We start from the raw sequence: 57671 nt of genomic DNA on the forward strand, positions 1-57671 counted from the left end.
GTTGTGCCCACCCGTTCCGCCCTGCGGAACGATTGCCCACAACGGGAGCGGCGCGCCTGCCCACCGGCCGCGGGCGCACGGGGACGTCAGGGCCCGATATCAGGGTTCGTCCAGGGTCGGACCCGCTCCCGTCGTGCCTCATCCGCCGTCACCATGGACACATGACGGATCAGCATCCCGCCGCCTCCGACGCCGACCAGGGCTCCGCCGAGCCGGCGCCCCTGTCGACGTTCCGCCGGGACCGCCGGCACAAGATGCTGGGCGGGGTCTGCGCCGGTCTCGGCCGGCAGTGCGACGTGGACCCGGTGATCTTCCGGATCGGTCTGGCCGTCCTGGCGGTCACCGGCGGCCTGGGCCTCATCTTCTACGGCTTCGCCTGGCTGTTCGTACCGTTCGACGACGAGGAGGAGAACGAGGCCCGCAGGCTGCTGTCGGGCCGGATCGACGGCCCGACCCTGACGGCCGTGCTCTTCGCGCTCGTCGGCTGCGGACTCTTCCTGTCGATGCTGAACAACGGCGGGGTCCTGACCTTCGCCGCGGTCCTGGCGCTGCTCCTCGCCGGCGCCGGCTACTGGTCGGCGCAGCGCGGCACCGCCGAAGCCGACCCGCTCGCCGCTCAGGCTCCGGACGGGGGCACCGGGGGTGCCTCCCATGGGTTCGGCTACGGGGGAGCTCCGCCCGAGGCGCAGCCGCCCCCGGTCACCGACCCGATTCCGTCCTGGTGGCGCGATCCGATCGTCAAGGACGGCACGCACGTCGGCGGCACGGGCTACCTGTGGGGACCTCCGGATCTGCAGGGCTCCGCCGCCGCGCCCAGCACCTCACAGCCGGCGCGCGCGACCAGCACGTACGCGACAGCCCGCCCGCCACAGCCGAGCGGGCCGCGCGGTAACGGCTCGCACGGCCCGCGCTGGATCGGCGGCTGGGTGTTCCTGCTTGCACTGGCCGCGGCGGCCCTCGGCACCGGCCTGACCTGGGACGAGCACACCCTCGTCACCAGCCTCCAGACCGGTCTGGCGGCTGCGCTGACCGTGTTCGCGCTGGGCATCGCGATCAGCGCCTTCGCGGGCCGTACGGGGGTGGGCTCGATCCTGCTCGCGATCGTCACGGCGGGACTGCTGACGGCGTCGGCGGCTCTGCCGAAGGACGTCACCACGCAGTGGGCGCGCACGGAGTGGGCACCCGCCACGGCCGCCACGGTCCAGCCTGCGTACCAACTGGGCACGGGCGTCGGCACGCTCGACCTCAGCCGCGTGGACATCGGCGAGGGGAAGACCTTGACCACGCACGCGGAGGTCGGCGTGGGCCGCATCGAGGTCGTCGTCCCGCAGGACACCACGGTGAACCTGCACGTCGAAGTGGGCATCGGCGACATTCAGCTGCCGGGCGACGACCAGAAGGACGTGGACGTCGCCCCGGGCAAGGAGAGGAACGTGACGCTGGAGCCTCCGGCGGGCAGCGGCAAGGACGGCGGGACCGTCGACCTGCGGCTGCAAGTGGGCGTCGGACAGGCGGAGGTGGTCCGTGCTACGTCATGAGTTCCAGCCGGGGAAGCTGGTCGCGGGCGCATTCCTGCTGGCCGCGGGGGTCGCCTACCTCGGAGACGCCCGCGGGGCCTGGGAGACCCCGTGGTACGCGATCATCCCGATCGTGGTGGTCGGCCTGTTCCTCGCCGCCGTCACCACGGGCATGACCTACGCGGTACGCCGCAGCCGACGCAAGGCCCCCAGGCCCGGGCCCAGTCCCGCGGACGGGCCGCCTCCGCCCACCTGAGCGCCCCGCGCCCCTGAGCGGCCCCGGCTTCCCGGCTACGCGTACTCGGCGGGGGCGGCCTACGCGTACTCGGCGGGGCTACGCGTACTCGGCGGGGGCGGCCTACGCGTACTCGGAGCGTCGCCCGCGCCGCCCCCTGATGGCCGCATCCACCGACAGCACCGACGCGCCCGCGAGGACCAGCGGCAGCCAGGCCATCAGATACGCCAGGTCGTTGCCGTAGTAGAAGGGCTTCGTCGCCCAGCTCACCGTCAGCCAGAGGCTGAGAGAGATCAGGGCGCCGCCGAGCGCGGCGAGCCGGGTCAGGAAGCCGAACAGGGTGCCGATGCCGACGGCTACTTCGCCGAGGGCGATGGCGTATCCGAAGCCGACCGGGCTCTCGAGCGCCAGGTCGACGAGCGAGGGGATCGCGGAGACGTCGCGCACTCCGCGCATCATCTCGCCGACCGAGCCCGTCCCCGTCGCCGACATGAAGGCGCTGTCGGTGAGTTTGTCGATGCCCGCGTAGATGAAGGTGAATCCGAGAAAGATCCGCAACGGGACCAGCGCGTAGCGGGTCGCGGTGTCCCGCCAGTCGCTGCGATCTCCGTTGACATAGCTGATGTGACTGTCCGTGCGCATACCGTGCACCATCGCGCTGAGCCGCCTCTCCCACCCGGTCGCTTTAGTCTTCAACAGACTTCATACGTACGCCAAGAAGGCGTGGTTCACCAGGCATATGACGTATTCGTCGGCAGACCCAACAATTGCGCGGCATTTTCCAGCGGTTCGGCGGAATGTCCACAACTATTCGGCGGTATCACCGCGCCCGTACGCAGGCCGCGCACCCGGGCCGACGCGCTTCGCGCTCCGCGCCTCAGTCCACCACGTCGATCACACACGCGTTCGTTTCCACGCCCGCCGCCGTGATCACCCGGACCTCGACCCGGCCGGGCTCGACATCGACGGGCACCGGCACCGTCAGCACGGTGTCCGTGGGGTTGGTGAAGCCCCCGGGTACCGGGACGAGCGGCACATGGGCGTGCACCGTGCCGATCCGGACGACCATGCGCGCCAGCCGGTCCGCCGTGCCCGCCCCGGGCGGGACGAAACCGGCGCCGCGGATCTCGACGTCGTCGCCGGTACGGATGGGGGCATCGAGGTCGCCGGCCTCGCGGGCCCGTACGACCGAGAGGATCACCGGCCGCCCGCCTTCCGCGTACTTGCCGGCGAGATACGTCGCGGCCGACACCAGCACCAGCAGCGCGAGGCCCCACGGCAGATCGGGCAGCTGCTCGGGGCGGCGCGCAAGCCGTACCGCCGCGAAGACCAAGGCGACGGCGCTGACGAGGACGTACTGCGTGTCGGCGAAGCTGCCGCGGCCCGCGTCGTCGGTGAGCAGGTCGGCGGCCCGGGGCCGGTCCGCGCGCACCTTCTGCAGCCGCTGGCCCAGCACGCGCAGCGCCACGACACGGCGTACGAGGACGGCGACACCGCACACCACCGCGACGACGGTCACCACCCCGGCACCGCGGGCGAGGTCGAGCCCGGCGATCAGCTCGTCGCGCTCCCGGCGAGCGGAGGCGGCGGCGAGCTCGCCCGCGAGCACGAGCACGGCGTAGACGACGAACAGCACCCAGCAGGCGGCCACGGCCCGCGAGGTGGACAGCCGGTTGTCCTCGCCGATCACCGGCGCGAGCACTCCGCCGCGCGCCCGGTGTGCATAACCCGCGCCGCTCAGCAGGGCGGCCGCGACGAGGGCCGCGAGCAGCCCGGCCGTCCGTGCCGCGGACCACCCGGCGCCGATCGCCGTGAGCGCCTGCACCAGGAGCAGTACGGCGACGGCGGCCCAGACGACCACGAGGGTGCGTCGCCAGAGCCGCGCCAGCCATGCCTCTCCCTCGGCACGGCTGCGTTCGGCGACGAGGTCCGCGGACTGCGTCAGCTCGTCCGACACCCACTGCCGTGACGCGCCGGCCGAGTGCGCGACGGCCGCGGGCAGGCCCTGACCGGCGGCCAGCTCGTCACGCTTCGCGAGGAACGCCGCTACGGCACGACGGTGTCCTTCGCGCGCGCCGTGCGGGCAGTCACCGCATGCGCAGCCGCCCTCGTGCGAGCCCTGTCTCGCCTCCTGCACCGCCACGACCGCCGCCGCCTTCCCGCGCGCTTCCAAAATCCCGAATCCCACATCCCGAAGATCCCGTGGATCCTGCTTATTGGGTGTTGCTCCCGTTATGGGATTCTTGTCCGCCAAATCTGCCTGTCGTGCTGGGAATTGTGCCGCACCGCAAGCGTCGCTGTTCCCGCGGGTCAGGTCAGGGCGGGTGATGCCGGGAATGCTGTGTTGACCCGGCTGCGAGAATTTCGGTATGGCCGAGATCATCCAGCGGGACGGGGCATGGGCGTTCGACGGCGCCACCGTCCGGATCACACCCGGCCTCCACCGCTCCGTGTCGCTGTTCCGCCAGACGTACGGGGAGGTGGCGGTGCCGTTGGAAGCCGTGGCGGGCGTCGCCTTCGAGCCGGAACGCAAGCGCGGGCGACTGCGCATCCGGCTGCGCGAGGGTGCCGACCCTTTGCTGCAGGCCACCGGCGGCCGGCTGCCCGACGCCGCCGACCCCTACCGGCTGAGCGTCGACACGGACCGCGCAGGCGTCGCCGAGTACGTCGCGGAGGAGATCCGCCAGGCCCTGCTCCTTGAGCAGATACCGAAGGAACCCACGTCGTCGTATCTGCTGATGGGCCCGCCCGTCCCGGTGTCGGTGCGGTCCAGCGACGGCACGGTCTCGTTCGACGGCACACAGGTCCGTATCGACTGGAGCGACAGCTCGGACCGGGTGAAGCGGGCGACGGGACCGCGCATCATGGAGCTCGCCGATCTCGTCTCGGTCGAGTGGCTGCCCAACTCCGGGTACGAGGACGGGTTCCTCCGGTTCGTCACCAGGGAGACGGCGTTCTCCACACTGCCGCCGGAGAAGGACCCGTACGCCATGGACCTGTGGGGCAACGCTCGCCGGGACCTGCTGACGGCCCTGGTCGCGACCGCGGTCACGGCGCGGCTGCCGCACCCGTCCACCCACACCGGCGAGAACGCCGCCCGTCCCCTTCCGCGCCCGGCGGCCCCGCGCGACGACGCGCCGCCGCCCTCGGGGACCGGCCCCGTGGACCACGACGTCCTGCTGCGCCGCCTGCGCGAACTGGGCGCACTGCACCGCGAGGGCGTCCTGACGGACGAGGAGTTCGCCGCGACGAAACGGGCGGTGCTGCGCGGGTTCTGAGCAGTTAGCGCCCTGAAGGGGCGCGGGGCTGCATCGATATGCGGCTCCGCCGCGTGGGCGCGACCAGCCACGACGGCGCCGCAGCGAACTCCTACGACAGCAGATCGGGTCCCGTACTGCTGACGGCACGCCACAGCGGCTGGTAGTTGATCCACGCGACCAGATCGCCGCCGAGCTGGTCGCGGGTCGCCACCGCCTGCTTGTGGTCGATCAGCGTCGGCCGGCCCGCGGCCCGGGCGCTCAGCTGGACCTGGCAGCAGCGCTCCATCGAGATGAACCACCAGGCCGCCGCGTCGACCGAGTCGCCGACGGTCAGCAGGCCGTGGTTGCGCAGGATCACCGCCTTGCGCGGCCCGAGCGCCGACGCGATCCGGCGGCCCTCGTCCGCGTCCACGGCGACACCGCTGTAGTCGTCGTATAGGGCATGATCCTCGTAAAAGGCACACGCCTCCTGGGTGATGGGGTCGAGGAGTTCGCGCAGCGTGGACAGCGCGCGCCCGTACACCGAGTGGCAGTGCGCGACGGCGACCACGTCGGGGCGGGCGGCGTGCACCTGCGCGTGCACGGTGAACGCCGCCTGGTTGACGTGGTAGCGGCCCTCGACGACCTGACCCTCCGCGTTGGCCAGGACGAGGTCGCCGCTGGTGACGTGCTGGAACGGCACCCCGAAGGGGTTCACCCAGAAGCAGTCCGTGTACTCGGGGTCCCGCGCGGTGATATGTCCGGACACTCCGTCCTCGTACCCGAGACGCCCGAACACCCGCAGGGCCCCGGCGAGTCGTTCCTTGCGGTACCGCCGCTCGTCGGCGACCGACTCGTGCGCCGGTGGCATGGCGAACTGCAGATGATCGGTCGGTATGGGCACGGGCGCGTGCATGGGTCTGTCCTCCGGCCGTCGGTGTGCGGACCTGGTCGTCGTATGGGGCCGGAAGTTACCGCCGGTCACGGCAAGAGGACAGAGTCTTGAACAAAAAGCTGGCGGCCGGATCGGGGGGGCCGGGTCAGACCGGCCGCCGGGTGGCGGTCAGAGCTGGTCGATCTCGGTGAGGTCGATGTCGATGTCGAAGGGCACGGAGAGCTTGAGCCTGTCACGGAAAGGGCCAGTGGGCTGGTAGATGCGCCGCTCCTTGTCGAGCTCAAAGGTATGGACGACCGGGCGTTCATCCGTACCAGCCATCTCGACCCGCCAGAAGTAGGGGATCCCGGCATTGGCGTACTTGTGCGGCTTGGTGTCGGTGTCGCGGGACTCGGAATCCGGCGACACCACCTCGACTGCCAGCAGCACGTCCCTGACCTGGTAGTAGGTCTGCTGCGGGCTCCGCACCGACGTGGCGCGCACGACGGAGACATCCGGCTCCGGGCCGTTGCGCTTGTCGATCACTACGGTCATCTCGCGGCGGACCCTCAGCTCAGGGGGGACAGTGCGGCGCAGACCGCTCACCAGCAGGTCGATCACAATGCTGTGAAAGTTCCGCTGCGGGCTCACGAAGACCAGGCTCCCGTCGATCAGCTCAGTGTGCGGCGGGAGGTCAGGCAGGGTAAGAAGGTCGTCCACGGTGTAGCCATCTCGCGGTGGCACCGCCCAGTGGTGCGCGATCTCTGCGCTCATGAGTGCTCCCATGGACGTAAGTCTGGCCCGTGGGATCAGACTACCCACCGTGAACGACAACGCCGCCGCCCAAACGAATGGGCGACGGCGAAGTCGTTGACCCGTTCGGGAGTGCTACTCCCACTCGATCGTCCCCGGCGGCTTGCTCGTCACGTCGAGCACCACGCGGTTGACGTCCTTGACCTCGTTGGTGATGCGGGTCGAGATCCTGGCCAGTACGTCGTACGGCAGGCGCGACCAGTCGGCGGTCATGGCGTCCTCGGACGAGACGGGCCGCAGCACGATGGGGTGGCCGTAGGTGCGGCCGTCGCCCTGGACGCCGACGCTGCGGACGTCGGCGAGCAGCACGACCGGGCACTGCCAGATCTCGCGGTCCAGGCCCGCCGCGGTGAGCTCCTCGCGGGCGATGGCGTCGGCCTCGCGCAGCAGGTCCAAGCGCTCCTTGGTGACCTCGCCGACGATACGGATACCGAGGCCGGGGCCCGGGAAGGGCTGGCGGTGGACGATCTCGTCCGGCAGGCCCAGCTCGGCGCCGACCATCCGGACCTCGTCCTTGAACAGCTTGCGCAGCGGCTCGACGAGCTTGAACTCGAGGTCCTCCGGCAGGCCGCCCACGTTGTGGTGGGACTTGATGTTCGCGGTGCCGGTGCCGCCGCCGGACTCGACGACGTCCGGGTAGAGCGTGCCCTGCACCAGGAACTCGACCGGCTGGTCGTCGGGGGCCTCGGCGATGATCTCGGCCTGGGCCTGCTCGAAGACCCGGATGAACTCGCGGCCGATGATCTTCCGCTTCTCTTCCGGGTCGGAGACCCCGGCAAGCGCGTTGAGGAATCGCTCCTCCGCGTCGACGACCTTGAGCTGAACGCCCGTGGCCGCCACGAAGTCCTTCTCGACCTGCGCAGTCTCGTCCTTGCGCATCAGGCCGTGGTCGACGTACACACAGGTCAGCTGCGAGCCGATGGCCTTCTGCACGAGTGCGGCCGCGACCGCGGAGTCGACGCCGCCGGACAGACCGCAGATCGCGCGCTTGGTGCCGACCTGGGCGCGGATCGCCTCGACCTGCTCCTCGATGACGTTGCCCGTCGTCCACGTCGGCTGCAGGCCGGCGCCGCGGTAGAGGAAGTGCTCGAGGACCTGCTGGCCGTACGTGGAGTGCATCACCTCGGGGTGGTACTGCACGCCGTACAGCTTCTTCTCGTCGTTCTCGAAGGCCGCGACCGGTACGACGTCCGTGGACGCCGTGACCGTGAAGCCCTCGGGCGCGGCGGAGCAGGCGTCGCCGTGCGACATCCACACGGCCTGCTCGGACGGGGTGCCCTCGAAGAGGGTCGAGCCGGGGCGGGAGACGGTCAGCGACGTACGGCCGTACTCACGGGCACCCGTGTTGTCGACCACACCACCGAGCGAGGTCGCCATCAGCTGGAAGCCGTAGCACATGCCGAAGACGGGGACGCCGGCCTCGAACAGCGCCCGGTCGACCGTCGGCGCGCCCTCCTCGTACACCGACGAGGGGCCGCCGGAGAGGATGATCGCCGCGGGGTTCCTGGCGAGCATCTCCTCTACCGGCATGGTGCTCGGCACGATCTCGCTGTAGACGCGGGCCTCACGGACGCGGCGGGCGATGAGCTGGGCGTACTGCGCACCGAAGTCGACGACCAGGACGGTGTCGGGGGCGGCGGGGGACGCTGATGGCACGGCGGCGGCCTTCCGGCGTTGAGCAGGCGGATCTGCGTGAGCAGAGGGGTCAGGCATCAGCCCGGCCTGCGTCTGGCAGGGGGTCTGATATGTCGATTCTACCGGGGCGCGCACCCCGGTCTTCCGGCTCCGCTGGCCACCCGCTCGGCCTACGCCCTCGGTACGCCTTCGCTTACGCCTCGTCTCACCATCCGAACCCGCGTGGACGCTGCCCGCTGCGGGGACCATACTGATCGCATGCGCAAGCACCAGACCTTCGTCTTTACCTATGGCAACCGGCCCGCCGGCTGCCATGGTCGTGCTGCTTGAGCATCTGACAAGCGACTTCCAGGCGCCCCGGGCCGACAAGGCCCGGGGCGCTCTGTCGTTCACGGGCCCTGCCGCTCCGGGGCACCACCCCGACCGGGGCACCACCCCGACAAGGAGCAACCGAGATGACCACCACCTCCGCAGAGAAGACCGGCGCCCGCACCGACGAGGCCGCCGGCCTGATCGCCGGCGCCCGCGAGCGCATCGACGCGCTCGACGACAGGATCATCGGCCTGGTCCAGGAACGGATGGCCGTCTCGGCCGTGATCCAGGACGCCCGGATCGCCTCCGGCGGACGCCGCGTGAACCTCTCCCGCGAGATGGAGGTCCTCAGCCGCTACCGGGACGCGCTGGGCAAGCCCGGCACGTCGCTGGCGATGACGCTGCTCGAGCTGTGCCGGGGCCGCATCTGACGTGCCACGACGCACCTGGCGCTCGCAGACGTGTTCGCAGATGTGCACGAGCCGGCGGTCGGTACGAGCACAGGCGTACAGCCGCGCACACGTTCGCATCCGCTCTCACCCGTACGGCGCGTGACCCGGCTTTCGCGGGCTTCGTTGGTCCGGGTGTCCGTGCCAGCCAGGGGCGGCTCGTTGGAGAACCACGCGTGGCTCCGCTGGAGCGATGAGGCGTACGGATCGTGCTGTGCGTCGTGGGACCTCGCTCCAGAGATGTGACCGGACGGCAGGGGACAGCAGCCCGGTCAACAAAGGGCCGGTCGGCTCCGGGGACGCCCGGGCCGACCGGCCTCTGCTTCATCGGGAAGCAGCACTCAGCTGGTGAAGCGGTACTCAGCCGGTGGCGGTGCCGGCGACCTTCTCCAGCTTGGCGACCTGGGCCTCGACGACCTTCGCTGGAACCTCCGCCTTCTTGGGGTCGAGCATGTTCATCGCGTAGAAGGCCACGAGGGTCGAGCCGCTCCGGACGACGGTGAAGCCCATCGCCAGCGTGTCGCCGTCTATGTCTCCCGTGACCTTGTACGAGACGGCCTCGTCGCCCGCGTCAGGCGCGTCGAGCGCCTTGACGCCGCTGTACTTGTAGTCGGCGTGCTCGTAGTCGGTGCACTTCTCGGTGGCCGTGCGCAGCCCTGCCATGACCTTCTCGGCGTCGGCCTGCTCGTGCGCGAGGAGCGCGAGCGAGGTGACCGTGGCGTCGAGCTCGTCGGGGCCCGAGAGAGTACGGCCGGTGCGGGCCTTCGCCTTCGGCTGTGTCGTGAACATGAACATGTCCGCGAGCGGCTGGCACTCGGCCGGGTCGGCGGGCACGATGTCGGACGGCATGTCCGCACCGGACATCTTCTCGATCTTGTAGCCCTTGAGGTCGGTGCTGGTGACGACGGCCTTCTCCAGCTGCGCGGCGGTCAGCGCCTTGGCCCCGGCCTCCGCGGCCGCGGTCTCCTTCCCCTGAGAGCTCTCCTTCGGCGACGCCTTGGCTTCGCTCGCGCCGCTGTTCCCGCCGCACGCGGCGGTCATTCCCAGAGCGGCCACCACGGACGCGGCCACGAGGGCCCGCTTCGCAGCTGACTTCACGTCTCGTTCTCCACTTTCATGATCCACGGCCCGAAAGGCCGTCCGCACGGAAACCGAATCCGTCCGAGGAAGCGCCATCCAAGTCCGCAACAAGACCGTTTTGCCAGCGATTTACGTAACGATCCAAGATCACCGAAATGGTTGTACGGCCGTGGTCACGACCCCACAACGACCAGGCAAAGGACACGCGAACGACGCACGGACGCGGCAGGCGGACTCGTGCCCGCCGCCTGCCGCATCGCGAGTCCGCCCGCCGCCTCCCTTCAGGTACGGGTGACCGTCCCGCACTCTTCGTCGCGGTCGGCGCCGAGTTCACGACTGCGGTCGTAGGGGTCGACGGCGGAGCCGGTGGGTGCCTCGCCGTTGGGCGTGGCAGAGCGGAACTGCGGGTGCAGGAAGCCGTCGTACACGTCGCAGGCCGAGTTGCCGATCTCCTGATCGTAGCGGAGCACGGCCAGCTTGCCGGGAGTGACCTGGTACTTGGCCGGGTCGGACAGCTCCAGGTCGAGCACCCGGCGGATGATCGTGCGGGTGACCTCGGTCGATCCCTTCTCTGCACGCGTCACGGGATAGACGAAGGTGTAGTCGGCGTGCACCACCACCGAGGCGCGCTCGCCTTCCTTGAACGTCATGCGGCCGCGGGTTTTGACCACGTCGCCGACCAGGCGTACTTCGGCGGGGTCGAAGCGGCTGAACATCAGCAGCGGGTCGTGGTCCTCGTCCGGCTCGCGCAGCGCGGTGTCCAGCAGATCGTGCAAATCCTTCTGGAGGGGCTCGATGACGCCGAGCGCGGTCTCGGGGCGGTCGCCGCGCAGGGTCGCGGGATTCAGGTTCGCGTCCACGAGCAGCTTCTTGGTCTGTTTCAGCGCGAAGGCGACCTGAGCCTTGGTCAGGGAGCCGACGGGCTCGGCCTCGGGCAGGACGATGCCCTCGGCGCCGTCGGCGTACCGCTCGGCGGGGGAGCCGGCGAACGGCTGCGCGAGAGTGGGGGCGCCGGGAAAGTCCTCGTCCGAGGGAGCGGCGGTCGGCTGCGCGGTCTCCGGCGGGAGCGGCGTCGCCGGGGCGGCCGCGTCATCGGCTGCGAAGCCGAACGGGGCGCCGGGGAGCAGGGACGGCTTCATCGCCACCAGGGCCACCGCGAGCGCGACCGGAACGCCGATGACCGCCCAGACGCGCCGTCGCCGGGCAGCGCGCCGCTTCGTCTCGTGCCACGCCGGGCCGGTGCGCCAGCCCGGGGGCAGCTCACCGCGCGCGTCCTGCTGCCGCAGCCGCTCGGTGACCATACGGGCCCGCGCTGACGGCTCCTTCGGGGCCGAGGCGCGTATCTCGCTCTCGGTGTCCCGGATGAACTGCTCCCATACCTCGTCGGGCAGGGACGAGGACGACTCGGCGCCCGCTTCGGATCCGGATCCGGAGTCCCCGGATGGCTTCTTGTCAGCCACGGTGCTCAGTTCTCCTTCCGTTGGAGGTACGGCACCTTAGGGCAACCGCGCGGCCGCGGAACCGGAGGGAGGCCCAGGACGAGACGTGACGCAGGCCACATAAGAATTCCCTAAGAAGGGGCACAACCTTTCCCGTGGGCCACAGGTCACATGTGCGGAACCAACGGCCACATCCGCGTCCCCCCATGAGGCGGAGGCCTCCTCAACTTCGTACTGCGGTGCCGCAGTACGCCGGACTTCCCTGAGGTCTTCATGAAGCTTCGCCGTGCCATGGCCGCTGCAGCCGCGACGGCTGTCATAGCCCCGATCGCGCTGCTGTCGGCGCCTGCCGCGTTCGCGGACGACACCACGACCACGACGTCGGAGAGCAGCACCCCCGCAGCGGAGGCCAGCAGCCCGGCCGCCGACGCGAGCACCCCCGCAGCGGAGGCCAGCAGCCCGGCCGCCGACGCGAGCACCCCCGCAGCGAGCGAGAGCGCCCCCGCCACGGACGCGAGCAGCCCGGCCGCCTCGCCGACCGAGTCGGCGTCGCCGAGCGCGGCGCCGTCCGAGTGGCCCGAGGAGTGCCCCGTCGACGAGGACGGTGTCGACGTCGACTCGCAGCTGGCGCTGTCCGTCTCCGGTCTGCCCGGCAAGATCGTCGCGGGCAGCGGCTGGCACAAGTTCACGCTGACCGCCGCCAACAAGAGCGACAAGGCTCTCGGCACCGTCCAGTGGCTCGCCGCCGTGGACAACTTCTCGGACAGCGACGACGAGAAGGACTGGCTGAGCACCTACGCCCAGCTCGAGTACTTCAACCCGGAGACCAAGGCCTGGGAGTCGATCGCCGACGAGATCGGCAACGGCTGGTACTTCGGCGAGACGTCGCTGGGTGCCAAGGAGGTCGTCGACATCAAGCTGCGCGTGAACATCAGCGCGAAGGCCCCTGCCGGCGACGGCTTCACCATCGGCCTCGGCGGCTACGTGGACGAGGAGAAGAACTGCGTCCACAGCTCGTTCGCGTTCTACGAGTTCACCGTCCTCCCGGCCGGCAGCGACAACAAGAACCCGGGCGAGGCCAAGCCGGGCAAGGGCAAGAAGCCGTCCGGCGGCAAGGAGCCGCAGGGCGGTGCCGACGAGATCCCGGCCACCGGCAACCTCGCCGAGACCGGTTCCTCCTCGATGCTGCCGACCATCGCCCTCGTCGGCGGTGTCGCGGTCGTCGGCGGTGCCGGTGCGATCTTCGTCGTCCGCCGTCGTAAGAGCGAGGGCGCTGCCGCGTAAGGCACGGCCCAAGCCCGCACAGACGGAAAAGGACCCGCGCTCGGAGGGGAGCGCGGGTCCTTTTCGCATGGCGGGTCCTTCTCGCGTGGCGCGGCCACCGCCCCTGGGGGCGGGCGGCGGCTACGACCGCTTCGGGGGCACCGCCGGCATACCCAGGAACGGCAGCTTCAGCGCGCCGAACGCGTCCGCCGGGACGACCGGGGACTTCGGCGCGACGGGCGCAAGCCGCTGGTACGCGGCGCCCTGTGCCGGGCGCGTGTCCTCCTCGCCGTTGTTCGGCCAGAAGGACATGGCCCGTTCGGCCTGCGCCGTGATCGTCAGGGACGGGTTGACGCCGAGGTTCGCCGAGACCGCGGCGCCGTCGACGACCGAGATGCCCGGGTGGCCGTACACCCGGTGGTACGGGTCGATCACGCCCGTCTCGGGCGAGTCCCCGATCGGGCAGCCGCCCAGGAAGTGGGCCGTCAGCGGGGTGCCCATCAGCTCGCCGATGTTGGAGCCGGCGAAGCCGTTGATCTCGTCGGCGAGGAGGGTCGCGGCCTGCGTGGCCTCGGGGATCTGCTGCGGGTTCGGGGCGCCGTGGCCCTGGCGGGCGGTCAGCAGGCCCTTGCCGATGCCCTTCGGCTTGCGGTACGTCGTCAGGGAGTTGTCCAGCGACTGCATGACCAGGCCGATGATGGTCCGCTCCGACCAGCGCCGGTTGGAGAGCTGGCGCACGGCGAGCCACGGGTGGCGGGCGATGTTCGCCAGCCAGGCCCTCACGCGCGCGCCCGGGCGGTAGGGCACCTGCAGCGTCGTCAGGCCGCCCATCGCGTTCGAGCCCTTGCCGTAGCGGACGGGCTCGATGTGCGTGCTGTCGTTCGGATGGATCGAGGACGTGATCGCCACGCCCTTGGTGAAGTCGACCTTCGCGGCACCGTGCTTCTTGCGGTAGCGGCGGTTGTCGGTCTGCGCGCCCACCAGGGCCTCGGAGTTGGTACGGGTCAGGGTGCCGAGCCGGTCGGAGAGGTGCGGCAGCTGCCCGCCGTCCTTCATGCGGTGCAGGAGCGTCTGCGTGCCGTACGTACCGGCCGCGATGACGACCCGGCGAGCCCGGTACGTCCGTCCCTTGCCCTTGCGCCTGTTGTCGGTGGGCAGCGTGGTGATGGCGAAGCCGCCCGCCGAGTCCTCGGTGACGGCGACGACCGTCGTCATGGGGTGGACGACCGCGCCCGCCTTCTCCGCGAGGTAGAGGTAGTTCTCGTTGAGGGTGTTCTTCGCGCCGTGGCGGCAGCCCGTCATGCACTCGCCGCACTCGGTGCAGGCGTTGCGGGACGGTCCGACGCCGCCGAAGTACGGGTCCGCCACCTCCGTCCCCGGCCCCGCCTTCACCGCCTCCGAGCCGTCGGCATCTTTCCCGTCACCGAAGAAGACACCGACCGGCGCCATGTGGAAGGAGTCCCCGACGCCCATCGCCTCCGCGGTCGCCTTCAGATGCACGTCCGAGGGCGTCATCGTCGGGTTGAGCCGCACACCGAGCATCCGCTCGGCCTGGTCGTAGTACGGCTTCAGCTCCTCCTGCCAGTCCGTGATGTCCTTCCACTGCGGGTCGTTGAAGAAGGGGGCAGGCGGTACGTAGAGGGTGTTCGCGTAGTTCAGCGAGCCGCCGCCGACGCCCGCGCCCGCCAGGACCATGACATTCCCGAGCAGATGGATGCGCTGGATGCCGTAGAGGCCGAGGGCCGGGGCCCACAGGTAGTTCTTGAGGTCCCAGGAGTTGCGCGGCAGGGTCTCGCGCGTGAAGCGGCGGCCCGCCTCCAGGACGCCGACGCGGTACCCCTTCTCGGTCAGCCGCAGCGCGGACACCGAGCCGCCGAAGCCCGATCCGACGACGATGACGTCGTAGTCGTACGGGTCGTCGTGGCCGTCGTCGCCCGGGATTCGGGCAGACTCCTCCTGTGACACTGGCTCTCCTCGTCGAGAACTGCTGAGAACGGGTGATTGAGAACGGGGTGGCGGCTAGCGCAGGCGCAGCGCCTTCATCACCCGCAGGCTCCGGCTCATGAACGCCGCGTACTTCTCGTCGTCCATGCCGAACGCGGGCGCCATCGGCATGATCCGCTGGTGGGCGACGGTCTGGGCCTCCGTGTACTTGAGGATGCCCTCGGAGCCGTGGCGGCGGCCGATGCCGGAGTCCTTCATGCCACCCATCGGGGACTGGACGCTGCCGTACGCGGCGGCGTACGCCTCATTGACGTTGACCGTGCCGGTATGCAGCCGGGCCGCGATGGCGCGGCCTCGCCGCCCGTCCTTCGTCCACACGGACGAGTTCAGGCCGTACGCCGTGGAGTTGGCGCGCTCGACCGCCTCGTCCTCGTCCTTGAAGCGGTAGATCGAGACGACCGGGCCGAAGGTCTCCTCGTGGCACACCGCCATCGCGTCCTCGACGCCGTCGAGGATGGTGGGCTCGTAGAAGTACGGGCCGATGTCGGGGCGTGCGACCCCGCCCGCCACGACCTTGGCGCCCTTTTCGACCGCCTCGTCGACATGCCGCTGCACCGTCTCCAGCTGGCGCTCGCCGGCCAGCGAGCCCATGTCCGCGCCGTACGCGAGAGCGCTGCCGAGCCGCATCGCCCGGGTCCGCTGCGCGAACCGCTCCAGGAAGGCGTCGGCGATCGACTCGTGGACGTACAACCGCTCGATAGAGATGCAGAGTTGGCCCGCGGTCGAGAAGCAGCCGCGCACCGCGCCCGCCGCGGCCTTGTCGATGTCCGCGTCCTCGAGGACCACCATGGCGTTCTTGCCGCCGAGTTCGAGCGACACCCCGACGAGCCGGGCCGCCGCGCCCTGCGCGACCTCGCGCCCGGTGCGGGTCGAGCCGGTGAAGGAGACGTAGTCGGCGTGCCGGACCACCTCCGGTCCCACGACCGGGCCCTCGCCGATGACGACCTGGAAGACCTCGGCGGGCAGCCCCGCCTCGATCAGCAGGTCGCGCGCCCACAGCGCGGTGAGGGCGGTCTCGGTGTCGGGCTTCATCACCACCGCGTTGCCCGCGACGAAGGCGGGCAGCGCGTCGCCGACCGACAGTTCCAGGGGGTAGTTCCAGGGGACGATCTGGCCGACGACACCGCGCGGGTGGCGCAGTTCGGTGACCTTGGTGAGGGTCGGCACGGCGCCGGTGTGCCGCTTGGGGCGCAGATACGCGGGCGCCTTGCGGCCGTAGTGACGGGCGACCACGGCGACGGCCTGCACCTCCTCGTGCGCGTGCATGCGGGCCTTGCCGGTCTCCAGCTGGATGAGGTCGAGGATCTCGGCCTGGCGAGCGAGCAGCAGGTCGTGGTAGCGGAGCAGGACGGCGGCGCGCTGCCGTACCGGCGTCGCGGCCCACACCGACTGGGCGGCCCGGGCCCTCTCGAAGGCGGTCGCGACGTCCTCGGACGTGGACTCGGGCAGATCGGCCAGCTTCTCGCCGGTGAACGGCGTGTGGTTGGCCGTGCGTCCGGAGCCGGCCACGCCGCGCGTGAGCTGCACGACCAGCTCGGGCGTGACCACGTCGGCCACCGTGCGCACGCCCGCCGGGGCGGGGGCGAGGGGGTTCGTACCGACCGTGGCGCCGGTCTTGTCCGGGGTGGCCCCCGGCGTGGAGGCGGCTTCGGTGGCCTGCGAGTCCGTCATGGGCGTGAGCGTAGGGCCACGCCAGGCTTTTGGGTACCCGTCGGTAATGGCTTTCACGGACTGCGCACAAGGAGCCAGCGACCGCTGGCGACGAATGTCCTGAACAGGGGTTACCCGGGGTTATGGGAGCCGGATATGCCCGACCCCGCACGATCCCGTCGCGACCCCGCGCGACGGGGGCGATCCCGCACGGCCGCACGGGATCGCGCGGACCACCCGTCCGATCAGAGCTTCTCGATCTTCAGGTTCTCGATGGCCGCCTTGGCGACTTCCCGGCCGCGCTCCGTGAAGTCGCCCTTGCCCGGATAGTCGATCCAGAGTTTGTACAGGTCGCCGGACTTGGTCTTGTAGTAGAAGACCCTGGCCTCGCGCGGGCGCGGGGTGTCCGAGTCGGTCTGGTCGTCGACGTAGGTGACGGTGTTCTCGGCCGCCTTCTCCTTCTCGTACGAGGTCTCCTTGGTGCTCCCCTTCGGCGCGGGCTTGTCCGCCATGAAGGAGAAAACGCCGTCCTCCGTGTCCTCCATGGAGTCCATGTCGTCGTACGCCTCCGAGGCCGCGGAGCCCGCGATCTCGTCGAGGCTGTCCTCGGACTTCTTGTAGAGGGTCAGAGCGATGGAGAGCGAGTAGCTCGGGTCGGTGTAGGTGACCCAGTGCTCCTTGTCGTTCGTGCCGTCAGGCTCGGACCTCACGTAGTCCGCGGGCACCGCCAGCGTCGCACCGAGGGCCTTCTCCTCGCGCGTCTTCCACCCCTCCGGCAGCGGCCCCGCGAAGGGGTTCGCGATCACCAGATACGCCGTCACGGCGGCGGCCACGACTGCGGCCCCGAGGCCAAGCCACGCCGTACGGCCGAGCCTGATGTGCGTGCCGCCCGGCCCGCCGCCGATCTGGACGACCTGCGTCGGCTGGAGCTGGGGCTGGGGCGGCTGTGCGGCCTGCTCAAGCAGGTGGCGGATCCGGGCGGCACCGGGCCGGTGCGCGGGGTCCTTCTGGAGCAGGCCGTTGATCGCCTCGGCCAGCGGGCCCTGCGCGGAGGCGGGCGCCGCGGGCGTGGCGTTGAGCACCGCCTGCAGCGTCGAGGGCGTGTTGGTGCGGCGGAACGGCGACACGCCCTCCGTCGCCGCGTACAGGACGACACCCAGCGACCAGAGGTCGGAGGCCGGCCCCGGGCGCTGGCCCAGCACCCGCTCGGGGGCGATGAACTCGGGTGAGCCGACGAAGTTCCCGGTGTCCGTCAGGCTGGTCTCGCCCTCGATCTGGGCGATGCCGAAGTCGGTGAGGACGACCCGTCCGTGCCGGCCGAGCATGACGTTGTCCGGCTTGACGTCGCGGTGCAGGATGCCCGCCTGGTGGGCCGCCTCGAGCGCGCCGAGGACCTCAAGGCCTATACGGGCGGCCTCGCGCGCGCCCAGGGTGCCCTCCTTGAGCGCGTCGCCCAGCGAGCGGCCCTGCACGAACTCCATGACGATCCACGGCCGTCCGTCCTCGACGGCCACGTCGTGCACGCTGACGACCGCCGGGTGATCGAGCCGGGCCGCGGCCCGGGCCTCGCGCCGCATGCGCTCGAACGCGTTGGCGCGCTCCCGCTCGGGCAGGTGCTCGGGAAGCCGGGGCTCCTTGACCGCCACCTCGCGGTCGACGGTCTCGTCCTTCGCCCGCCATACGGTGCCCATGCCGCCGTGGCCGAGTTTGGACAGCAGCCGGTAGCGGCCGGCTATCAGACGGCCGGCGCCCGGGTCCGGCTGCGCCTGCGGCCGAGAGGGCTGCTGGTCATGCGGCGGCTGCGGCGCGAACTGGGTGGGAGTGGCATACGGCGACGCGGGCGGCTGCTGCGCGTACGGGTTGTCCTGCGGGGGCTGCGGAGCCTGGGCGTACGGGGGGTTCTGCGGGTTGTGCTGCGGGGGCTGCAGACCGTAGCTCGTCGGCTCGTTCGGCTGCCCCTGTTGTCCCCCTTGGTTCATCATGGCCACATCTTTGCGAAGCGGAGCGACGCATTACCACCTGGGGTCGAGTTCGGATGCAGCACCGTGACAAAGCACATCACCCTTCGTCCCACGGCTGATCAACCCGCCGTCGGGACGAACGAGTCCACCGCCGTGTCGAAATACCGTTTCGCCTGGTCGGACCGGCCGACCGGCGCCGAGACCCACACGTCGTACATCCGGCCGCGCTCCTCCCAGCACAGGTCGTACGTACGGCGCGCGCCCTCCGCCTCGGTGAAGCCGTCCCAGGTGAACTCCCAGAAGGCCGCGGGCCGTCCGTCGTGCGTGGTCGCGGTGACCTCGCCGTCGCGGTAACCGGGGTTGTTCTCGGGGCCCTCGGCGTGGGAGCGGCGCATCACCTCGAGCGGGCCTCCCTTCTCCGGGTCGGACACCTTGATGCCGATGCGGAAGGTGCCGCCCGGCGACATGTAGAACACCCGGGCCCCCTGCGGCTTGCGCGTGAAGCCCTCCGGCACGGCGAGTGAGAAGCCCTTCGGGTCCTTGGCGGTGCGATAACCGGCCGGTGCCGCGGGCGCCGGAGTCGCCGTCGTGGTCTCCGTCTGCTGCCGGGTCACGGTCACCGTCGGAGTGGGTCTCTCCGGGGAAGCGGTGGGCGACGGTACGGAGGTGCCGGGCGCCCGCTCCACGTCGCCGTCCGGGCCCATGAGCAGCACGGTCACGGAGACGCCGGCCCCGACGGCGGCCAGGACCAGGGCCGCTGCGACCAGCACCGTACGGGTCGAGCGCCTCGGCTTCGGGGCCCTGGGCTCGGAACCGCGCGGTGACGCAGGCCTCGGCACCTCAGCCCGCGACACATGTGGGCGCGATACGTGTGGGAGCGACACGTGGGCGAGTGGCACGTGTGGGCGCGGCATGTGGTGGCGGGGCATATCGCGCTGCGTGGGGACATGGTCGGTCGGCAGCTGCGGGGTGCGGCCGGTATCGATGTAGGCGCGCAGCATGCGTTCCGCCTCCGCCGCCGTCAGCCGGCGGTCGGGGTCGCGCTCCAGCAGTCCGACGACGACCGGCTGTAACGGAGCGGCCGCTTCCGGGAGCCGGATCTCGTCCATGACGACGGCGTGCAGGACGCCGCCCAAGGAGTCGCGGTGGAAGGGGGATTCACCGCTGAGCACCGTGCACAGCAGTGCTCCCAGCGACCACAGGTCGGATTCGGGGCCGGTTCTGTCGCCGGACATCCGCTCGGGCGAGGTGTACTCGGGGGAGCCGACGAACGACCCGGTCTCGGTGAGCGTCGTCGCCCCGCTCACCTGCGCGATCCCGAAGTCGGTGAGCACGACGCGGCCGGTGCCCGCCTCCATCAGGACGTTGGCGGGTTTGAGGTCGCGGTGCAGCACGCCCGCCTGGTGCGCCTTCTGCAGGGCGGCCAGCAGCGCGAGTCCGATACGGGCCGCCTCGGCGGCGCCCACCGGGCCTTCACGGGCGATCCGCTCCGCGAGGGAGCCGCCGTCGATCAACTCCATGACCAGGTACGGGCGTTCGTCGTCCTCGACGACGTCGTGCACGACGACCACGTTCGGGTGGCTGAGTTGGGCGACCGCCCGTGCCTCGCGCAGCGTGCGCTCGCGCTGCAGCCGTGCCTCCTCCGGGGAGAGCGTCTCGTCGAGAGCGAGCTCCTTGACGGCCACCTGGCGGCCGAGGAGTTGGTCGGTGGCGCGCCAGACGACGCCCATTCCGCCCCGTCCAAGGCGCGCCTGAAGCCGGTAGCGGCCGGCGATGACGCGGACGTTGTCCCCCTCGGTCCCCATGCGCCCCATCATGCCGCACGCGTGTGCACATGGAAGGTCATCCTCCGGCCGACGTGACCGGATCAGGTCGGCTGGCGCTTTCGGGCCGTTCCGATCCGTACGCAAGCGCGAACGGCGTCCGGCCGTAGGGGGCCCGACGCCTGCCCCGCGACGGCTGGGCTGATGGCCGCTGGCTGACGGCTGCTACGACGGCATCCCTCAGCCCGTGACCTGATACGTCGCCGAAGCCTGCTCGTACAGCCTCGTGACCTCGTCGCGCTCCGCTTCCGGACCGCGGACCTGGACGACGTGGTAGCGGCCGTCGATGATCAGCGCGAGATTACGCACGTAGATCTCCCGCCCCTTGGCGTCCTGCCAGGTGAACTGCCCCTCTGCCATGGTCCGTCCGCCCACCTCGATGGTGCGCATGCCGCTCGAGGAGGCCCAGCTGGAGTCGCGGAAGGGCTGCAGTTCCGGCTCCTTCTCGCGCTGGTACGTCATGGGGTCGCCGCCGTACACCGATGTGCTGTCCCGGCCGGAGACGACGATCAGCGTGAAGCCGCCGTCCGTGTAGCGGACCTGATCCTGGTCGTTGGCCGGATGCCGGTCCCAGCCGCGGGCCACAGCGATCTGGAAGCCTTCCGGGTCCTTGCGCAGGACGAACCCCTCCGGCAGCTCGGGCCCCGTGGTCTGCGTGTGCTGTGAGCCGCCACCCGGGGTGGCGGCACCCGCCTCGGAGCCACCGCTCGAGGCGGCGGCACTCGCCTCGCCCGCAGTTCCCGTACGGTCCTGTCCCTGACCGCCTTCGTTGCGGGGCTGGGCCTTCGGCATGAACAGCATCGCGTAGGCGATGGCCGCGGCGAGTCCGAGCAGGATCAGCAGAAGCAGTGTCCGGCCGAGCGCCTTCGGCCCTCGCTGCCGTGGCTGCCGTGGCTGCCGGCCCGGCTTGGCCCGCTTGTGCCGGCCGCTGTGCCCGGTGGTGGCGGGCGCGGCGGCGCGGCGCTTCCGCACGATCTCGCCGCGGCGCCGTACGACGGGCAGGCGGCCGGTGTCGTACGGCGGCGTCGCCACGACGTTGGCGCCCGCGTCCGGTTCCGGCGCCGACCTGACGAGCGAGCGCAGCCAGCCGCGCAGCTCCTCGAAGTCGATCCGCTCCGTGGGGTCCTGACGCAGCAGCGACTCGACTACGGGGCGCAGGGGGCCGCACTCCTCCGCGAACGCGGGCGGCTCCGCGCACACGAGCTGCACCAGTTCGGCGGTGCTCTCCTCCGGATACGGCGCGTGGCCCTGCACCGCGCGGAACAGCAGCGCGCCCAGCGCCCACAGGTCCGTGGCCGGGCCGACGGGCGGCGCGAGCTGCCAGTTCTCGTGCACGGGACCGGCCTGTTCCGGGGCCCATCGCTCGGTGACGGGTCCGACCACCACCATGCGGGCCTGCCGGGCGCGTTCGGCGGCCAGCGGCGTGGTGGGACCGCCGCTGCGGCGACCGGGTGCCACGAGTTCGTCCCAGCGGGTGCCGGTGCTGCTGGTGGTGCTGCTGTTGCTGGTGTCGGTACCGGTGCCGGGCGCGTTGCCGCCTGATGCGGCGAGCGCTGATGATCCGTCGTGGCGGGCCGCCGGGATCATCTCGCCACCGGGCTGGGCTTGGGCTTGGGCTCCGGCTTCGGCTCCGGCTTCGGACGGGCCTTGGGTGTCGTCGGGCTGCCCCGCCACCCCGCGGGCTCGCGGGACCGCCCCGTGCCAGGGCTGCTCCCCGCGCACTCCATGGACCTGGTCGGGCACTCCATGGACCTGGCCGGAGCGTGGCGCATACGACGGGTCGGGGTGCGGTGCCTGGTCAGAGCGAGGCGCGGGCAAGGACGGCGGCACGTCGGGGCGCCGCTCCTGGGTGACCCGCGCGGCGGCCCGCGCGCCGGCGCGATAGGCCGCGATGGCTCCGGCGCGCGCCGCCCTGACGTCGACATCACCACCGGCCTGCGGGGCGGGCCGCCCCAGAGCGGAGGTCGAGGACGTGCCGGCCGGCGTGGACGGCGACGTCGGCACCGCAGCGCCGGAGGAGGAGTGGGACGGCCCGATGGCGGGAGCACCGACAGGACGCGGGCCGCCTGCTCCATCGCCCCGTCCTGAAGCGCTGGTGCCGAAGCCGCCGGGGGCACCGACGCCATCGGCGGCACCGTCAGCACCGATTGCACCGCTAGCACCATCGGCGGCCCCGGCGGCACCCAGGTCGCCGGGCCCGCCGAAGTCGCCAGCTTCCCCATCAGCAGCGAAGTCATCGGCACCGGCGAAGTCTTCGGCGGGCCGCGGATCGTAGCCGCACAGGGCCTCCTCCGCCGCGCCGGCGGCCAGGCCCGTCAGCATCACACGGCCGTCCTCGCAGACGAGGACCGTGCGCGTGGTGATGTTGCGGTGCACCCAGCCATGGGCGTGCAGCGCCCGCAGCGCCGTCAGAACGTCCGAGGCGACCTCGGCCGCCCGGTAAGGCGTGAGCGGCTTCTCCGCGAGCAGTGCCGCCAGCGGCCGGGCAGCAACGAGTTCACTGACGATCCACAGCGAGCCGCCGTCCGCGAACACGTCGAAGACCTGGTCGAGCCGCGGATGATCGGGGATCTGCGCGGCCGCCTGCGCCGCCTCGATCGCGCGCCGCACCGCCGGGTCCGTGGGCCTGCGCGTGGCGCGACCGGGGGCGCGCCGCGGCCCCGCGCCGGCGAACCCCTCCGGACGCCCTTCGGCGTCGAGCACCTCCGCCTCGACGACCTCCGGCAACTGCACCTGAGTGACCAGGACTTCCTGCCCGCTGAAGGTGTCGAAGGCCCGCGTCTGCGCCAGTTCGTACTCGTCCGACGGCGGCAGCGGCAGGCGGTAGCGGTCGGCGAGCACTCGCCCCGCGTAGTCGTCCACGACGCCTCCCCCGTCCCCGCACGGCGGTCAATTCCGTTCGTCTTACGTACCTCTTGCGCACGGATGCGGCTGCGTACCGTCCGCAACCACTCACGATACGTGCCGAAGGCAATCTGCATTGACGGATTCGGGATCTCACAGGACGCGCCGCGAAATCGACAGGCTCGGACGGGAGGGACGGCGGTGGACGGTGTGGACGGGGCCGGGTGAGCTCGGACGGGATGGACGGGGCCGGATGTGATGCACGGGGCCGGGACAGGGCCGGACGGCTTGGACGGGTCAGGTCAGGACTTGGGCGTGAAGGTCCGGGCGAACGTCTGCCAGGTCTCACGCCGCTGCTCGGTCTTCCAGTTCTCCGCCTTCGCCGTGTACATGAGCGCATAGCCGAGTCGCGAGTTCACGACGAAACCACGGTCTATCGACCGGTACTTCGTGCCGCCGTCCACATAGGTGAACTCCCAGTCCGCAGCGTTCCAGCCGCGGTAGCCCACCTTCTCGATCCGGATGCGCTGGTACTGGGAGCGTTGCATGTACCGCTCCTGGTTCTCCCAGTCCTGCACCGCGTCGTCCTTGGGCGTGGTCGTCCAGCCGACCAGCAGCTTCTGCCCGGCCGGGCCGGTGAAACGCGCACCCGCGGCATCCGTCGAGACGTATTTCCAGCCCTTCGGCAGCCCTATCGAGAACCCCTGCCGGTGCTTGTACGTCGTCACGGCGTCGTACTTCGAGCCAGTGCCGTCGTCGCTGCCGGTCTCCGCACTCGAACTCGCGCCCGGGTCCGTCCCCTGGCCCGCGGACTCCTCCGTACCGCTGCTCTCGCTCGAACCCGTCTCCTCGGCGCCGCCCTTGTCCGTACCCGTATCGCTTCCGCTGCCCCGGCCGTCCTCGCCGCTGCCGGCGCTCGCACCGCTGGATGCGGCCCTGTCGCTGCCGTTGCCGCTGTCCTGCGTCGTACCGCCGTCGCCGCCCAGCGCGAACGCCAGCACGGTGCCGAGCACGGCGAGCGCGACGACCACGGCGACGGCCACGAGCGTGCGCCGCGGCACCACATCGGTGAGCGATGCCTTGGGCTGGGGGTGGGGCGGGGTGGCCGGGGACGGCGAAGTGGCCGAAAGCCCGGAAGCGCCATGCGCTGCGGCCGGGCTCGCCTCTGCGGCGCCTCGGATGGCGGAAGTCGCGCTCGTGGCGGACCCAACGGCGCGGGCGCCGCCGGCGCCGTCAGCGGAGCTTGAGCCCGTGTCGGCTGCCCGGTCTGCGTCATCGTCCCCGGCGGCGGTCACGTCGGCCGCACCGGAAGCCGCGGGCGCGGTCTTGGATGACGAAGCGTTTGTTCTGGCGGCGTCCGCTCCCGAAACGGTGGTGCGCGCCGCATCGGCGTCGGCCACTCCCGCCCCGCCGCCACGGGTGTCCCCGGACGAAGCGGCCGCGCCTGCAGCCGTCCCGAGCTCTTCTTCGGCGGCGTCAGCAGTACCGGCAGAGCCCGCGGAACGCGTAGAACCAGCTCCCGTAGCAGCGGCACCGGCAGTCCCCGCACCGCCACCGGGCCCAGCCCCAGAGGCCGCATCGGGACCGGCCACGGAATCCGAAGCCGCCGTGCCCGCCGCCGACGCCGCCGATGCCGCCGACGTCGCGGACGCCGTCGACGACCCCGCGGCGGCCTTGCGCGCCGGCCGCAACGAACGCAGCGCGCCGCGCAGCCGCTCCGCCGCGTCCTCCGCCCTGCGCCCCGCGGCGGCCGCGGCACCACCGGACGACGCAGCACCGGCCGACGCAGCACCGGCGGAAGCGGCCGCACCCGCGGACGCCGAACCGCCGCCCGACGCCGACGCACCGCCCGCCTTGGGCCCACCCCTGCGCGGCCGCTTCTCCGGCACCGGCGGCAGGGGCACGACCTTCGTGGCGTCGGCCGGCTCCGGCTCGGGGGCGTGGATCACGTCGTGCAGGAGGGCGCGCGCGCCCGCGTCGTCGAGCCGCTGCTCGGGGTCCTTGGCGAGCAGGCCGTAGATGACCTTCTCCAGCGGACCCGCGTTCTTCGGCGGCTCCAGCGGCTCGGTCATCACGGCGGTGAGCGTCGCGATCGCGGAGCCCTTGTCGTACGGCGGGAAGCCCTCCACCGAGGCATAGAGCAGACCGCCGAGCGACCACAGGTCGGCCGCCGGCCCCGGCTTGTGTCCGCGCGCCCGCTCCGGCGAGATGTACGAGGGTGCGCCGACGAGCATGCCGGTCGAGGTGATGGACGGGTCGCCCTCGACCTGGGCGATGCCGAAGTCGGTCAGCACGACCCGGCCGTCGTCCGCGATCAGCACGTTGGACGGCTTCACATCGCGATGCAGGATCCCTTCGCGGTGTGCCGAACGCAGGACGTCGAGGATCGCCAGGCCCACCTCGGCCGCGCGCTTCGGCGTCAGCAGCCCGTCCTCCCGGATGACCTCGGCGAGCGACTTGCCCTCGACGAGTTCCATCACGATCCACGGCCGGTCGTCCTCGTGGACCACGTCGAACACCGTCACGGCGCTGGTGTTGCGGATCCTGGCGATGGCCTTGGCCTCGCGCAGCGTGCGCGTGACGAGGCGGCGCTTCTCCTCCTCGTCGATGTTCGAGGGGAACCTCAGCTCCTTGACGGCGACCGTGCGCCCCAGCGTCTCGTCCAGGGCGCGCCAGACCGTGCCCATGCCGCCGCGGCCGAGGACCCCTCCCAGCCGGTACCGCCCGGCGAGGAGACGTGCGCTGTTGTCCTGACGGGGTTCACCCGTCTGCTCCGCCTCCGACATGCGTCCCCTCTGCAACCCGCCCTGACAGAGCCTTCATTGTCTCTCACCCGGGGACCGGCCTACGCCCAGGGTCCGCCGTCCCGCATGATGGGTCGCACACATGGAGGACCCATGCCCCTGCCCCGGACACCGCTGGCACTGCTGCTGGCCGCGGCCCTCCTCTGCCTGTCCACGGGCAGCGCCCCGGCCTCCGCGACAGCACCGGCGGACGCCGCACTTCCGTTGCTCGTCACCCGCGGCAAGGCCCCCGCGGCCGCTCTGCTGGCCCGAGAGGAAAAAGGCTCGCGCTTCGCCCGTACGGGTCCCGGCATACGGCGCGCCGACCACTTCCGCGCGGGCAGCATCACCAAGACGTTCATCGCGACGGTCGTATTGCAACTCGCCGCCGAACACCGGCTGTCCCTGTCCGACACCGTGGACCGCCATCTCCCCGGTCTGATACGGGGCCACGGCAACAACGGCCGGATGCTGACCCTCCGGGCGCTGCTCACGCACACCAGCGGTCTCCACGACTTCACAGCCGACACCCAGGGCACCATCCCCCTCTCTCCCCTGCAGGCGGTCCGCACCGCGCTCGCGCACCCCCCGTCCACGCGGGGCGGCTACGCGTACTCGAACACCAATTACGTGGTGCTCGGCATGGTCATCGAGCAGGTCACCGGCCGTTCCTATGCCGCCGAGGCCAAGCGCCGCATCATCACCCCCCTTCATCTGACGGGCACCTCCTTCCCGGGCGCCCACACCTCACTGCCCTCGCCGCACGGCCGCTCGTACACCGCCGCCGGCACGGACGTCACCGCCCTCGACCCCCGGGTCGCCGGAGCGGCCGGCGAACTCGTCTCCACCCTCGCCGATCTGGGCCGCTTCTACGCCGCCCTCCTCGGCGGAAGGCTGCTCCCGCCCGCCGAACTGCGCGAGATGCTCAACACCCGTGCCACGCACGGCCGCTACGGAATGGGCCTGTATCCCGTACGGCTGCCGTGCGGCACCACGGTGTGGGGCCACAACGGACGCATAGCCGGCAGCTATGTGCGCACCGCGGCCACGCGCGACGGCCGACGCGTGCTCATACTCCGGGTCAACACGGACGGCATAGCCGACCCGAAGCTCGAACCCGCCCTGCTGGCTGCCGAATTCTGCCCCCGGGCGCCCTGAGAGCGGACTCCGCAGGCTGCCCCCGCTACAGAGGCACGATGTCCGGCGCCCCCAGTCGCGCCGCGTCCGCCGTCAGGTCGTCCGGCTGACGCTGGGACTCCCGCTCGGCCTCGACCCGCTTGTGATAGTGCTCCACCTCGCGCTCGATCTGGTCGTCGTCCCAGCCCAGCACCGGAGCCATCAACTCGGCGGCCTCCCGGGCGCTGCGCGTGCCCCGGTCGAAGGTCTCTATGGATATCCGGGTGCGCCGCGTGAGGACGTCGTCGAGGTGCCGCGCGCCCTCGTGCGAGGCGGCGTAGACGATCTCGGCCCGCAGATAGTCGTCCGCCGCCTGGAGCGGCTCGCCCAGTGACGGGTCCGCTGCGATGAGGTCGAGGAGCTCCTCGGTGAGCGCGCCGTAGCGGTTCAACAGGTGCTCGACGCGGGCCACATGGATGCCGGTGCGCGCCGCTATCCGTGCCCGCGCGTTCCACAGCGCCCGGTATCCCTCGGCTCCGACGAGCGGGATCTCCTCCGTGACGCAGTCCGCGACGCGCTGGTCGAGGCCGTGCACCGCCTCGTCCACCGCGTCCTTGGCCATCACCCGGTACGTCGTGTACTTGCCGCCCGCCACGACGACGAGGCCGGGCGCCGGATGTGCCACCGTGTGCTCGCGGCTGAGCTTGCTCGTCGCCTCCGACTCCCCGGCGAGCAGAGGCCGCAGGCCCGCGTACACCCCCTGGACGTCATCCCTTGAAAGCGGGACCGCAAGCACCGAGTTGACGTGCTCCAGCAGATAGTCGATGTCGGCGCTCGACGCCGCCGGATGCGCCTTGTCCAGGTCCCAGTCCGTGTCCGTCGTGCCGATGATCCAGTGCCGACCCCACGGGATCACGAACAGCACGGACTTCTCGGTCCGCAGGATCAGGCCCGTCGTGGAGTGGATGCGGTCCTTGGGCACGACGAGGTGGATGCCCTTGGACGCCCGGACGTGGAACTGCCCTCTCTCGCCCACCATCGCCTGGGTGTCGTCCGTCCACACACCGGTGGCGTTGACCACCTGCCGGGCGCGGACCTCGTACTCCCCGCCGGCCTCCACGTCCTGCACCCGGGCGCCGACGACGCGCTCGCCCTCGCGCAGGAAGCCGGTCACCCGAGCGCGGTTGGCGACCTTCGCGCCGTACGCCGCGGCCGTGCGGACCAGGGTCGCCACATAGCGGGCGTCGTCCATCTGCGCGTCGTAGTACTGGAGGGCTCCCACCAGCGCCTCCTTCTTGAGGCACGGCGCGACCCGCAACGCATGACGCCTGCTCAGGTGACGGTGCATCGGCAGCCCTCGCCCGTGCCCGCGCGCCATCGACATGGTGTCGTACATCGCGACGCCCGTTCCGGCGTAGAGCCGCTCCCAGCCCCTGTGCTGGAGCGGATAGAGGAACGGCACCGGCTTCACCAGATGGGGTGCGAGCCGCTCCAGGAGCAGTCCGCGCTCCTTCAGCGCCTCTCGCACCAGGGCGAAGTCGAGCATCTCCAGATAGCGCAGCCCGCCGTGGATCAGTTTGCTCGACCGGCTCGAGGTGCCGGACGCCCAGTCCCTCGCCTCGACCAGGCCGGTCGACAGGCCGCGCGTCGCGGCGTCGAGTGCGGTGCCCGCACCGACCACGCCGGCACCCACGACCAGGACGTCCAGCTCGCGCTCGGCCATGCCCGCGAGTGACTCCGCGCGCTCCGCCGGCCCCAGTGTCGCTGTCCTCACTGCCGCCTCCCGTTTCCGTCGCGCTCGCTGCCGCACCCTTCGGGTGTGCCCAGGCCCGCATCCCCCATGCCCAAATTCTGACCGCGCCGCCTGACTTCAGCCACCGCCCATTCCTCAGCCTGTGGACAACACTCGGCGATCATCGGGCCAGCAATCCCGCATAACGGTCATATTTACTCCTAGTCTGACATTGCGCTGGTCCACCTTGTCCACAGGGCTTGCGCGATCCGCCCGCTTCGGTTATCGGGAAGGACGGCCCACGCCATGCCCGCAGATCTCGCCGTCATCGGACTCGGCCACATCGGCCTGCCCCTCGCCCAGGCCGCCGTCGCCGCCGGCATCGCCACGCTCGGTTACGACCCGGGCCTCGCCACCGGATCCGGCCCCGCCGCCGACCGCCCCACCGCCCGGCTCCCGGCCGACGCCACCGACACCGGCCCCCTGCTCGACACGGGAGCCCTCGTCGACACCGGTGCCCTCACCGCCCCCGAACTGCGCCGGATGCTCGCCTGCGGCTTCCGGCCCACCACCGACCCCACCGAGCTCGGCCGGGTCCGCACAGCGGTCATCTGCACACCGGTCCCGCAGGGCCCGGACGGCGAACTCGACCTCGGCCCGCTCACCGGCGCCGCCCGCGTCCTGGCCGCCCGGCTGCGCCCGCACACCACCGTCATCCTGGAATCCCCCGTCCCGCCGGGCACCACCGAGGGCGCCCTGCGCACCCTCCTCGAAGAGGGCTCCGGCCTCCGCGCGGGCCGCGACTTCCACCTCGCGTACTCCCCGAACCGCACCGAACCGGGCAACCGCACCCACGGCCACGCCAACACCCCCAAGGTCATCGGCGGCCTCACCTCCGCCTGCACCGAATCGGCCGCGGCCTTCTACGGCCGCCTCACCGACAAGGTGGTACGCGCGCGTGGCCTGCGCGAAGCCGAGACGGTTCAGCTCCTCGAGACCAACTACCGGCACGTCAACATCGCCCTGGTCAACGAAATGGCCGTCCTCTGCCACGACTTGGGCGTCGATCTGTGGGACGTCATCCGCTGCGCGGAGACCAAGCCGTTCGGTTTCCAGGCCTTCCGCCCCGGGCCCGGAGTCGGCGGCCACAGCGTGCCGCAGGACCTGTCGGGCCCTCCGCACACCGTCCGCCCACTGCGGATGGTCGAGCTCGCCCAGCAGGTCAACGGCCACATGCCCCGGTACGTCATCCAGCGCGCCGCGGCCCTCCTCAACGAGCACGGCAAGTCCGTCCGCGGCGCCCGCATCCTGCTCCTCGGCGTCACGTACAAGCCGGACCTCGCCGACCAACACGGCTCGCCCGCCCGGGAGATCGCCACCCGCCTGCTGGAGCTCGGCGCCGCGGTCAGCTACCACGACCCGTACGTCCCCGCCTGGAGCGTCCTCGGCCGTCCCGTCCCCCGTGCCGACTCGCTCTACGAGGCGGCGGCGGACGCGGACCTGACGCTCCTCCTCCAGCCCCACCGCACGTACGACCTGCAGGGGCTGGCCGTGAAGGCCCAGCTGCTGCTGGACACACGGGGGGCCACCCCGGCGGGGGCGGCCCATCGCCTCTGAACCCAGCCGGGTTCCCGACGACCTTCAGGCACCCGCCGTCGTGGGGTTGTGCCCACCCTCCCCCAGTGCCTTAAGGGCCTGGGAGGTACCCCCATCGCCCTGCGGAACGCCTGCCCACAACGGTCCATGCCCACGACGAAACGCCGGGGGCGCCCCCCAACAAGGAGGGCGCCCCCGAAACCAGCTCAGCCAGCGGCCAGCGTCACGTCACCGCTTGTGCTGCGAGTCCGCCACCGTCACCTCGACCCGCTGGAACTCCTTGAGCTCGCTGTAACCCGTCGTCGCCATTGCGCGGCGCAGGGCGCCGAAGAAGTTCATCGAGCCGTCGGGCGTGTGCGACGGACCGGTGAGGACCTCCTCGATCGTGCCGACCGTTCCGAGGTCCACCTTCTTGCCGCGCGGCAGCTCCTCGTTGACGGCCTCCATGCCCCAGTGGTGGCCCTTGCCGGGCGCGTCCGTGGCGCGCGCCAGCGGGGAGCCCATCATCACGGCGTCGGCGCCGCAGGCGATGGCCTTCGGCAGGTCGCCGGACCAGCCCACGCCGCCGTCCGCGATCACGTGGACATAGCGGCCGCCGGACTCGTCCATGTAGTCACGTCGGGCGGCGGCCACGTCGGCGACGGCGGTCGCCATCGGCACCTGGATGCCGAGCACGTTGCGCGTGGTGTGCGCGGCGCCGCCGCCGAAGCCGACCAGCACGCCCGCCGCACCCGTGCGCATGAGGTGCAGCGCAGCGGTGTACGTGGCGCAGCCGCCGACGATGACGGGCACGTCCAGCTCGTAGATGAACTGCTTCAGGTTGAGGGGCTCGGCGGCGCTCGACACGTGTTCGGCCGACACCGTCGTACCGCGGATCACGAAGATGTCGACACCCGCGTCCACCACGGCCTTGGAGAACTGGGCCGTACGCTGCGGCGACAGCGCGGCCGCGGTGACCACGCCCGAGTCGCGTACCTCCTTGATCCGCTGGCCGATCAGTTCCTCCCTGATCGGGGCCGCGTAGATCTCCTGGAGGCGGCGGGTCGCGGTCTCCACCGGGAGCTCCGCGATCTCGTCGAGCAGCGGCTGCGGGTCTTCGTACCGCGTCCACAGACCCTCGAGGTTCAGCACGCCCAGGCCGCCGAGCTCGCCGATGCGGATGGCGGTGGCCGGCGACACGACCGAGTCCATGGGGGCGGCCAGGAAGGGCAGCTCGAAGCGGTAGGCGTCGATCTGCCAGGCGATCGAGACCTCCTTCGGGTCCCGCGTGCGGCGGCTCGGGACGACGGCGATGTCGTCGAACGCATACGCCCGGCGGCCGCGCTTGCCGCGCCCGATCTCGATCTCAGTCACGTCTGTGGCCTTTCCCTCTGCGTTTCAGCGTCTTCCAGTATCCCCGACACACATGACGAGGGCGGCCCCGGAACCTCCGGGACCGCCCTGCACGCGCGCGTGCTCAGCCCTTGCGGCTGTAGTTCGGCGCCTCGACCGTCATCTGGATGTCGTGCGGGTGGCTCTCCTTGAGACCCGCCGACGTGATCCGTACGAACCGTCCGCGCTCCTGCAGCTCCGGAACGGTACGCCCACCGACGTAGAACATCGACTGGCGAAGCCCGCCGACCAGCTGGTGGACCACGGACGAAAGCGGACCGCGGTAGGGGACCTGGCCCTCGATGCCCTCGGGAACCAGCTTCTCGTCGGAGGCGACGCCCTCCTGGAAGTAGCGGTCCTTGGAGAAGGACTTCCGGTCGCCGCGGGTCTGCATCGCGCCCAGCGAACCCATGCCGCGGTACGACTTGAACTGCTTGCCATTGATGAACTGCAGCTCGCCCGGCGACTCCTCACAGCCCGCGAGCAGCGAGCCCAGCATCACCGTGTCCGCGCCCGCGACCAGCGCCTTCGCAATGTCGCCCGAGTACTGCAGGCCACCGTCGCCGATGACCGGAACCCCGGCCGCCTTGGCGGCGAGCGACGCCTCGTAGATGGCCGTGACCTGCGGTACGCCGATGCCGGCGACGACACGGGTGGTGCAGATGGAGCCGGGGCCGACGCCCACCTTGATGCCGTCGACACCGGAGTCGATGAGCGCCTGGGCGCCGTCGCGCGTGGCGACATTGCCGCCGATGACGTCTACGCCGGACGAGTTCGACTTGATCTTGGCGACCATGTCGCCGACAAGCCTGGAGTGGCCGTGCGCGGTGTCGACGACGATGAAGTCGGCGCCCGCCTCGATCAGCGCCTGGGCACGCTCGAAGGCGTCGCCCGCGACGCCGACGGCGGCACCGACAACGAGTCGGCCCTCCGCGTCCTTGGCCGCGTTCGGGTACTGCTCGGCCTTCACGAAGTCCTTGACCGTGATGAGGCCCTTGAGGACGCCGGTGTCGTCGACCAGCGGAAGCTTCTCGATCTTGTGGCGGCGCAGCAGCTCCATGGCGTCCACGCCGGAGATGCCGACCTTGCCGGTGACCAGCGGCATCGGCGTCATGACCTCGCGCACCTGGCGCGAGCGGTCGGGCTCGAAGGCCATGTCACGGTTGGTGACGATGCCGAGCAGCTTGCCCGCGGGGTCCGTGACCGGGACGCCGCTGATGCGGAACTTCGCGCAGAGCGCGTCGGCCTCGGCGAGCGTCGCGTCCGGGTGCACGGTGATCGGGTCGGCGACCATGCCGGACTCGGACCGCTTCACCAGGTCGACCTGGTTGGCCTGGTCCTCGATGGAGAGGTTGCGGTGCAGCACACCGGCGCCGCCCTGACGGGCCATCGCGATCGCCATGCGCGCCTCGGTGACCTTGTCCATGGCCGCGGACAGCAGCGGGATGTTGATCCGGACGTTCTTGGACAGATACGAGGAGGTGTCGATCTGGTCGGGCGCCATGTCCGAAGCGCCCGGCAGCAGCAGCACATCGTCGTAGGTCAGCCCGAGTGTCGCGAATTTGTCGGGCACTCCGTCGACGTTGGCAGTCATGACACCTTCTCCAAATGGCCTTGATCGGTGCGGATGTCCATGCTAACGGGAACCGGAGGCGTCTCATTCCACGAACAAGATCGTCGAGCAGCTTTGTACGTTCGTACGTGACGGCGGCCCTGCAGGCTTCGACCCGGCCGGCGCCCCGGGCCCACCTCAGGGCCCCCAGCCGTGCCTACTGCTCAGCCAACGCCCGCAACCGGCTCAGCGCCCGATGCTGCGCCACCCGCACCGCCCCTGGCGACATCCCCAGCATCTGGCCCGTCTCCTCGGCCGTGAGGCCGACGGCGATCCGCAGGAGCAGCAGCTCGCGCTGGTTCTCCGGCAGGTTCGCGAGGAGCTTCTTCGCCCACTCGGCATCGCTGCTCAGCAGGGCCCGCTCCTCCGGGCCGAGCGAGTCGTCGGGCCGCTCGGGCATCTCGTCCGACGGGACGGCCGTGGAGCCCGGGTGGCGCATGGCGGCGCGCTGCAGGTCGGCGACCTTGTGCGCGGCGATGGCGAAGACGAAGGCCTCGAAGGGGCGCCCCGTGTCCTTGTAGCGCGGCAGGGCAAGCAGCACCGCCACGCACACCTCCTGCGCCAGGTCCTCCACGAAGTGGCGGGCATCACCCGGCAGCCGGGACAGCCGCGTACGGCAGTAGCGAAGGGCGAGGGGGTGGACGTGGGCGAGCAGGTCATGTGTGGCCTGCTCATCGCCCTCGACGGCACGATGGACGAGCGCACCGATCACCGTCGTCCCGTCCTCGTGCATCGGTCCATGGTGCCTTGCGGCTGGCCGCTCCGTGCCACCGCGCTCGTAGTTGTGCACCGAAGCGTTATGAGTAGGTGCGCCGGAACTCATCTCCTGCGCCCTCCCCTTCCGCTCGACCGACTCGTCCCCGAGGAACTCCACACCTCAAGGATGCGGCATCGGCCGCGAAGCGACACAAGGCGATGCCGCGGCGGGGACACCAAGCGCTGTCGTGGCGGGCGGAAGCGGGCATCCGCCGCCCCGCCCACCGTACGGCGGGCGGGGATCGTCGTACCCCCGCGGCGGCACACCTAACGGACCAGGCCCCAGCGGAAACCGAGCGCCACCGCGTGCGCACGGTCCGAGGCGCCGAGCTTCTTGAACAGCCGCCGGGCGTGCGTCTTGACGGTGTCCTCGGACAGGAAGAGCTCCCGGCCGATCTCGGCGTTCGACCGGCCGTGACTCATGCCCTCGAGCACCTGGATCTCACGTGCGGTGAGCGTCGGTGCCGCACCCATCTCGGCGGAGCGCAGCCTGCGCGGGGCGAGGCGCCAGGTCGGGTCGGCGAGCGCCTGCGTCACGGTGGCACGCAGTTCGGCCCGGGAGGCGTCCTTGTGCAGATAGCCCCGAGCACCTGCGGCGACGGCGAGCGCGACGCCGTCCAGGTCCTCGGCGACGGTGAGCATGATGATCCGGGCCCCCGGATCTGCGGAAAGCAGACGACGGACCGTCTCCACGCCCCCCAGACCGGGCATGCGTACGTCCATCAGAATCAGGTCCGAGCGGTCGGCCCCCCAGCGGCGGAGGACTTCCTCGCCGTTGGCCGCTGTCGTCACACGCTCGACGCCGGGCACGGTCGCGACCGCGCGGCGAAGCGCCTCTCGGGCAAGCGGGGAGTCGTCGCAGACGAGGACGGATGTCATGGCCGCCCTCCGCAACTGATGCGCGTCACCTTGAACCTCCAGGCTGGTACGGATCGTCACCTGTGCGGTCGACGCTCGACAGCCGACAGGCGGTCTGCCCGAGCGCTTGTTCCTTCAACCGCTTCCGCCAGACTCAACGACGGTCACTCGAAAGAGTTACGGGTCGGTCAGCCACCTTCGGCACTCTACGTGAGGGTACGGACACAGCGCAGGTCGCGCGGCTACCGCTCGCAGTTCTGACGCCCCCTATGCCCCATTCAGGCGCCTTTTCTTTCCATTTCTCGGTGTCTGCGACTAGATTCGCAAAGAGTCATATTTTCATCTCCTTAGACAGTAGATGTACGGTCGTGGGCACTGTCCGCGCCAGAACGGCTACAAGGGGACAAGCGATGGCAGATTTCTCCCGCCTTCCCGGACCGAACGCAGATCTGTGGGACTGGCAGCTGCTCGCGGCCTGCCGCGGAGTCGACAGTTCGCTCTTCTTCCACCCGGAGGGCGAGCGGGGAGCGGCGCGGAGTGCCCGCGAGAACTCGGCCAAAGAGGTCTGCATGCGATGCCCGGTGCGCGCAGAGTGCGCCGCCCACGCCCTGGCGGTGCGCGAGCCCTACGGCGTGTGGGGCGGGCTGACCGAGGACGAGCGCGAGGAGCTCATGGGCCGCGCGCGCAACCGGCTGGTGCCGGCTTCCACGACGGGGGGCGCCGGCGGCGAGCACTGACGCGAAGCGCAGCGACTTATCGAAGGATCGTTTTTGCAGGAGGGGCTCCTGCAAGGGGCACGCGCATGCGTGCCTGTTCTGTTTCCGGTGCCGGCTTCCCCGAGCCCTCATCCGGCTCCCCAGGGCCTTGTCCGGCTTCGCAGGCAGCCGCCCTCGCGCCTAACGCGCCGCGGCTCGGGCGAGGTGATCGAGCGTCGCCGCCACCGCCGGCACCTGGGCCAGATCCGGCAGCGTGAGCGCGACGATCTCGCGCCGCACCGAGGGCTCGACCGCCACCGCCCGCACCCCCTTCGGGCGTACGGATTCCAGTGCGAGCTCGGGCAGTACGGCCACTCCGAGACCGGCCCCGACCAGCCCGACCACCGCCGGATAGTCGTCGGTGGCGAAGTCGATGCGGGGCTCGAAGCCCGCGCTCCGGCAGACCTCGACCAGCTGCCGCCGGCAGCGCGGGCAGCCCGCGATCCACGGCTCGTCGGCGAGCTCTCCGATGGCGAGCGCCTGCGACCCGGCGAGCCGGTGGCCGTGCGGGACGAGGCAGACGAGCCGGTCGGCGAGCAGGGGGCGCACCACCAGGTCGTCCCACTCCCCGGCACCGGCACCCTCGTAGCGGAACGCTAGCGTCACATCGCAGTCGCCCTCGCGGAGCATCTCGACCGAGCGCGGCGGTTCGGCCTCCACCAGGGAGACACGGGTGCCGGGGTGTGCGGCGCGCAGCGCGGCCAGCGCGGAGGGCACGAGCGTGGAGCTGCCGCTGGGAAAGGAGACGAGCCGGACGCGGCCGGCCCGCAGGCCCGCGATGGCGGCGATCTCCTCCTCGGCCGCGGTGAGGCCGGCGAGGATGGTCGTGGCGTGCCGGACCAGTGCCTCGCCCGCCTGCGTGAGCCGCATCTCGCGGCCCGTGCGGATCAGCAGCGGCGTACCGGTGGAGGATTCGAGGGCCTTCATCTGCTGGCTGACCGCGGGCTGGGTGCAGCCGAGCTCGCGGGCCGCCGCCGAGAAGGAGCCCGTGACGGCCACGGCGCGCAGGACACGGAGATGACGGGCCTCGATCACCCCTCGAGCATAAGCGTTACTTGGGGGAGACCCGGCATTTTACGACGCGGACTTTACGTGCACCTGCCTGGCGGGCCTTCCCGGAAGAGATTGGGTTCGGGGGTGTATGAGGGTTGAGTCGGGGGTCGATGGGGGGCCGTCCCCGATGCCCTGGGGGCAGGCGCGCGGCGAGTCTCGTCGTATGTCCCGCTTCAAGCGCGTCCTCATCATTCTCGTCTCGGCCGTCACCGCCCTGGCGCTGGCCGTCGGCGGGCTGTTCCTGTGGCTGTGGAACAGCGCCGGCGTGAGCACGGTCGGCAAGGAGTCGTTCGGCAACGAGCTGGCGATACCCCCGCTGGCGCAGTCCCAGGTCGCCAAGGACGGTACTCGCGTGTTCGACCTGCGGATGCAGGCGGGCGAGACCGAGTTCAGGGACGGGCAGAGCACCAGCACCTGGGGGTTCAACGGCGCCTATCTCGGGCCGACGCTGCGTGCCGAGCGCGGGGAGAAGGTCCGCGTGCGGATCCGCAACGGCCTCGACGAGGCCTCGACCGTGCACTGGCACGGCATGCACCTGCCCGCCGAGATGGACGGCGGTCCCCACCAGATGGTGGAGGCGGGCGGCAGCTGGTCCCCGCACTGGACGGTCGACCAGCCTGCGGCGACCCTCTGGTACCACCCGCATCCCCACGGCGCGACCGAGAAGCATGTGCAGCGCGGTCTGGCCGGGATGTTCATCCTCGACGACGAGAGGTCCGAGCGGCTGGCGCTGCCGAAGAGGTACGGGGTCGACGACCTGCCCGTGATCGTGCAGGACGTGACGTTCGACGGGGCGACGTTCGACCACGGCCGCGGGCTGATGCAGAACGCGGGCTTCCTCGGCGAGAGGACCTTGGTCAACGGCACGCTCAGCCCGTACCAAGAAGTCCGCGACGAGCTCGTACGGCTGCGGCTGCTCAACGCGTCGACCGCCCGCACGTACGACTTCGGCTTGTCCGACGGTCGTGCCTTCTCGCTCGTCGGTACGGACGGCGGGCTGCTGGAGCGGCCGGCGCGGATGGAGCGGGTGCAGCTGTCGCCGGGTGAGCGGGCGGAGATCGTGGTGCGGATGAAGCCGGGCGAGCGGACCGTGCTGCGCAGCTTCCCGCAGGGCAACTACGGGGACGCGTGGCAGCGGCGGTTCAACGGCGGCGGCGACTCCTTCGACGTACTGCAGCTGCGGGCCGCCGAACGGCTGCGCCCCTCACCCGCACTCCCCGCCCGGCTGGGCGAGTTGGAGGTGCCGGCCGGCGACGACGCGGTGCGGGCGCGGCACTTCGATCTGGAACGGACCGGGATCAACGGCCGTCCGATGGACATGGGCCGGGTGGACGAGACCGTCACCCGCGGTACGACCGAGGTCTGGACCCTGCGCAGCGACGACGGCATGCCGCACAACTTCCACGTGCACGACGTGCAGTTCCGGGTGCTGGAGGTGAACGGCGAGGCCCCGCCGCCCCGTCTGCGCGGGCCCAAGGACACGGTGTTCGTGCCGCACGGCACGACCGTGAAGCTCGCCATGCGGTTCGACGGTCCGGCAGATCCGGACAGCCCGTACATGTACCACTGCCATCTGCTCTACCACGAGGACGAGGGAATGATGGGGCAGTTCGTGGTGGTCGAGAAGGGGCAGCGGGCGGGCGCCCCGGCCGGTGAGGCAGGTGCACCGCCCGGCGAGCACCGCCACTGAGTGGTCACTAGCCTTGATCCATGACAACGGCTCTGATTACGGGATCCACGGCGGGCATCGGCGCCGCCTTCGCGCGGCGTCTCGCCGCAGACGGCCGCAACCTGGTCCTGGTGGCGCGCGACACCAAGCGGCTGCGCGAACAGGCCACCGAGTTGCACGACCGGCACGGCATCGAGGCGGAGGTGCTGACGGCGGACCTCGCGACGGAGGACGGCATCGAGGCGGTCGCCAGGCGCCTGAAGGACCCCAGGAGCCCCGTCGACCTGCTGGTCAACAACGCGGGCTTCGGCAACAAGGGCCGCTATCTGGACGTCTCCATGGCCGACGAGCTGACGATGCTCAAGGTGCACTGCGAGGCGGTGCTCCGGCTGACGTCGGCGGCGGCGGAGGCGATGCGGGAGCGCGGCCGGGGCGCCGTGATCAACGTCGCCTCGGTGGCGGCGTTCGTGCCGCGCGGGACGTACGGGGCGTCGAAGGCGTGGGTCGTGCAGTTCACGCAGGGTGCGGCGAAGGACCTGGCCGGCTCGGGCGTACGGCTGATGGCGCTGTGCCCCGGCTTCGTACGGACCGAGTTCCACCAGCGTGCCGGGATGAGCACGGACAGCATCCCGAAGTGGATGTGGCTGGACGCGGACAAGCTGGTCACGGCCGCACTGGCCGATCTGTCCCGCGGCAAGACGCTGTCGGTTCCGGACCCGCGGTACAAGGCGCTGATGGGGCTGGTGAAGGTGGCCCCGCGGTCGCTGGTGGGCGGGATCTCCTCGAAGACGGGGCGGAAGTACGGGCCCCAGTGACCTTCGCCTCCGGGAGGACTCGGCGAATCCCGCTCCGTTGAATCTGGGGCGTCGACCGAATTACGCAAACCCGATCGAATCGGATTTTTCACTAAAATGGTGGCATCCCACCGGGCCCGAGCACTTCGGGAGGCGCCATGACGTTCGTCCAGCTCATTGACTGCAAGACGAGCAGATTCGACGAGATGAACCGGCTCATGGACACATGGGTCGAGCAGACCAAGGGCAAGCGGACCGCCTCGCACAGCATCATCGGCAAGGACCGGTCCGATGACTCGCACTTCATCGAGATCGTCGAGTTCCCGTCGTACGAGGACGCGATGAGGAACTCGAACCTCCCGGAGACGGACCGGATCTTCCGGGAGATGGTGGCCCTCTGCGACGAGATGCCGACGTTCACGGACCTGGACATCATCCGGGACGAGCAGCTCTACAAGGACACCTGCCGCAGGTTCTTCGAGACGATCGCGACGAAGGGCGACCTTCCACCGCTCGACGGATTCCTTACGGAGAACTACCACGACCACGATCCGTCCTTCGAGCAGGACAACATCGGGATGGACGCGGTCCGCCGCGAGATAGAGATGTGGCGGGGCGGCTTCGACTCCACGTTCACCATTGACGACCAGCTCGCCGAGGGCGACCGGGTCTGCACCCGCTGGACCTGGAACGCCACCCACAACGGCGAGTTCATGGGGATTCCGGCCAGCAACAAGCAGGTCACCATGACCGGCACGACCATCCACCGGTGCCGCGAGGACGGCAAGATCGTCGAGGGCTGGTGGCAGTACGACAGGCTGGGCCTGATGGGGCAGCTGGAGGCACTGGAGATGTAGCAAACGGCGGATACAGCCGCGGGGCACAGCCGTCGACGACCAGCCATCGAAACGGGAAGGTCCCGTTCCCTGAGGGAACGGGACCTTCCTTCGTCGTCAGCCGACGTGACGTCAGCGGGCGCGCCCGCGGGACGTCAGTGCGCGTGCCCGTGGCCGTGGCCGTGACCGGCCTCGGCCTCCTCCTCGGCCGGCTTCTCGACGACCAGGGTCTCGGTCGTGAGCAGCAGCGAGGCGATGGAGGCGGCGTTCTCCAGGGCGGAGCGGGTGACCTTGACCGGGTCGATGACGCCGGACTTCACCAGGTCGCCGTACTCGCCGGTGGCGGCGTTGTAGCCGTTGCCCTTCTCGAGCTCGGCCACCTTGGAGACGATGACGTAGCCCTCGAGGCCGGCGTTCTCGGCGATCCAGCGCAGCGGCTCGACGGCGGCGCGGCGGACGACCGAGACACCGGTGGCCTCGTCGCCGGTCTTGCCGAGGTTGCCCTCGAGTACCTTCACGGCGTGGACGAGCGCGGAGCCGCCACCGGAGACGATGCCCTCCTCGACCGCGGCGCGGGTCGCGGAGATGGCGTCCTCCAGACGGTGCTTCTTCTCCTTCAGCTCCACCTCGGTGGCGGCGCCGACCTTGATCACGCACACGCCGCCGGCCAGCTTCGCGAGGCGCTCCTGGAGCTTCTCGCGGTCCCAGTCGGAGTCGGTGGTCTCGATCTCGGCCTTGATCTGGGCGACGCGGCCCGCGACGTCCTCGGACTTGCCGCCGCCGTCGACGATGGTGGTGTCGTCCTTGGTGACGGTCACGCGGCGGGCGGTGCCGAGCACCTCCAGGCCGACCTGGTCGAGCTTGAGGCCGACCTCCTCGGCGACGACCTGGGCGCCGGTGAGGACCGCCATGTCCTGCAGCATCGCCTTGCGGCGGTCGCCGAAGCCCGGGGCCTTCACCGCGACGGCGTTGAAGGTGCCGCGGATCTTGTTCACGACGAGGGTGGACAGGGCCTCGCCCTCGACGTCCTCGGCGATGATCAGCAGCGGCTTGGAGGCGCCGGCCTGGATGACCTTCTCGAGGAGCGGCAGCAGGTCCTGGATGGAGGAGATCTTGCCCTGGTTGATGAGGATGTACGGGTCCTCCAGAACGGCCTCCATGCGCTCCTGGTCCGTCACGAAGTACGGCGACAGGTAGCCCTTGTCGAAGGCCATGCCCTCGGTGAAGTCCAGCTCCAGACCGAAGGTGTTGGACTCCTCGACGGTGATGACACCGTCCTTGCCGACCTTGTCCATCGCCTCGGCGATGAGCTCGCCGACCTGCTGGTCCTGTGCGGACAGCGCGGCGACGGCGGCGATGTCGGACTTCTCCTCGATCGGGCGCGCGGTCGCGAGCAGCTCGTCGGAGACGGCGGCGACGGCGGCGTCGATGCCCTTCTTCAGGGCGGCCGGGGAAGCACCGGCGGCGACGTTGCGCAGACCCTCCTTGACCAGGGCCTGGGCCAGCACGGTGGCGGTGGTGGTGCCGTCACCCGCGATGTCGTTGGTCTTGGTCGCCACCTCCTTCACCAGCTGGGCGCCGAGGTTCTCGTACGGGTCCTCGATCTCGACCTCACGGGCGATCGTGACACCGTCGTTGGTGATGGTGGGGGCGCCGAACTTCTTGTCGATGACGACGTTGCGGCCCTTGGGGCCGATCGTCACCTTGACCGTGTCGGCGAGCTTGTTGACGCCGCGCTCGAGGGCGCGACGGGCGTCCTCGTCGAACTTCAGGATCTTCGCCATGGGAGCGTTTCAGCCCTCTCGGAACTCGTATGAAAGAACTGCGCCCCTCGCCGCCCGGCGTCAGCGGGGTGGCCAGGGGCGCAGCTCACAAAGCAAATGTGCGGGTGAATTACTTCTCGATGATCGCGAGGACGTCGCGCGCCGAGAGGACGAGGTACTCCTCGCCGTTGTACTTCACCTCGGTGCCGCCGTACTTGCTGTACAGCACGATGTCGCCGGTCTTCACGTCGAGCGGAAGGCGCTCGCCGTTCTCGAAGCGGCCCGGGCCCACGGCCAGGACGACGCCCTCCTGGGGCTTCTCCTTGGCGGTGTCCGGGATGACCAGGCCAGAGGCCGTGGTCTGCTCGGCGTCCAGCGGCTGGACCACGATGCGGTCCTCGAGCGGCTTGATGGCAACCTTGGAGCTGGCGGTCGTCACGATCCGACCTCCCCCTTCGGAGATCTCACGGGGTTAACTGTCTGAGGTGGCGACCAGGTCGATCCGTCGTCGCGGGTGCCGGACCTGCCCGTCGCTATTGGCACTCTCCAGGGGGGAGTGCCAGAGCTGAGACTATGACCGCGATTAGCACTCGGTCAAGCGGAGTGCCAACGCGGCGCAGACAACGCCGGGAATCGCTCTCATGGGGTGGTTACGGGACGTGCGTACGAATCCGGCGCCGCGGCCGGTGCGGCTTCCGCCGGAGACAGGGCGCGAACTCCCGTCAGAGGTAGTCCTCCAGCCTGGCCACGGCATATCCCTTGGCGGTGATCACCTTCATGACGTACCGGATCATGTCGGGCATCGTGCCGTTCCAGTCGGCGCGGCCCCGGAAGTGCGTGAGGATGATGTCGCCGGGGTGGAGGTCCCGGTCCCCGTCCCGCCAGTCCATGCGGTCCGGGAAGGCCTCGGCGTTCCACAGCGGAACGGCCTTGATGCCGCAGGACTTGGCGGCGCGCAGCGTGTCCCGGTTGTAGTTGCCGTAGGGCGGGCGGAAGACGGTGGGGCGCCGGCCGTACTGCTCCTCGATGACGTCCTGCATGCCGCAGATCTCGCGCCGCTGCTCGGCGTACGAGAGGCCGGGCAGGTACGGGTGGTCGAGGGTGTGGTTGTTCAGCGTGACACCGAGCTGCTGCATCTCGCCGAAGTAGCCGTAGTCCTTCTTCACGAGGTAGTCGCTGAGGAAGGCGGTGTACGGGATGCGCAGCTCGCTCATCATCCTCAGCAGCGCCGGGTCCTTCTCGGCGCCGTCGTCGATGGTGAGGAAGACGACCTTGTCCGTCGTGGGGACGGTCGTGAAGACGGGCGGCAGACCCTCGCCGTCCGTGACCTCGAAGCCCGGGCGAGTCTCGATCTCCGGCTTGACGGCGGGCGGGGCCGGGGCCTGCAGCGGCACCCTGTCCAGTCCCCAGCGCTTCGCGGCGGCGACCCGGGCGGCCTGCGAGTCGATCAGCCGCTGCGCGTACGCGTCGAGGGCACGGGCGGGCGGGGCCTGGAGGTGGGGGCCAGGGCCGGGATGGGGCCCGGGGCGGGAGACGGCCTCCGGGCGGGAACCGGCAGCGGAGCCGGAGTCGCCGCAGCCCGAGGCGATGGCGGCGACGGCGAGTACGGCGAGGCAGACCCGGAGGGGGCCTCGCCGCAGTCGCGTACGCCGTGACGGCCCTGGCAGCGGCCTGTGCCCGACCCGGTCGCCGGGCGCACCCTGGGGCGACCGCTGCGGGACGTGCGTGCCGCGGCCCTGACACGACCCGGCGGCCTGCCGCGTCGCCGTGACCTTGCCCCGCCGAGCCGCCCATCCCGACCGAGCGGACTGCACCCGCTCAGCGGCCCGGCCCGACCGAGCGGACTGCACCCGCTCTGCGGCCCGCCCCGACCCAGGGGACTGCACCCGCTCAGCGGCCCGGCCCGACCGAGCGGGCTGCAGCCGCTCAGCGACCCGGCCCGACTCAGCGGCCCGCTGGTCGGCCTGGAGGCGCCCGCCGACCTGCGCCCGCACCGCGGCCTCCCCTCGCCCGCCGACCTGCGCCCGCACTGCGGCCTCCCCTCGCCTGTCGGCATGTGCTAGCCCGGCGACCGCCCCTCCCCAGGCGACATCCGCCCGCCGTTCAGCATCTCCCCGCACGGCGGCCGGTCCTCGCCCGTCGGCCCGCATTCGCACGGCGGCCGGTCCTCGCCCGTCGGCCCCTGGTCGCCCAAGGGCCGCCCCTCCCCCCTCGGCCCGCACGCCCCGGCCGACCTGCACTCTCTCCGCGACGATCCCTGCCCCGTCGACATCCGTCCGCATGGCGGCCGCCGCGCCCCCGCCGACATCTCCCCGCCCGCCAGCCGCTCCTCGTCGATCAGCGCGCACTTGCTCGGCAGCCGCCCCTCGCCGGTCGGCCACCCTTCCCCGGTCCGTCTGCGCTCGCCCGTTGGCCTCTGCTCGGTCGTCGGCCTCCGCTCGGTCGGCGTGTCGTCGGCGCGCGCCCGTCCTCCCGTGCGCGGAGTCTCGAGGGATCTTGTCTTTTTGTCGCATTTGATGCATGGCGTCGCATCCTGTCAGCGGCGTCGGCGCGCGGCGGGCCGACACCGCCGCCGGGCGCGCGCCATCCACCGGCTGGCCCACAATGGGCCGGTGAACGACCGTGCTCCCGCCGCCTCCGCCGACTCCGTGTCCGCCTTCTCCGCGCTGCTCACCGACGAGGGACGCGCCCTCCTCGACGAGGTGCGCGACATCGACCCGGCTCAGGAGCTGACCGTGGCGACACGGCTGCGCCGTGAGCACCCCGCCGCGCTGGTCTCGGCGGCCATCGGGCAAGCACGGCTGCGGCAGCGCGCTGCGGCGAAGTTCGGCGCGGCGGACGCGGGCCGGATGTTCTTCACGCCGAACGGCGTGGAGCAGTCGACGCGCGCGTCGGTCGCGACGTACCGCGCCGGCCGGTTCGCCGACCTGGGCGTCCGCAGCGTCGCCGACCTGTGCTCCGGGATCGGCGGTGACGCGATCGCGCTGGCCCGCGCGGGCATCTCGGTGCTGGCCGTCGACCGGGACCCGCTGACGTGCGCGGTCGCCCGGGCGAACGCCGAGACGCTCGGCCTCGGCGGGCTGATCGAGGTGCGGGAGGCCGACGTCACGGAGGTGGACACCGGGTCGTACGACGCGGTGTTCGTTGATCCTGCGCGGCGCGGCGGACGCGGGCGTGTATTTGATCCTGAGGCGTACTCGCCGCCGCTCTCCTGGGCCGTCGGTGCGGCCCGCACGGCGCCCCGCGCCGCGCTGAAGATCGCGCCGGGCATCCCTCACGAGACGATCCCCGCCGACGCCGAGGCGGAGTGGATCTCGGACCACGGGGACGTGAAGGAGGCGGTCCTGTGGTTCGGCACGGAGCCCGGCACGGTCCGGGCGACCCTGCTGCCAGGACCGCGCTCGCTGACGGGCCGCGGGCTGCCCGATCCGGCGGTACGGCCCGTCGGCCGCTACCTCTACGAGCCGGACGGCGCCGTCATCCGCGCGCACCTGGTCGCCGAGGTCGCCGAGGACGTCGGCGGCGGACTGATCGACGAGACCATCGCCTACGTCACCGCGGACGAGCTGCGCCCCACCCCGTACGCCGCCGCCTACGACATCACCGACCAGCTCCCGTTCAACGTGAAGCGGCTGAAGGCGCTGCTGCGGGAGCGCGGGGTCGGCATCCTGACCGTCAAGAAGCGGGGGTCCGCCGTCGAACCGGAGGAGTTGCGGCGGAAGGTGAGGCCGCAGGGCCCGAACTCGGCGACGGTCTTCCTCACGCGGGTAGCGGGGGCGCCGACCATGCTGGTCGGGCACCCGGCGGCGACCGGATAGGGCCGTAAGGGCCCTGCCCGCGGCCGCCGACGGTCCCGGTGCGGCCTCGACGGCGGCCTCAGCGCCGCGGTGGCCTCACCGCAGCGACGCCCACAGCTCGCTCGCCTCCGACTCGTTCGCCACCACCCGGTTGGGGTCGGACAGGGCCGTCACGACCGGCATGGTGACCGTCGTGAGATCGTCCGCCGAGATGCCGCTGACCGCCTGCGCCAGGCCCATCAGCTCGCCGAGCGAGTCGAGGCCCGTGTCCGTCGTGAGGCTTCCCGTGACGGCGTCGGCCACGTCGTACAGACGGGACGGACTGGCGAGGAGGTCGCTCGCCACCGCCTCCTCGAGCATCGCCTTGATCAGCTGCTGCTGGAGGCCGATGCGGCCGAGGTCGCTGCCGTCCCCTATGCCGTGCCGGGTCCGGGCCAGCGCCAGCGCCTCCGTGCCGTCGAGACGGTGCGTGCCGGCTTCGAGATGGAGGTGGCTCTTGTCGTCGTCGATGTCCTCCTCCGTGGTGACCGTCACCCCGCCGAGCGCGTCCACCAGATCCGCGAAGCCCGCGAAGTCGATCTCGATGTAGTGGTCCATGCGCACGTCGGTGAGCTGCTCCACCGTCTTGATCGCGCACACAGGACCGCCCACCGAGTACGCGCTGTTGAACATGGCGCCGTACGCGACCGCCGTGCTGCCGCCCGAGGACGTGGGGCACGACGGGCGCGTGACCAGCGTGTCGCGCGGGATGCTCACCACCGTCGCCTCGGTGCGGTCCGCGTCGATGTGGACGATCATCGCCGTGTCGGAGCGGGCGCCCGAGCTGTTGCCGCCGCCGAGTTCGGAGTTCCGCTCACCGCTGCGCGAATCCGAGCCCAGCACAAGGACGTTCAGCGCTCCGGCGGGAAGAGCGGACACGGACGGATACGGGGAAGGCGATGCGGAGTCGGAGGGCGACGCCGTGGGACGGGGAGTCGACACCGCTGCCGCCTTCTTCGGCCTGTCGTCGCCCAGCGCGCTGTCGATGTCCACGCTCTGGATGTTGTTGTCCAGTTTCCAGTACACCCAGCACGCCCCTGCGCCGGTGAGCACGAGGAGGCAGCCGAGCATGACCGCTGCGGTCCTGAGCGCACGGGACCCCCGGCTGCGTCCCCTGCCGCCCGTGTCGCGGTTCCCACCGCCGCGGTTTCCGCCGTCACGGTTCGCACCGTCACCGTTCCCACCGCCGCGGCTTCCGCTGACTCTGTCTTCGGTCACGCGCAAGAACGTAAGTCCGATTTATTTCAGCGGATACCGCTTCTTGGGTTTCCTTCGGAAACTCTCAGAATTCATGGAGAGTTCTCAGGCGGCGCCTACGCCTCCGCGCCCAGCGACTCGAACCGCCACCGGTGCACCGCCCGCGTCACCAACTCCCCGTCCGGCTCGGGCAGTTCGGGCAGCTCGGCGTCGTAAGCGGCGTCCCACCAGGTGATGACCAGGACGCGGTCCTCGGGTGCGCGGAAGGTCTCGCGGCGCAGCAGCCGCCGTGTGCGACCTCCCGGCGACGACGGCAGGTCCGCCGGCTCCTGTGCCCGCGCCCAGGCCAGCAGCTCCTCGCCCCGGCCCGCGACCGCCCGCGCCTCCCACATCAACGCGACCGTCATGAGTACAGGTTGTCCTTCGCGACCTCGTGCACATGGTCGTGGTTGTGGCCATGTCCCTGGGACGTACCGGGCACATGAGGGTCCGTCACCGGCAGCGAGGAGTCGGCCGACAGGTCCCAGTCCGAGGCGGCGCGTCCACGCGCCACCATCTCCGCGCCGAGCGCCGCGACCATCGCGCCGTTGTCCGTGCACAGCTTGGGCCGCGGCACGCGCAGCCGGATGCCGGCGGCCTCGCAGCGTTCCTGTGCGAGCGCCCGCAGCCGCGAGTTGGCCGCCACACCACCGCCGATCATCAGGTGGTCGACGCCCTCGTCCTTGCAGGCCCGTACGGCCTTACGCGTCAGCACGTCCACGACCGCCTCCTGGAAGGACGCGGCGACATCGCGCACCGGCACCTCCTCGCCCGCCGCCCGCTTCGCCTCGATCCAGCGGGCCACGGCCGTCTTCAGCCCGGAGAAGGAGAAGTCGTACGCGGGGTCGCGCGGGCCGGTGAGGCCGCGCGGGAACGCGATCGCCTCGGGGTCGCCCTCCTTCGCGTACCGGTCGATGACCGGGCCGCCGGGGAAGCCCAGGTTCAGCACCCGCGCGATCTTGTCGAAGGCCTCGCCCGCCGCATCGTCGATGGTCGCGCCCATCGGCCGTACGTCCGATGTGATGTCCGTCGACAGCAGCAGCGACGAGTGCCCGCCGCTCACCAGCAGCGCCATCGTCGGCTCGGGCAGCGCCCCGTGCTCCAGCTGGTCCACGCAGATGTGCGAGGCCAGGTGGTTCACGCCGTAGAGCGGCTTGCCGAGCGCGTACGCGTACGCCTTCGCGGCCGAGACGCCGACCAGCAGCGCGCCCGCGAGCCCGGGCCCTGCCGTCACCGCGATGCCGTCCAGGTCCGTGGCGGCGACCCCCGCCTCCTTCAGCGCGCGGTCGATGGTCGGCACCATCGCCTCCAGATGCGCCCGGCTCGCGACCTCCGGCACGACGCCGCCGAAGCGGGCGTGCTCGTCGACGCTCGACGCGACCGCGTCCGCGAGCAGCGTGGTGCCGCGGACGATGCCGACGCCGGTCTCGTCGCAGGAGGTCTCGATGCCGAGTACGAGAGGGGCATCGCGCAGGTCAGCCATGGATCCGGTTTCCTTGTACGCCGTTCACGGAGGTGGAGGGATGGTCGGTCGCTGAACCCGAGGGGCCGGCCGGGGACGGGGCGGAGGGGCCTGCCAGCCGCATGACCACGGCGTCGACGTTCCCGGGCTGGTAGTAGCCGCGCCGGAAGCCGATGGGTTCAAAGCCGAAGCGCTCGTAGAGCTTCTGGGCGCGGAGGTTGTCGACGCGGCATTCGAGGAGCACCTCGGCGCACTCGAACGCGGTCGCGGCCCGCATCAGCTCGGTGAGCAGCCGCGCGCCGAGCCCCGTGCCCCACTGGTCGCGGGCCACGGCGATGGTCTGCACGTCACCCACCACCGCGGAGTTCTCGTCTTCACCCGATCCGGTGACCGCGAGTCCCGCGTAACCGATGAGCCGGTCGCCGGCCTCGGCCACGACATAGCAACGCGTCGCGCCCGGGCCGCGCGCATGGGCGAGCTCCGACCAGAACATGCCTCGCGACCAGGCGTCGTCGGGAAACAGTTCGCGCTCGAGCTCCAGCACGGGATCGATGTCCCACCAGCGCATCTCGCGCAGTACGAGAGCTGTCACTTCGGGGTGACCACCTTGTAGTTCTTGGGCACCTGGGCGTCCGGGCGGCGCAGGTACAGCGGCCGGGGTGCGGCCAGTTCCTCGCCCGCCTGCAGCTTCTCCACCGCCAGCGAGGCGAGGGCGGCCGCGGACACGTGCTCCGGCTCGTGCGCGTTCGGGAACGTGTCCGGGTAGAGCCGCGCGCCCGCGCCGACGGCCGGGAGCCCGGCGACCTGGTCCGCGATGTCGGCGGGCCGGTCCACGGCCGGCTCCGTGACGCGGGTGCGCCGGTCCGCGTACCGGGCCCAGTAGACCTCCTTGCGCCGCGCGTCCGTCGCCGCGACGAAGGGGCCCTCGATGCAGGAGGCGTACGCGAGGGCGTCGAGCGTGCACAGACCGTGCACGGGCACGCCGAGGACCAGGCCGAAGGTGTCGGCGGTCATCAGGCCGACGCGCAGCCCGGTGTACGGTCCCGGGCCCACGCCGACCACGATGCCGGTGACCGCGTCCAGTTTCGTTCCCGCCTCGGCCAGCACGCGGTCGACGGCCGGCAGCAGCAGCTCGCCATGACGGCGGGCGTCCACCTGACTCGACGACGCGACGACGGACTCTCCGTCGTGCAGAGCGACGGTGACGGCGGGGGTGGCGGTATCCAGAGCGAGCAAGAGCACGCAAACAGCCTACGGCTTGGGCGGCGGAGGCACGGCCGCCCAGGTGTGCCGCACACCTGCTGCTACCGTCACCGTCAAGGGTCCCAGGACGCGCGTACGTACGAGACGCGCATACGTACGAGAGGCGGGCACACGTGGCAAGGAGCAGCTCGGGATTCGTGGCCGGGCTCACCGCGGCCGCCATCGCCGCAGTCGGTTTCCTCGCCGTCCAGGCCGCGGCCAACGTGCCGGACACCCTCGGCAAGGCCGAGCCGTCCGCCTCCCCCACCGTGTCGCAGTCTCCCACGGAGAGCGCGAAGAAGAAGGAGTCCGCGACACCGCCCGAGGATTCCGGCACCGGTGAGCGGGTCGTCTACTCGCTGGAGGACGACCGCGTCTGGCTGATCGGCGCGGACGGCGAGACGAAGCGCACGTTCAAGGTCACGCCCAGCACGGTGGACCCCGAGGTGGGCACCTACAGCGTCACCTCGCGGTCCAGCGCGGTGACGGGCTCCGACGGCGTGCCGATCGAGCACGTGGTGCGGTTCGCCGACGTCGACGGCGTGGTGATCGGCTTCAGCGCGGCCGTCGACGGCTCGACCCCGACGCCCGACCCGGAGAGGCAGACAGGCGGCATCCGCGAGTCCCGCGAGGACGGCAACGCGATGTGGACGTTCGCGACGGTGGGCACGAAGGTTGTCGTGGTGCCGTAACTGCTGTGGGCAGGCGTTCCGCAGGGCTGGGGGCACCTCCCAGCGGTAGCTGGGGGAGGGTGGGCACAGCCCACGACGTACGGCGCCCTTCAAATCAGGGGCGCGGCCCCACCGGATGGGGCGCCCAAGGCGGCGTAGAAACGGCAGCGGCCGCGGCACAGGCCGCAAGCAGATCCCGCATCGACGGCGCAGCCGGACCCCCAGCCGTCGGAACGGCTACCGGCCGATCCGCCGGCTGCCCAGCAGCCGGCACATCACGTTCAGAAGCCGACATGGACGCCTCCTGGCACTCCGGGAGCAGCCGTGGTTAGGCAGACCTAACCCGTACACGTGTCCATGTGACCATGCCCACCCCGCACGGCGCAATATCTTCCCGACGGCCTGTCGGCACCTTCGGGTGAATCTACGAGAACACCCGCAGAATCCCCCGTCAGGCGGCCAGCGTCGCCAGGTCCGCCGCCGTCCACCGCTCGCCGTACCCGGTGAGCGTGACCTCGCGCACCTCGTCGGTCGTGTCCCCGGTGGCCCGGTGGATGAGGACCTGCAGCCGGTCCTCGGACAAGCCCTCGACCTTGCCCTCGCCCCACTCCACGACGATCACGGACTCGGGCAGCGACACGTCGAGGTCGAGGTCCTCCATCTCGTCGAGCCCGCCACCCAGCCGGTACGCGTCCACGTGCACCAGCGGCGGGCCGTCGCCGAGGGACGGGTGGACGCGAGCGATGACGAAGGTCGGCGAGGTGACCGCGCCCCGCACGTCCAGGCCCTCGCCCAGCCCGCGGGTCAGCGTCGTCTTGCCCGCCCCCAGCTCGCCCGTGAGCATCACGAGGTCGCCGGCGCGCAGCAGCTTGGCCAGGCGGCGGCCCAGCTCCTGCATCTGTTCGGGCGAGGTGACGGTGATGCGCACGATGGTCGGAGTGCTGGTGCGGGCGACCGGTTCAGCCTCTTCAGTCGCCGGATTGTGCGGTGCTTCCATAGGTGCCCACGTTAGCCCCTGCGGGGACCGCGCCGACCCGGGCGAGCAGGTCGGCGAGGCGGTCCGTGACGACCTCCGGGTGCTCCAGCATCACCAGGTGCCCGGCGTCGGGTACCAGCACCAGCTCGGCATCCGGGAGCAGGTCCGCTATGGCTTCGCTGTGCTCGCTGGGCGTGACCAGGTCCTGGTCGCCGGCCAGGACGAGGACGGGTATGTCGGCGAACCGCTTGAGCGCCTCCGTCTTGTCGTGCTCGTGGAACGCCGGGTAGAACTCGGCGACCACGTCGATCGGCGTCCCCTCGATCATCCGCTCGGCGAACCGCGCGACGGCCGGGTCGACGTCCCTGGACGCGAACGAGTAGCGCTTGATGATCCCCGCGAACAGGTCGGCCGTCGCGCGCCGCCCCCGCTCCACCAGCTCCGCCCGCTGCCCCAGCGCCTTCAGTACGCCGGGCAGGAAGCGCCGTACCGCGTTGACACCCGCCACCGGGAGCCCGAAGTTGACCTCGCCGAGCCGCCCGGACGACGTACCGACGAGCGCCACGCCGACGACACGGTCGCGGATCAGCTCCGGGTAGTGCCCTGCCAGCGCCATCATGGTCATGCCGCCCATGGAGTGCCCGACGAGCACCAGCGGGCCTTCGGGTGCCGCGGCGTCTATGACGGCCTTCAGGTCGCGGCCCAGCTGGTCGATCGAGATCGGCACGCCGTCCCCGTCGACGCTCGGCGCCTGGGCCACGCCCCGCCCGGAGCGGCCGTGGCTGCGCTGGTCCCAGTGCACGGTCCGTACGACGCCGCGGAGCGCGGCGCGCTGGAAGTGCCAGGAGTCCTGGTTGAGGCAGTAGCCGTGGCAGAAGACGACGGTGACGGGCGCCGGGGCCTTGCGGCCGAACAGCCGCCGGCGGCGCGGCGCCGTCCCGCCGTCGGGCTCGACCTCGTCGATCTCGTAGTACAGCTCGGTGCCGTCGTCGGCGTACGCCTTGCCCGGCCTGCCGCGCAGCGTTCCGTACGGTCCGGTGGAATCCAGGGCGAGCCGGGCCTTCTGCCGCATTCCGCGGCCGACGGTCATCCGCTCGATGGCGACGCCGGCGGCTGCGCCCGCGGCGATCACGCCTATCGCGGTGCCCACCAGTCCGGCGGTGCGCCAGCTGCCGGCGGCCGAGGCGGCGGCCGCCGTGGCCGCTTCCGCGACAGCCTCCGCGCTGCTCTCGCTCACGTGCCGCTCCTCACTCGGTACTCGGTCGTCGGGGTCGTGCTCGGTCATCGGGTGCGCGTTCGGTGCGTTCGGTGCCGGGCGCCCGGTCGTCGGGCATGGTGCTCGGTACTCGGTGCTCGGTCGGGCTGGGTGTTCAGTCGTCGGGCTCGGTGCTCGGTCGTCGGGCTCGGTGCTCGGTTCGCCGGCTCGCCCTGTCGGGGGCCGGCCGGCGGCACCGGGTCAGTCCGCGCCTGCGCGCCGTCCGCCTCCGGGGCCCGCTGCACGGCCGGGCCGCTCGCCGTCGCACCTTTCCTCGCCGTCGCACCGCTCGTCGCCCTCGGGCCGTTCTTCGCCTTCGGGCCGCTCGTTCACATAGACGCGTGGAACGCGCGTTCCGATGCGGGTGACGATTTCGTACGCGATGGTGCCCGCCGCCTGTGCCCAGTCCTCGGCGGTCGGTTCGCCCCGGTCGCCCGGTCCGAACAGCACCGCTTCCGCGCCCGCCGGCGGCTCGTCCCCTCCGAGATCCACCACGAACTGGTCCATGGCGATACGCCCCGCGACCGTCCGCAGCTTGCCGCCGACCAGCACGGGGCCGGTACCGGAGGCATGCCGCGGGATCCCGTCACCGTAGCCGACGGGGATGAGGCCGAGTGTCGTGCCCCCCGGTGTGACGTAGTGATGTCCGTAACTCACGCCGTGGCCCCCCGGCACGTGCTTTACGAGCGCGAGCGACGCCGAGAGCGTCATGACCGGACGCAGCCCGAGGTCCGCGGGGGTGCCGACCTCCGGGCCGGGCGAGATCCCGTACATCGCGATGCCGGGTCGTACGAGATCGAAGTGCGCCTCCGGACGGGTCAGTGTGCCCGGCGAGTTGGCGATGTGCCGCACCTCCGGGCGGGCGCCCTTCGCCTCCGCATACGCCACCATCTCGCGGAACAGGGCGAGCTGGGCGTCGATGGACGGGTGCCCGGGCTCGTCGGCGCACGCGAAGTGCGACCAGAGCCCGGTGACGTGGACGAGCCCCTCGGCCTGCGCGGCGAGGGACTCGGCGACGAGCTCGGGCCAGTCGGCGGGCTGGCAGCCGTTGCGCCCAAGACCGGTGTCGGCCTTCAGCTGGATGCGTGCGGGGCGGCCCGCCTGTCGCGCGGCGGCCGTGATCTCCCGCAGGGCCCACATGCCGCTCACCGCGATGTCCAGGTCCGCCTCGATGGCCTCGCGCCAGGGGCCGCCCGGCGTCCACAGCCAGCACATGACGCGAGCCCGGTCAGCCCCGAACCCGGCGGCGCGCAGCGCGAGCGCCTCCTCGGGCGTCGCGGTCCCGAGCCAGGTCGCGCCCGCCTCCAGCGCGGCACGCGCACAGGGGATCATTCCGTGCCCGTACGCGTCCGCCTTCACGACGGCCATGAAGGCGGCCCCGGGCGCCAGGGCACGCAACGTCCGCACGTTGGCCCGAAGGGCGGACAGATCGATCTCGGCACGGGCGCGCAGGGGGGCAGTCTCATTCATGGCGCCCCCAGTGTCTCAGAGCGCTCCGACGACACCCCCACGGCGGCGCAGCAGCCTGTGGGCAGGCGTTCCGCAGGGCTGGGGGCACCTCCCAGCGGTAGCTGGGGGAGGGTGGGCACAGGCCCACGACGGCGCCGCACCGCTCCTACAACCCCAGCCCCGGACAGGGCGCGTGCACCTGGCGGAACGTCACGCAGTGACGCCCCGCCAGGCCCGAGGCAACGCCTCGGCCACCTCCAGCGCCCCAGCGGGAGCGCCCGCGGCCGCGAACCGCCCCGCCAGCCCATGCAGATACGCCGCAACGGACCCGGCGTCCCGCGCCACGAGCCCCGCCGCGAGCAACGACCCGGCAAGCCCCGACAGCACATCCCCGCTCCCGGCCGTGGCAAGCCACGGCGTCCCCGTCGGGTTCACCCGCACGGCGCCCCCGTCCGGCCCGGCCACCAGCGTGGTCGCCCCCTTGAGCAGCACCGTCGCCCCGTACCGCGCCGCGAGCTCCCGTACCGACGCAAGCCGTGCGGCCTCGACCTCCGCGCGGTCGACGCCGATCAGCGCGGCCGCCTCGCCCGCGTGTGGCGTGAGCAGGGTCGGCGCGACGCGGGCCCGCACCGCGTCCAAGTCGGCGAGGCGCAGCCCGTCCGCGTCCACCAGCACCGGTACGTCGGCGTCGAGCACCTCCGCCACCGCCTGGGCGTTGTCGCCGATGCCCGGTCCGACGACCCAGGCCTGTACGCGGCCCGCCTTCGCGGGCGGCCCGGCGGACACCAGGGTCTCGGGGAAGCGTGCGATCACGGCGTCGCCCGCGGGCCCGACGTAGCGCACGGCACCGGCCCCGCCCCGCAGCGCCCCCGCGACGGCCAGCACCGCGGCGCCGGGGTAGCGGGCGGACCCGGCAACGATGCCCACGACGCCCCGCCGGTACTTGTCGCTCTCGGCGACCGGCACCGGCAACAGCCGCTTCACGTCGGCGTACTGCAGCGCCTCGAGATCCGCCTCGGCCGGCAGGTCGAGCCCGAGGCCGACAAGGCGGACGGTGCCCGCGTGCTCCCGCGCGGGGTCGATGAGCAGGCCCGGCTTGTATGTGCCGAATGTCACGGTCACATCGGCCCGTACCGCCTCGCCGCGGACCTCGCCCGTGTCCGGCTCGATACCGCTGGGCAGGTCGACGGCGACGACGGGCACGCCCGCGCCCCGGACCAGCGCCGCCAACTGCGCGGCGTCAGGGCGCAGACCGCCCTTGCCGCCGATGCCCACGATGCCGTCGACGACGAGGTCGGCGCGGTGGATCAGCGCCTCTGCGGCGGGCGGCCGGGCGGTGGTGCCGCCCGCCGCCCGCAGGGCCGCGAGGCCGCCCGGGTGGGTGCGGTCGTCGGCCGCCAGCAGTACCGCCGTCACGCCTGCGCCGCGGCGGGCCAGGCGGGCGCCCGCGTACAGGGCGTCGCCGCCGTTGTCGCCGCTGCCGATGAGGAGGACGATGCGGGTGCCGTAGACGCGGCCGAGCAGTTCCGCGCATGCGGCGGCTAGGCCTGCCGCTGCGCGCTGCATCAGGGTGCCCTCGGGGAGCCTTGCCATGAGCTCGCGCTCGGCTGCCCTTACGGTTTCTACGCTGTACGCGGTACGCATGCCGTTCAGTCTCCCCCAGTCGGGGGTGCCGTTGCTTTTCGAGGCGCCGTAACGAGGGGGCTGTGCCCACCCTCCCCCAGCTACCGCTGGGAGGTGCCCCCAGCCCTGCGGAACGATTGCCCACAGCAGGTACAGCGGATACAGCGGTGCGGCGGTGCAGCCGTGCTGCCTCGTCACCCCTCCGCGATCACCACCGCCGAAGCCACCCCCGCGTCATGGCTCAGTGAGACGTGCCAGGAGCGGACGCCGAGTTCGGCTGCGCGGGCGGCGACCGTGCCGCGTACGCGTACGCGTGGCTGGCCGCTGTCCTCCACGTAGACCTCCGCGTCCGTCCAGTGCAGGCCGGCCGGGGCGCCGAGGGCCTTGGCGATGGCCTCCTTGGCCGCGAACCGGACGGCCAAGGAGGCTATGCCCCGGCGCTCCCCGCTGGGCAGCAGCAACTCCCGCTCCACGAACAGCCGTCGGGCCATCGCGGGCGTGCGCTCCATGGACGTGCGGAACCGTTCGATCTCGGCGACGTCGATGCCCACACCGATGATCACGATCTCCCTCCCCCGGCAGCTTCCCCGAGGCCGGCCGCCCGCGCCCTCATCACTCCACCGTCACAGACTTCGCGAGGTTGCGCGGCTGGTCCACCTCGTTGCCGCGGGCCGTGGCCAGCTCGCAGGCGAAGACCTGCAGTGGCACGGTGGCGACGAGCGGTTGCAGCAGCGTCGGCGTGGCCGGGATACGGATCAGGTGGTCGGCGTACGGGACGACCGTCTCGTCGCCCTCCTCCGCGATCACGATCGTCCGGGCACCCCGCGCCCGGATCTCCTGAATGTTCGAAACGATCTTGTCGTGCAGTACCGAGCGGCCGCGCGCCGACGGCACCACGACGACCACCGGCAGGTCGTCCTCGATGAGGGCGATCGGCCCGTGCTTCAGCTCGCCGGCGGCGAAGCCCTCGGCGTGCATGTACGCGAGCTCCTTCAGCTTCAACGCGCCTTCCAGGGCCACGGGATAGCCCACATGGCGGCCCAGGAACAGCACCGTGTCCTTGGCGGCGAGCGACCGCGCCAGCTCCCGCACCGGTTCCATGGTCTCCAGGACCCGCTCGACCTGCTCCGAGATCTTCGCCAAGTCCCGGACGACCGCATGGATTTCGTCGCCCCACTTGGTGCCGCGCACCTGGCCCAGATAGAGCGCCACCAGATAGCAGGCGACGAGCTGCGTCAGGAACGCCTTCGTGGAGGCGACGGCCACCTCGGGACCCGCGTGCGTGTACAGCACCGCGTCGGACTCGCGCGGGATCGTCGACCCGTTGGTGTTGCAGATCGCCAGCACCCGGGAGCCCTGCTCGCGGGCGTGCCGCAGCGCCATGAGGGTGTCCATGGTCTCGCCCGACTGCGAGATGGCGATGACGAGCGTCTGCGGGTCGAGGATGGGGTCCCGGTAGCGGAACTCGCTGGCGAGCTCCACCTCGCACGGGATCCGGGTCCAGTGCTCGATGGCGTACTTCGCGATCATCCCGGCGTGGAAGGCCGTGCCGCACGCGACGATGACGACCTTGTCCACCTCGCGCAGGGCCTGGCCAGGGATCCGTACCTCGTCCAGCGTCAGCGAACCCGAGGCGTCGATGCGCCCCAGCAACGTATCGGCGACCGCCTTGGGCTGCTCGGCGATCTCCTTGAGCATGAAGTAGTCATAACCCCCCTTTTCGGCCGCCTCGGCGTCCCAGTCCACGTGGTACGAGCGCACGTCGGCGGGCCGGCCGTCGAAGTCGGTGACCGTCACCCCGTCCCGGCGCAGCTCGACCACCTGGTCCTGTCCCAGCTCGATCGCCGAGCGGGTGTGGGCGATGAACGCGGCGACGTCCGACGCGAGGAAGGACTCACCCTCCCCAACGCCCACCACCAGCGGCGAGTTCCGCCGTGCGCCGACCACCGTGTCGGGGTCGTCCGCGTGCACGGCGACCAGCGTGAACGCGCCCTCCAGGCGCCGGCACACCAGCCGCATCGCCTCGGCGAGGTCCGCGCAGCCGGAGAACTCCTCGGCGAGCAGGTGCGCGACGACCTCGGTGTCCGTC

46 protein-coding genes (1 of these 46 running past the window's edge) are annotated in these 57671 nt (G+C 71.3%); 13 read left to right on the plus strand and 33 right to left on the minus strand.

All coding sequences use genetic code 11. The annotated features are described in order from the left end of the window. Window positions 1–161: 161 nt before the first annotated feature. A complete protein-coding gene (locus tag STSP_RS01535) occupies window positions 162–1538 on the plus strand; it encodes a PspC domain-containing protein (protein WP_078066800.1) in 1377 nt (458 codons plus the stop codon). Beyond that, a complete protein-coding gene (locus STSP_RS01540; protein WP_067270953.1) occupies window positions 1525–1773 on the plus strand; it encodes a hypothetical protein in 249 nt (82 codons plus the stop codon). The genes STSP_RS01535 and STSP_RS01540 overlap by 14 nt, the downstream gene beginning before the upstream one ends. A 102-nt stretch (window positions 1774–1875) precedes the next feature. Here STSP_RS01540 and STSP_RS01545 read toward each other — a convergent pair whose 3' ends face one another. Then, window positions 1876–2406, minus strand: coding sequence for a DoxX family protein (locus STSP_RS01545; protein ID WP_067270955.1), 531 nt, complete (start codon window positions 2404–2406; stop codon window positions 1876–1878). A 223-nt stretch (window positions 2407–2629) separates the two neighbouring features. Beyond that, the gene (locus tag STSP_RS01550; protein ID WP_067271068.1) at window positions 2630–3895 is read right to left on the minus strand and encodes a hypothetical protein; all 1266 of its coding nucleotides are present in this window, start codon (window positions 3893–3895) and stop codon (window positions 2630–2632) included. 226 nt (window positions 3896–4121) lie between these two features. Here STSP_RS01550 and STSP_RS01555 point away from each other — a divergent pair, with 226 nt between their 5' ends. Then, on the plus strand, window positions 4122–5030 hold the full coding sequence (locus STSP_RS01555) for a DUF4429 domain-containing protein (RefSeq protein WP_067270956.1): 909 nt from the start codon (window positions 4122–4124) through the stop codon (window positions 5028–5030). A 91-nt stretch (window positions 5031–5121) separates the two neighbouring features. Here STSP_RS01555 and STSP_RS01560 read toward each other — a convergent pair whose 3' ends face one another. The 3 genes from STSP_RS01560 to guaA all read right to left on the minus strand — a co-directional run bounded on the left by STSP_RS01560 (window position 5122) and on the right by guaA (window position 8334). Beyond that, window positions 5122–5907, minus strand: a complete 786-nt coding sequence (locus STSP_RS01560) for a class II aldolase/adducin family protein (protein ID WP_067270958.1) — start codon at window positions 5905–5907, stop codon at window positions 5122–5124. Window positions 5908–6054: 147 nt separating this feature from the next. Next, the gene (locus STSP_RS01565) at window positions 6055–6639 is read right to left on the minus strand and encodes a Uma2 family endonuclease (RefSeq protein WP_067270960.1); all 585 of its coding nucleotides are present in this window, start codon (window positions 6637–6639) and stop codon (window positions 6055–6057) included. 114 nt (window positions 6640–6753) lie between these two features. Then, entirely contained in the window at window positions 6754–8334 is a 1581-nt protein-coding gene (gene guaA, locus STSP_RS01570; RefSeq protein WP_067270962.1) for a glutamine-hydrolyzing GMP synthase, read from the minus strand. 434 nt (window positions 8335–8768) lie between these two features. Between guaA and STSP_RS01575 the strand changes: the two genes are divergently transcribed. Further along, a complete protein-coding gene (locus tag STSP_RS01575; RefSeq protein ID WP_067270963.1) occupies window positions 8769–9056 on the plus strand; it encodes a chorismate mutase in 288 nt (95 codons plus the stop codon). A 378-nt stretch (window positions 9057–9434) separates the two neighbouring features. On the opposite strand, the gene STSP_RS01580 is transcribed toward STSP_RS01575, so the two are convergent. Together STSP_RS01580 and STSP_RS01585 are read right to left on the minus strand one after the other, a co-directional pair. Next, on the minus strand, window positions 9435–10172 hold the full coding sequence (locus STSP_RS01580; RefSeq protein ID WP_232789485.1) for a hypothetical protein: 738 nt from the start codon (window positions 10170–10172) through the stop codon (window positions 9435–9437). A gap of 263 nt (window positions 10173–10435) precedes the next feature. Then, the gene (locus STSP_RS01585) at window positions 10436–11614 is read right to left on the minus strand and encodes a hypothetical protein (protein ID WP_408646223.1); all 1179 of its coding nucleotides are present in this window, start codon (window positions 11612–11614) and stop codon (window positions 10436–10438) included. Between the two features lie 252 nt (window positions 11615–11866). Between STSP_RS01585 and STSP_RS38110 the strand changes: the two genes are divergently transcribed. Continuing rightward, complete coding sequence (locus STSP_RS38110; RefSeq protein ID WP_067270967.1) at window positions 11867–12877, plus strand: LAETG motif-containing sortase-dependent surface protein; 1011 nt, start codon at window positions 11867–11869, stop codon at window positions 12875–12877. 120 nt (window positions 12878–12997) lie between these two features. On the opposite strand, the gene STSP_RS01595 is transcribed toward STSP_RS38110, so the two are convergent. The 6 genes from STSP_RS01595 to STSP_RS01620 all read right to left on the minus strand — a co-directional run bounded on the left by STSP_RS01595 (window position 12998) and on the right by STSP_RS01620 (window position 25924). Then, window positions 12998–14821, minus strand: coding sequence for a GMC oxidoreductase (locus STSP_RS01595; RefSeq protein ID WP_067270970.1), 1824 nt, complete (start codon window positions 14819–14821; stop codon window positions 12998–13000). A 54-nt stretch (window positions 14822–14875) separates the two neighbouring features. After that, window positions 14876–16531, minus strand: a complete 1656-nt coding sequence (locus STSP_RS01600) for a succinic semialdehyde dehydrogenase (RefSeq protein WP_067270971.1) — start codon at window positions 16529–16531, stop codon at window positions 14876–14878. A 224-nt stretch (window positions 16532–16755) separates the two neighbouring features. Continuing rightward, window positions 16756–18492, minus strand: a complete 1737-nt coding sequence (locus STSP_RS01605) for a serine/threonine-protein kinase (RefSeq protein WP_067270974.1) — start codon at window positions 18490–18492, stop codon at window positions 16756–16758. A 98-nt stretch (window positions 18493–18590) separates the two neighbouring features. Then, window positions 18591–20276, minus strand: coding sequence for a serine/threonine-protein kinase (locus tag STSP_RS01610; protein ID WP_067270975.1), 1686 nt, complete (start codon window positions 20274–20276; stop codon window positions 18591–18593). 198 nt (window positions 20277–20474) lie between these two features. Next, entirely contained in the window at window positions 20475–23156 is a 2682-nt protein-coding gene (locus tag STSP_RS01615) for a protein kinase domain-containing protein (protein WP_067270978.1), read from the minus strand. A gap of 284 nt (window positions 23157–23440) precedes the next feature. After that, window positions 23441–25924 (minus strand): serine/threonine-protein kinase, encoded by a 2484-nt coding sequence (locus tag STSP_RS01620; protein WP_078066803.1) that lies wholly within the window; start codon window positions 25922–25924, stop codon window positions 23441–23443. A gap of 111 nt (window positions 25925–26035) precedes the next feature. Between STSP_RS01620 and STSP_RS01625 the strand changes: the two genes are divergently transcribed. Next, window positions 26036–27079, plus strand: a complete 1044-nt coding sequence (locus tag STSP_RS01625) for a serine hydrolase domain-containing protein (protein ID WP_067270981.1) — start codon at window positions 26036–26038, stop codon at window positions 27077–27079. A 25-nt stretch (window positions 27080–27104) separates the two neighbouring features. Here the strand turns inward: STSP_RS01625 and STSP_RS01630 are convergent, their stop codons facing one another. Then, entirely contained in the window at window positions 27105–28811 is a 1707-nt protein-coding gene (locus STSP_RS01630; protein WP_078066804.1) for a glycerol-3-phosphate dehydrogenase/oxidase, read from the minus strand. Between the two features lie 264 nt (window positions 28812–29075). Here STSP_RS01630 and STSP_RS01635 point away from each other — a divergent pair, with 264 nt between their 5' ends. Then, window positions 29076–30386: a nucleotide sugar dehydrogenase gene (locus STSP_RS01635; RefSeq protein ID WP_067270985.1), complete on the plus strand. Its 1311-nt coding sequence runs from the start codon at window positions 29076–29078 to the stop codon at window positions 30384–30386. A 207-nt stretch (window positions 30387–30593) separates the two neighbouring features. Here STSP_RS01635 and STSP_RS01640 read toward each other — a convergent pair whose 3' ends face one another. The 4 genes from STSP_RS01640 to STSP_RS01655 all read right to left on the minus strand — a co-directional run bounded on the left by STSP_RS01640 (window position 30594) and on the right by STSP_RS01655 (window position 34983). Further along, window positions 30594–31718, minus strand: coding sequence for a GuaB3 family IMP dehydrogenase-related protein (locus tag STSP_RS01640; protein WP_067270988.1), 1125 nt, complete (start codon window positions 31716–31718; stop codon window positions 30594–30596). 103 nt (window positions 31719–31821) lie between these two features. Further along, window positions 31822–33330 carry an IMP dehydrogenase gene (guaB, locus tag STSP_RS01645; RefSeq protein WP_067270990.1) on the minus strand — a complete coding sequence of 503 codons (1509 nt, stop codon included), beginning with the start codon at window positions 33328–33330 and terminating at the stop codon, window positions 31822–31824. Window positions 33331–33505: 175 nt separating this feature from the next. After that, window positions 33506–34081 (minus strand): sigma-70 family RNA polymerase sigma factor, encoded by a 576-nt coding sequence (locus tag STSP_RS01650; RefSeq protein WP_067270992.1) that lies wholly within the window; start codon window positions 34079–34081, stop codon window positions 33506–33508. Between the two features lie 290 nt (window positions 34082–34371). Beyond that, window positions 34372–34983 carry a response regulator transcription factor gene (locus STSP_RS01655; RefSeq protein WP_003948568.1) on the minus strand — a complete coding sequence of 204 codons (612 nt, stop codon included), beginning with the start codon at window positions 34981–34983 and terminating at the stop codon, window positions 34372–34374. Window positions 34984–35372: 389 nt separating this feature from the next. Between STSP_RS01655 and STSP_RS01660 the strand changes: the two genes are divergently transcribed. Next, on the plus strand, window positions 35373–35699 hold the full coding sequence (locus STSP_RS01660) for a WhiB family transcriptional regulator (RefSeq protein ID WP_067270993.1): 327 nt from the start codon (window positions 35373–35375) through the stop codon (window positions 35697–35699). Between the two features lie 159 nt (window positions 35700–35858). Here the strand turns inward: STSP_RS01660 and STSP_RS01665 are convergent, their stop codons facing one another. Next, a complete protein-coding gene (locus STSP_RS01665; protein WP_067270996.1) occupies window positions 35859–36752 on the minus strand; it encodes a LysR family transcriptional regulator in 894 nt (297 codons plus the stop codon). A gap of 181 nt (window positions 36753–36933) precedes the next feature. Between STSP_RS01665 and STSP_RS01670 the strand changes: the two genes are divergently transcribed. The 3 genes from STSP_RS01670 to STSP_RS01680 all read left to right on the plus strand — a co-directional run bounded on the left by STSP_RS01670 (window position 36934) and on the right by STSP_RS01680 (window position 40090). Next, window positions 36934–38460 (plus strand): multicopper oxidase family protein, encoded by a 1527-nt coding sequence (locus tag STSP_RS01670; protein ID WP_067271002.1) that lies wholly within the window; start codon window positions 36934–36936, stop codon window positions 38458–38460. 20 nt (window positions 38461–38480) lie between these two features. Next, entirely contained in the window at window positions 38481–39254 is a 774-nt protein-coding gene (locus STSP_RS01675) for an SDR family NAD(P)-dependent oxidoreductase (protein WP_067271004.1), read from the plus strand. A 137-nt stretch (window positions 39255–39391) separates the two neighbouring features. Beyond that, the gene (locus STSP_RS01680) at window positions 39392–40090 is read left to right on the plus strand and encodes an ester cyclase (protein ID WP_067271006.1); all 699 of its coding nucleotides are present in this window, start codon (window positions 39392–39394) and stop codon (window positions 40088–40090) included. Between the two features lie 134 nt (window positions 40091–40224). Here STSP_RS01680 and groL read toward each other — a convergent pair whose 3' ends face one another. From groL to STSP_RS39480, 3 genes are all read right to left on the minus strand, one after another. Further along, the gene (groL, locus tag STSP_RS01685; protein WP_067271009.1) at window positions 40225–41853 is read right to left on the minus strand and encodes a chaperonin GroEL; all 1629 of its coding nucleotides are present in this window, start codon (window positions 41851–41853) and stop codon (window positions 40225–40227) included. 109 nt (window positions 41854–41962) lie between these two features. Continuing rightward, a complete protein-coding gene (groES, locus tag STSP_RS01690; RefSeq protein ID WP_055493212.1) occupies window positions 41963–42271 on the minus strand; it encodes a co-chaperone GroES in 309 nt (102 codons plus the stop codon). A gap of 283 nt (window positions 42272–42554) precedes the next feature. Further along, window positions 42555–43472: a polysaccharide deacetylase family protein gene (locus STSP_RS39480; protein ID WP_067271075.1), complete on the minus strand. Its 918-nt coding sequence runs from the start codon at window positions 43470–43472 to the stop codon at window positions 42555–42557. Window positions 43473–44336: 864 nt separating this feature from the next. Between STSP_RS39480 and STSP_RS01700 the strand changes: the two genes are divergently transcribed. Next, a complete protein-coding gene (locus STSP_RS01700; protein WP_408646224.1) occupies window positions 44337–45650 on the plus strand; it encodes a THUMP-like domain-containing protein in 1314 nt (437 codons plus the stop codon). Window positions 45651–45725: 75 nt separating this feature from the next. Here the strand turns inward: STSP_RS01700 and STSP_RS01705 are convergent, their stop codons facing one another. The 5 genes from STSP_RS01705 to tsaB form a co-directional block, all read right to left on the minus strand. Then, a complete protein-coding gene (locus STSP_RS01705; protein WP_107441163.1) occupies window positions 45726–46739 on the minus strand; it encodes an LCP family protein in 1014 nt (337 codons plus the stop codon). Window positions 46740–46981: 242 nt separating this feature from the next. Further along, window positions 46982–47272 (minus strand): hypothetical protein, encoded by a 291-nt coding sequence (locus STSP_RS01710; protein WP_067271014.1) that lies wholly within the window; start codon window positions 47270–47272, stop codon window positions 46982–46984. Then, a complete protein-coding gene (gene tsaD / locus STSP_RS01715) occupies window positions 47269–48387 on the minus strand; it encodes a tRNA (adenosine(37)-N6)-threonylcarbamoyltransferase complex transferase subunit TsaD (protein WP_067271017.1) in 1119 nt (372 codons plus the stop codon). Before tsaD ends, STSP_RS01710 begins: the two co-directional genes overlap by 4 nt. Beyond that, window positions 48380–48958 carry a ribosomal protein S18-alanine N-acetyltransferase gene (rimI, locus tag STSP_RS01720; RefSeq protein WP_332835345.1) on the minus strand — a complete coding sequence of 193 codons (579 nt, stop codon included), beginning with the start codon at window positions 48956–48958 and terminating at the stop codon, window positions 48380–48382. Before rimI ends, tsaD begins: the two co-directional genes overlap by 8 nt. Then, window positions 48955–49608, minus strand: a complete 654-nt coding sequence (tsaB, locus tag STSP_RS01725) for a tRNA (adenosine(37)-N6)-threonylcarbamoyltransferase complex dimerization subunit type 1 TsaB (protein WP_067271019.1) — start codon at window positions 49606–49608, stop codon at window positions 48955–48957. Before tsaB ends, rimI begins: the two co-directional genes overlap by 4 nt. A 134-nt stretch (window positions 49609–49742) precedes the next feature. Here tsaB and STSP_RS01730 point away from each other — a divergent pair, with 134 nt between their 5' ends. Next, window positions 49743–50300 (plus strand): L,D-transpeptidase, encoded by a 558-nt coding sequence (locus tag STSP_RS01730; protein ID WP_067271021.1) that lies wholly within the window; start codon window positions 49743–49745, stop codon window positions 50298–50300. A 430-nt stretch (window positions 50301–50730) separates the two neighbouring features. Here the strand turns inward: STSP_RS01730 and tsaE are convergent, their stop codons facing one another. From tsaE to glmS, 6 genes are all read right to left on the minus strand, one after another. Continuing rightward, a complete protein-coding gene (gene tsaE / locus STSP_RS01735; protein ID WP_078066807.1) occupies window positions 50731–51276 on the minus strand; it encodes a tRNA (adenosine(37)-N6)-threonylcarbamoyltransferase complex ATPase subunit type 1 TsaE in 546 nt (181 codons plus the stop codon). Beyond that, the gene (locus STSP_RS01740) at window positions 51248–52492 is read right to left on the minus strand and encodes an alpha/beta fold hydrolase (RefSeq protein ID WP_067271079.1); all 1245 of its coding nucleotides are present in this window, start codon (window positions 52490–52492) and stop codon (window positions 51248–51250) included. Before STSP_RS01740 ends, tsaE begins: the two co-directional genes overlap by 29 nt. Before the next feature lie 219 nt (window positions 52493–52711). Next, on the minus strand, window positions 52712–53980 hold the full coding sequence (gene alr / locus STSP_RS01745; protein WP_067271024.1) for an alanine racemase: 1269 nt from the start codon (window positions 53978–53980) through the stop codon (window positions 52712–52714). A 189-nt stretch (window positions 53981–54169) separates the two neighbouring features. Then, a complete protein-coding gene (locus STSP_RS01750; RefSeq protein WP_078066808.1) occupies window positions 54170–55603 on the minus strand; it encodes an NAD(P)H-hydrate dehydratase in 1434 nt (477 codons plus the stop codon). A gap of 173 nt (window positions 55604–55776) precedes the next feature. Next, entirely contained in the window at window positions 55777–56148 is a 372-nt protein-coding gene (locus tag STSP_RS01755; RefSeq protein ID WP_067271028.1) for a holo-ACP synthase, read from the minus strand. Between the two features lie 46 nt (window positions 56149–56194). Beyond that, window positions 56195–57671, minus strand: the 3' portion of a protein-coding gene (gene glmS, locus STSP_RS01760; protein WP_067271031.1) for a glutamine--fructose-6-phosphate transaminase (isomerizing). Its footprint extends 371 nt past the window's final position; the window shows 1477 of its 1848 coding nt (coding positions 372–1848); its start codon lies beyond the right edge, outside the window — the gene reads right to left on this strand; the stop codon is at window positions 56195–56197.

It is taken from the genome of Streptomyces jeddahensis (genome assembly GCF_001642995.1).
GTDB classification, from domain to species: Bacteria; Actinomycetota; Actinomycetes; order Streptomycetales; family Streptomycetaceae; genus Streptomyces; species Streptomyces jeddahensis.

Bases quoted from the DNA above. Each gene is read 5' to 3' on its own strand.
- STSP_RS01710 (WP_067271014.1), bottom strand. From the start codon at position 47,272: ATGACGGTCGCGTTGATGTGGGAGGCGCGGGCGGTCGCGGGCCGGGGC.
- STSP_RS01650 (WP_067270992.1), bottom strand. From the start codon at position 34,081: ATGCACGAGGACGGGACGACGGTGATCGGTGCGCTCGTCCATCGTGCC.
- STSP_RS01705 (WP_107441163.1), bottom strand. From the start codon at position 46,739: ATGCTCGGCTGCCTCCTCGTGCTCACCGGCGCAGGGGCGTGCTGGGTG.
- STSP_RS38110 (WP_067270967.1), top strand. From the start codon at position 11,867: ATGAAGCTTCGCCGTGCCATGGCCGCTGCAGCCGCGACGGCTGTCATA.
- STSP_RS01600 (WP_067270971.1), bottom strand. From the start codon at position 16,531: ATGACGGACTCGCAGGCCACCGAAGCCGCCTCCACGCCGGGGGCCACC.
- STSP_RS01670 (WP_067271002.1), top strand. From the start codon at position 36,934: ATGTCCCGCTTCAAGCGCGTCCTCATCATTCTCGTCTCGGCCGTCACC.
- guaB (WP_067270990.1), bottom strand. From the start codon at position 33,330: ATGACTGCCAACGTCGACGGAGTGCCCGACAAATTCGCGACACTCGGG.
- STSP_RS01575 (WP_067270963.1), top strand. From the start codon at position 8,769: ATGACCACCACCTCCGCAGAGAAGACCGGCGCCCGCACCGACGAGGCC.
- STSP_RS01565 (WP_067270960.1), bottom strand. From the start codon at position 6,639: ATGAGCGCAGAGATCGCGCACCACTGGGCGGTGCCACCGCGAGATGGC.
- STSP_RS01660 (WP_067270993.1), top strand. From the start codon at position 35,373: ATGGCAGATTTCTCCCGCCTTCCCGGACCGAACGCAGATCTGTGGGAC.
- STSP_RS01545 (WP_067270955.1), bottom strand. From the start codon at position 2,406: ATGGTGCACGGTATGCGCACGGACAGTCACATCAGCTATGTCAACGGA.
- STSP_RS01605 (WP_067270974.1), bottom strand. From the start codon at position 18,492: ATGATGAACCAAGGGGGACAACAGGGGCAGCCGAACGAGCCGACGAGC.
- STSP_RS01635 (WP_067270985.1), top strand. From the start codon at position 29,076: ATGCCCGCAGATCTCGCCGTCATCGGACTCGGCCACATCGGCCTGCCC.
- STSP_RS01620 (WP_078066803.1), bottom strand. From the start codon at position 25,924: ATGTCGGAGGCGGAGCAGACGGGTGAACCCCGTCAGGACAACAGCGCA.
- STSP_RS01680 (WP_067271006.1), top strand. From the start codon at position 39,392: ATGACGTTCGTCCAGCTCATTGACTGCAAGACGAGCAGATTCGACGAG.
- STSP_RS01625 (WP_067270981.1), top strand. From the start codon at position 26,036: ATGCCCCTGCCCCGGACACCGCTGGCACTGCTGCTGGCCGCGGCCCTC.
- tsaE (WP_078066807.1), bottom strand. From the start codon at position 51,276: ATGGAAGCACCGCACAATCCGGCGACTGAAGAGGCTGAACCGGTCGCC.
- tsaD (WP_067271017.1), bottom strand. From the start codon at position 48,387: ATGGCTGACCTGCGCGATGCCCCTCTCGTACTCGGCATCGAGACCTCC.
- STSP_RS01555 (WP_067270956.1), top strand. From the start codon at position 4,122: ATGGCCGAGATCATCCAGCGGGACGGGGCATGGGCGTTCGACGGCGCC.
- STSP_RS01610 (WP_067270975.1), bottom strand. From the start codon at position 20,276: ATGGGGACCGAGGGGGACAACGTCCGCGTCATCGCCGGCCGCTACCGG.
- STSP_RS01675 (WP_067271004.1), top strand. From the start codon at position 38,481: ATGACAACGGCTCTGATTACGGGATCCACGGCGGGCATCGGCGCCGCC.
- alr (WP_067271024.1), bottom strand. From the start codon at position 53,980: ATGAATGAGACTGCCCCCCTGCGCGCCCGTGCCGAGATCGATCTGTCC.
- groL (WP_067271009.1), bottom strand. From the start codon at position 41,853: ATGGCGAAGATCCTGAAGTTCGACGAGGACGCCCGTCGCGCCCTCGAG.
- STSP_RS01535 (WP_078066800.1), top strand. From the start codon at position 162: ATGACGGATCAGCATCCCGCCGCCTCCGACGCCGACCAGGGCTCCGCC.
- STSP_RS01560 (WP_067270958.1), bottom strand. From the start codon at position 5,907: ATGCACGCGCCCGTGCCCATACCGACCGATCATCTGCAGTTCGCCATG.
- STSP_RS01750 (WP_078066808.1), bottom strand. From the start codon at position 55,603: ATGCGTACCGCGTACAGCGTAGAAACCGTAAGGGCAGCCGAGCGCGAG.
- STSP_RS01655 (WP_003948568.1), bottom strand. From the start codon at position 34,983: ATGACATCCGTCCTCGTCTGCGACGACTCCCCGCTTGCCCGAGAGGCG.